55 protein-coding genes, 2 tRNA genes and 1 riboswitch (2 of these 58 only partly in view) are annotated in these 57671 nt (G+C 35.2%); of the genes, 32 read left to right on the plus strand and 25 right to left on the minus strand.

From position 1 onward, the window contains the following. The 5 genes from ZA07_RS11370 to ZA07_RS11390 form a co-directional block, all read right to left on the minus strand. On the minus strand, positions 1-1268 hold the 5' portion of the coding sequence (locus ZA07_RS11370) for a DNA recombination protein RmuC (RefSeq protein ID WP_053971801.1). It extends 52 nt beyond the left edge of the window; only the first 1268 of its 1320 coding nucleotides appear in the window; it begins with the start codon at positions 1266-1268; its stop codon lies off the left edge, out of view. 76 nt (positions 1269-1344) lie between these two features. After that, on the minus strand, positions 1345-3072 hold the full coding sequence (locus tag ZA07_RS11375) for a hypothetical protein (RefSeq protein WP_053971802.1): 1728 nt from the start codon (positions 3070-3072) through the stop codon (positions 1345-1347). Positions 3073-3186: 114 nt separating this feature from the next. Beyond that, positions 3187-3981, minus strand: a complete 795-nt coding sequence (locus tag ZA07_RS11380; RefSeq protein ID WP_053971803.1) for an ABC transporter ATP-binding protein — start codon at positions 3979-3981, stop codon at positions 3187-3189. After that, positions 3981-5009 (minus strand): iron ABC transporter permease, encoded by a 1029-nt coding sequence (locus tag ZA07_RS11385; protein WP_053971804.1) that lies wholly within the window; start codon positions 5007-5009, stop codon positions 3981-3983. The genes ZA07_RS11380 and ZA07_RS11385 overlap by 1 nt, the downstream gene beginning before the upstream one ends. A gap of 1 nt (position 5010) precedes the next feature. Then, positions 5011-6183, minus strand: coding sequence for an ABC transporter substrate-binding protein (locus tag ZA07_RS11390; RefSeq protein WP_053971805.1), 1173 nt, complete (start codon positions 6181-6183; stop codon positions 5011-5013). Positions 6184-6344: 161 nt separating this feature from the next. Next, positions 6345-6531: riboswitch (cobalamin riboswitch) on the plus strand. Positions 6532-6562: 31 nt separating this feature from the next. Here ZA07_RS11390 and ZA07_RS11395 point away from each other — a divergent pair. Together ZA07_RS11395 and ZA07_RS11400 are read left to right on the plus strand one after the other, a co-directional pair. After that, positions 6563-8398 (plus strand): TonB-dependent siderophore receptor, encoded by a 1836-nt coding sequence (locus ZA07_RS11395; protein ID WP_053971806.1) that lies wholly within the window; start codon positions 6563-6565, stop codon positions 8396-8398. 3 nt (positions 8399-8401) lie between these two features. Further along, on the plus strand, positions 8402-9478 hold the full coding sequence (locus ZA07_RS11400; RefSeq protein WP_053971807.1) for a DUF5074 domain-containing protein: 1077 nt from the start codon (positions 8402-8404) through the stop codon (positions 9476-9478). 50 nt (positions 9479-9528) lie between these two features. Here ZA07_RS11400 and ZA07_RS11405 read toward each other — a convergent pair whose 3' ends face one another. Next, positions 9529-10941 (minus strand): S41 family peptidase, encoded by a 1413-nt coding sequence (locus tag ZA07_RS11405; protein ID WP_053971808.1) that lies wholly within the window; start codon positions 10939-10941, stop codon positions 9529-9531. Between the two features lie 132 nt (positions 10942-11073). Here ZA07_RS11405 and ZA07_RS11410 point away from each other — a divergent pair, with 132 nt between their 5' ends. Genes ZA07_RS11410 through ZA07_RS11425 form a run of 4 tightly spaced genes read left to right on the plus strand, consistent with a single transcriptional unit; the run spans position 11074 to position 13209 of the window. Next, the gene (locus ZA07_RS11410) at positions 11074-11583 is read left to right on the plus strand and encodes an RNA polymerase sigma factor (protein WP_053971809.1); all 510 of its coding nucleotides are present in this window, start codon (positions 11074-11076) and stop codon (positions 11581-11583) included. Then, positions 11570-12049: a hypothetical protein gene (locus ZA07_RS11415; protein ID WP_053971810.1), complete on the plus strand. Its 480-nt coding sequence runs from the start codon at positions 11570-11572 to the stop codon at positions 12047-12049. Before ZA07_RS11410 ends, ZA07_RS11415 begins: the two co-directional genes overlap by 14 nt. Before the next feature lie 42 nt (positions 12050-12091). After that, the gene (locus ZA07_RS11420; protein WP_053972128.1) at positions 12092-12661 is read left to right on the plus strand and encodes a DUF4252 domain-containing protein; all 570 of its coding nucleotides are present in this window, start codon (positions 12092-12094) and stop codon (positions 12659-12661) included. Between the two features lie 5 nt (positions 12662-12666). Continuing rightward, a complete protein-coding gene (locus tag ZA07_RS11425) occupies positions 12667-13209 on the plus strand; it encodes a DUF4252 domain-containing protein (protein ID WP_053971811.1) in 543 nt (180 codons plus the stop codon). Between the two features lie 62 nt (positions 13210-13271). On the opposite strand, the gene ZA07_RS11430 is transcribed toward ZA07_RS11425, so the two are convergent. Further along, entirely contained in the window at positions 13272-13463 is a 192-nt protein-coding gene (locus ZA07_RS11430) for a hypothetical protein (RefSeq protein WP_053971812.1), read from the minus strand. 3 nt (positions 13464-13466) lie between these two features. Beyond that, entirely contained in the window at positions 13467-14807 is a 1341-nt protein-coding gene (gene purB / locus ZA07_RS11435) for an adenylosuccinate lyase (protein WP_053971813.1), read from the minus strand. A gap of 118 nt (positions 14808-14925) precedes the next feature. Between purB and ZA07_RS11440 the strand changes: the two genes are divergently transcribed. After that, on the plus strand, positions 14926-15906 hold the full coding sequence (locus ZA07_RS11440; RefSeq protein WP_053971814.1) for a DUF1028 domain-containing protein: 981 nt from the start codon (positions 14926-14928) through the stop codon (positions 15904-15906). Here ZA07_RS11440 and ZA07_RS11445 read toward each other — a convergent pair. Further along, positions 15893-16459: a hypothetical protein gene (locus ZA07_RS11445; RefSeq protein ID WP_053971815.1), complete on the minus strand. Its 567-nt coding sequence runs from the start codon at positions 16457-16459 to the stop codon at positions 15893-15895. The two genes, ZA07_RS11440 and ZA07_RS11445, sit on opposite strands and share 14 nt — an antisense overlap. 36 nt (positions 16460-16495) lie before the next feature. Here ZA07_RS11445 and ZA07_RS11450 point away from each other — a divergent pair, with 36 nt between their 5' ends. The 4 genes from ZA07_RS11450 to ZA07_RS11465 all read left to right on the plus strand — a co-directional run bounded on the left by ZA07_RS11450 (position 16496) and on the right by ZA07_RS11465 (position 21496). Then, the gene (locus ZA07_RS11450) at positions 16496-16969 is read left to right on the plus strand and encodes a heme-binding domain-containing protein (RefSeq protein WP_053971816.1); all 474 of its coding nucleotides are present in this window, start codon (positions 16496-16498) and stop codon (positions 16967-16969) included. Positions 16970-16976: 7 nt separating this feature from the next. Further along, the gene (locus tag ZA07_RS11455) at positions 16977-18218 is read left to right on the plus strand and encodes a glycosyltransferase family 4 protein (protein WP_053971817.1); all 1242 of its coding nucleotides are present in this window, start codon (positions 16977-16979) and stop codon (positions 18216-18218) included. Between the two features lie 64 nt (positions 18219-18282). Further along, complete coding sequence (locus ZA07_RS11460) at positions 18283-18906, plus strand: hypothetical protein (protein WP_053971818.1); 624 nt, start codon at positions 18283-18285, stop codon at positions 18904-18906. Between the two features lie 109 nt (positions 18907-19015). Further along, entirely contained in the window at positions 19016-21496 is a 2481-nt protein-coding gene (locus tag ZA07_RS11465; RefSeq protein ID WP_053971819.1) for a T9SS type B sorting domain-containing protein, read from the plus strand. A gap of 61 nt (positions 21497-21557) precedes the next feature. Here the strand turns inward: ZA07_RS11465 and ZA07_RS11470 are convergent, their stop codons facing one another. Beyond that, on the minus strand, positions 21558-21821 hold the full coding sequence (locus ZA07_RS11470) for a hypothetical protein (RefSeq protein ID WP_369793518.1): 264 nt from the start codon (positions 21819-21821) through the stop codon (positions 21558-21560). Continuing rightward, positions 21781-22242, minus strand: a complete 462-nt coding sequence (locus ZA07_RS11475) for an SRPBCC family protein (RefSeq protein WP_053971821.1) — start codon at positions 22240-22242, stop codon at positions 21781-21783. Before ZA07_RS11475 ends, ZA07_RS11470 begins: the two co-directional genes overlap by 41 nt. 211 nt (positions 22243-22453) lie before the next feature. Here ZA07_RS11475 and ZA07_RS11480 point away from each other — a divergent pair, with 211 nt between their 5' ends. Genes ZA07_RS11480 through ZA07_RS11495 form a run of 4 tightly spaced genes read left to right on the plus strand, consistent with a single transcriptional unit; the run spans position 22454 to position 27620 of the window. After that, positions 22454-24397 (plus strand): peptidylprolyl isomerase, encoded by a 1944-nt coding sequence (locus tag ZA07_RS11480; protein ID WP_053971822.1) that lies wholly within the window; start codon positions 22454-22456, stop codon positions 24395-24397. Continuing rightward, on the plus strand, positions 24398-25252 hold the full coding sequence (locus ZA07_RS11485; protein ID WP_053971823.1) for a hypothetical protein: 855 nt from the start codon (positions 24398-24400) through the stop codon (positions 25250-25252). Further along, complete coding sequence (locus tag ZA07_RS11490; protein WP_053971824.1) at positions 25215-26663, plus strand: peptidylprolyl isomerase; 1449 nt, start codon at positions 25215-25217, stop codon at positions 26661-26663. Before ZA07_RS11485 ends, ZA07_RS11490 begins: the two co-directional genes overlap by 38 nt. A 3-nt stretch (positions 26664-26666) precedes the next feature. Next, complete coding sequence (locus ZA07_RS11495; RefSeq protein ID WP_053971825.1) at positions 26667-27620, plus strand: MoxR family ATPase; 954 nt, start codon at positions 26667-26669, stop codon at positions 27618-27620. Here ZA07_RS11495 and ZA07_RS11500 read toward each other — a convergent pair. Both ZA07_RS11500 and ZA07_RS11505 read right to left on the minus strand, forming a co-directional pair. Further along, a complete protein-coding gene (locus ZA07_RS11500; protein ID WP_197276726.1) occupies positions 27617-28222 on the minus strand; it encodes an SCO family protein in 606 nt (201 codons plus the stop codon). The two genes, ZA07_RS11495 and ZA07_RS11500, sit on opposite strands and share 4 nt — an antisense overlap. Continuing rightward, positions 28215-29372, minus strand: coding sequence for a hypothetical protein (locus ZA07_RS11505; protein WP_053971827.1), 1158 nt, complete (start codon positions 29370-29372; stop codon positions 28215-28217). Before ZA07_RS11505 ends, ZA07_RS11500 begins: the two co-directional genes overlap by 8 nt. A 36-nt stretch (positions 29373-29408) precedes the next feature. On the opposite strand from ZA07_RS11505, the gene ZA07_RS11510 reads away from it, so the two are divergent. From ZA07_RS11510 to ZA07_RS11535, 6 genes are all read left to right on the plus strand, one after another. Then, on the plus strand, positions 29409-30551 hold the full coding sequence (locus ZA07_RS11510) for an acyltransferase (RefSeq protein ID WP_157492124.1): 1143 nt from the start codon (positions 29409-29411) through the stop codon (positions 30549-30551). Between the two features lie 250 nt (positions 30552-30801). Then, positions 30802-33582 (plus strand): bifunctional aconitate hydratase 2/2-methylisocitrate dehydratase, encoded by a 2781-nt coding sequence (locus tag ZA07_RS11515; RefSeq protein ID WP_053971829.1) that lies wholly within the window; start codon positions 30802-30804, stop codon positions 33580-33582. Between the two features lie 173 nt (positions 33583-33755). Next, positions 33756-36020 carry an aconitate hydratase gene (locus ZA07_RS11520; protein ID WP_053971830.1) on the plus strand — a complete coding sequence of 755 codons (2265 nt, stop codon included), beginning with the start codon at positions 33756-33758 and terminating at the stop codon, positions 36018-36020. A 108-nt stretch (positions 36021-36128) separates the two neighbouring features. Further along, on the plus strand, positions 36129-36812 hold the full coding sequence (locus ZA07_RS11525) for a Crp/Fnr family transcriptional regulator (protein ID WP_053971831.1): 684 nt from the start codon (positions 36129-36131) through the stop codon (positions 36810-36812). A 58-nt stretch (positions 36813-36870) separates the two neighbouring features. Then, positions 36871-37818 carry a hypothetical protein gene (locus ZA07_RS11530; protein WP_053971832.1) on the plus strand — a complete coding sequence of 316 codons (948 nt, stop codon included), beginning with the start codon at positions 36871-36873 and terminating at the stop codon, positions 37816-37818. A 74-nt stretch (positions 37819-37892) separates the two neighbouring features. Continuing rightward, positions 37893-38456 carry a TlpA disulfide reductase family protein gene (locus ZA07_RS11535; RefSeq protein ID WP_157492125.1) on the plus strand — a complete coding sequence of 188 codons (564 nt, stop codon included), beginning with the start codon at positions 37893-37895 and terminating at the stop codon, positions 38454-38456. Here ZA07_RS11535 and ZA07_RS11540 read toward each other — a convergent pair. The 7 genes from ZA07_RS11540 to ZA07_RS11570 form a co-directional block, all read right to left on the minus strand. Further along, a complete protein-coding gene (locus ZA07_RS11540; RefSeq protein ID WP_053971833.1) occupies positions 38430-39131 on the minus strand; it encodes a lycopene cyclase domain-containing protein in 702 nt (233 codons plus the stop codon). The two genes, ZA07_RS11535 and ZA07_RS11540, sit on opposite strands and share 27 nt — an antisense overlap. Then, positions 39132-39584, minus strand: coding sequence for a sterol desaturase family protein (locus ZA07_RS11545; protein WP_053971834.1), 453 nt, complete (start codon positions 39582-39584; stop codon positions 39132-39134). A 1-nt stretch (position 39585) separates the two neighbouring features. Continuing rightward, positions 39586-40425, minus strand: coding sequence for a phytoene/squalene synthase family protein (locus tag ZA07_RS11550; RefSeq protein WP_053971835.1), 840 nt, complete (start codon positions 40423-40425; stop codon positions 39586-39588). Next, positions 40409-41890: an NAD(P)/FAD-dependent oxidoreductase gene (locus ZA07_RS11555; RefSeq protein WP_053971836.1), complete on the minus strand. Its 1482-nt coding sequence runs from the start codon at positions 41888-41890 to the stop codon at positions 40409-40411. The genes ZA07_RS11550 and ZA07_RS11555 overlap by 17 nt, the downstream gene beginning before the upstream one ends. A 44-nt stretch (positions 41891-41934) precedes the next feature. Continuing rightward, positions 41935-42831, minus strand: a complete 897-nt coding sequence (locus ZA07_RS11560; protein ID WP_053972130.1) for a MerR family transcriptional regulator — start codon at positions 42829-42831, stop codon at positions 41935-41937. A 68-nt stretch (positions 42832-42899) separates the two neighbouring features. Beyond that, positions 42900-42984, minus strand: a tRNA-Leu gene (locus ZA07_RS11565). 51 nt (positions 42985-43035) lie between these two features. Then, a tRNA-Lys gene (locus tag ZA07_RS11570) sits at positions 43036-43108 on the minus strand. Between the two features lie 129 nt (positions 43109-43237). On the opposite strand from ZA07_RS11570, the gene ZA07_RS11575 reads away from it, so the two are divergent. Next, positions 43238-43756, plus strand: coding sequence for a shikimate kinase (locus ZA07_RS11575; RefSeq protein ID WP_053971837.1), 519 nt, complete (start codon positions 43238-43240; stop codon positions 43754-43756). Here the strand turns inward: ZA07_RS11575 and ZA07_RS11580 are convergent. Then, positions 43748-44251 (minus strand): phosphoribosyltransferase domain-containing protein, encoded by a 504-nt coding sequence (locus tag ZA07_RS11580; protein ID WP_053971838.1) that lies wholly within the window; start codon positions 44249-44251, stop codon positions 43748-43750. The genes ZA07_RS11575 and ZA07_RS11580 overlap by 9 nt on opposite strands. A gap of 45 nt (positions 44252-44296) precedes the next feature. Further along, positions 44297-44668 (minus strand): RNA-binding S4 domain-containing protein, encoded by a 372-nt coding sequence (locus ZA07_RS11585; RefSeq protein WP_053971839.1) that lies wholly within the window; start codon positions 44666-44668, stop codon positions 44297-44299. Between the two features lie 77 nt (positions 44669-44745). Here ZA07_RS11585 and ZA07_RS11590 point away from each other — a divergent pair, with 77 nt between their 5' ends. Next, positions 44746-45783: an FKBP-type peptidyl-prolyl cis-trans isomerase gene (locus ZA07_RS11590; protein ID WP_053971840.1), complete on the plus strand. Its 1038-nt coding sequence runs from the start codon at positions 44746-44748 to the stop codon at positions 45781-45783. Positions 45784-45847: 64 nt separating this feature from the next. Here the strand turns inward: ZA07_RS11590 and ZA07_RS11595 are convergent, their stop codons facing one another. From ZA07_RS11595 to ZA07_RS11605, 3 genes are read right to left on the minus strand one after another with little or no spacing between them, the layout of a single operon-like run. Continuing rightward, entirely contained in the window at positions 45848-46432 is a 585-nt protein-coding gene (locus ZA07_RS11595; RefSeq protein WP_053971841.1) for an outer membrane beta-barrel protein, read from the minus strand. Between the two features lie 40 nt (positions 46433-46472). Beyond that, positions 46473-47426, minus strand: a complete 954-nt coding sequence (locus ZA07_RS11600) for a transketolase family protein (protein ID WP_053971842.1) — start codon at positions 47424-47426, stop codon at positions 46473-46475. A gap of 17 nt (positions 47427-47443) precedes the next feature. Next, positions 47444-48289, minus strand: a complete 846-nt coding sequence (locus tag ZA07_RS11605; RefSeq protein WP_053971843.1) for a transketolase — start codon at positions 48287-48289, stop codon at positions 47444-47446. 188 nt (positions 48290-48477) lie between these two features. Here ZA07_RS11605 and tgt point away from each other — a divergent pair, with 188 nt between their 5' ends. The 9 genes from tgt to ZA07_RS11650 form a co-directional block, all read left to right on the plus strand. Next, a complete protein-coding gene (tgt, locus tag ZA07_RS11610) occupies positions 48478-49608 on the plus strand; it encodes a tRNA guanosine(34) transglycosylase Tgt (RefSeq protein WP_053971844.1) in 1131 nt (376 codons plus the stop codon). After that, a complete protein-coding gene (locus ZA07_RS11615; RefSeq protein ID WP_082316573.1) occupies positions 49608-50687 on the plus strand; it encodes an LptF/LptG family permease in 1080 nt (359 codons plus the stop codon). The genes tgt and ZA07_RS11615 overlap by 1 nt, the downstream gene beginning before the upstream one ends. Continuing rightward, positions 50674-51579: a DMT family transporter gene (locus ZA07_RS11620; protein WP_053971845.1), complete on the plus strand. Its 906-nt coding sequence runs from the start codon at positions 50674-50676 to the stop codon at positions 51577-51579. Before ZA07_RS11615 ends, ZA07_RS11620 begins: the two co-directional genes overlap by 14 nt. A gap of 54 nt (positions 51580-51633) precedes the next feature. Then, positions 51634-52587, plus strand: a complete 954-nt coding sequence (locus ZA07_RS11625) for an acetyl-CoA carboxylase carboxyltransferase subunit alpha (RefSeq protein ID WP_053971846.1) — start codon at positions 51634-51636, stop codon at positions 52585-52587. Between the two features lie 167 nt (positions 52588-52754). Further along, positions 52755-54293: a replicative DNA helicase gene (dnaB, locus tag ZA07_RS11630; RefSeq protein WP_053971847.1), complete on the plus strand. Its 1539-nt coding sequence runs from the start codon at positions 52755-52757 to the stop codon at positions 54291-54293. A gap of 16 nt (positions 54294-54309) precedes the next feature. After that, positions 54310-55332 carry an AI-2E family transporter gene (locus ZA07_RS11635; protein WP_053971848.1) on the plus strand — a complete coding sequence of 341 codons (1023 nt, stop codon included), beginning with the start codon at positions 54310-54312 and terminating at the stop codon, positions 55330-55332. A gap of 41 nt (positions 55333-55373) precedes the next feature. After that, the gene (locus ZA07_RS11640; protein WP_053971849.1) at positions 55374-56300 is read left to right on the plus strand and encodes an aminotransferase class IV; all 927 of its coding nucleotides are present in this window, start codon (positions 55374-55376) and stop codon (positions 56298-56300) included. Continuing rightward, positions 56293-57024 (plus strand): sulfotransferase family protein, encoded by a 732-nt coding sequence (locus ZA07_RS11645; RefSeq protein ID WP_231628672.1) that lies wholly within the window; start codon positions 56293-56295, stop codon positions 57022-57024. The genes ZA07_RS11640 and ZA07_RS11645 overlap by 8 nt, the downstream gene beginning before the upstream one ends. Before the next feature lie 159 nt (positions 57025-57183). Further along, positions 57184-57671 carry the 5' end (the start) of a hypothetical protein gene (locus tag ZA07_RS11650; RefSeq protein ID WP_053972133.1) on the plus strand. It continues 697 nt past the right edge of the window, so the window shows 488 of its 1185 coding nt (coding positions 1-488); it begins with the start codon at positions 57184-57186; its stop codon lies beyond the right edge, outside the window.

Genomic DNA, 57671 nt, shown 5'->3' on the forward strand with positions numbered 1-57671 from the left:
CTGGCCTTGGCTCCTAATTTTTTCAATTTTTCTACACGCCTAATCAAATTACCCCTTCCGGTTAATTTTTTCATGGCGCCTTCATACGAAGTTTGCACTGTGCCTATTTGCTTACCAACCTTAATCAATTCATCGGTTAAATTAGTGAAGCTATCATATAGGTTTCCTGCTTCGGTTGCTATTTCCAGAGCGTTCTGTCTTTGTCTATCATTTTGCCATAGGTTGTCAACCAAACGCAATGCAGCCAATAGGGTAGCAGGTGTTACAATGATGACTTGGCGATCAAAGGCTTGTTCATACAAATTGGGTTCATGGGCAGAAGCAATGGCAAAAGCAGGCTCAATAGGAATAAACATAAATACTGTATCGGGGCTTTCCTCAATTAAATATTGATAGTTTTTGGCACTTAACTGTTCTACGTGTCTTTTAATGGAGGCAATATGTTGTTTTAAATACACTTGTTTTTGCTCTTCATCTTCTTCAGAAACAAAGCGTTCAAAATGAACTAGTGAAACCTTACTATCAATAATCATTTTCTTGCCATCGGGTAGGTGAATCAAGACATCTGTTTGTAAACGTTTGCCATCTTCGGTGCTATGACTGTCTTGAACCGTATATTCCCGGTCTTTCTCAAGACCTGATTTTTCAAGAATTCGCGTTAGAATTAATTCGCCCCAATTCCCTTGCATTTTGCTGTCGCCCTTAAGAGCCTTTGTCAAATTATCAGCGTCCTTGCTCATTTGTTGATTTAATTCGGCTAAGGTTTTTATTTGCTCCTTTAATTCGCTATGGCGCCCAATACTTTCCTTGTTTGTATCCTCAACTCGTTTTTCAAATCCCTTAATTTTTTCTTGTAATGGATTAAGAAGTACTTCTAGATGTTCTTTATTTTGTTTGGTGAATTTTGAAGATTTTTCATCCAATATTTTATTGGCTAAATTCTCAAACTCTTTGGTGAATTTCTCTTGTAACTTTTCAACCTCTTGTTTTTGCTCTTGGTTTTTTTGTTGCAGATTTTCAAACTCTGTTTGTTTTCTAGTCAATTCAGAATTGAGATGATCCTTTTCAGCTCTTATCGATTCACGGTCTTCTTCTATACGTTGAATGGTTTCTTTAAGGTCTAAGATATTGTGCTGAAGTAAATTTTGACGTTCTTCAAGCGTACTAATATCTCCTTTGGATTTTAGTTTGCTGATTGTAATTCCGAGGTAAGTTCCAATTCCGCCGCCTATTAGAATGGAAATAATAGCAATAATGACTTCGTTCATTTATTTTTTGGAGTTTATTCAAAGATAAATGATAAGTAGTAAATGAGGAAATCTATCAATCTACTGATTTAACTTTTTAATAGATGGAACTTTGAACATCGACATCTGCATATTTCCATGCCAAATTATACTCGGTTTTTACTTTTTGAGCTTCGTTGGTCTTTCCTTGAGCAACCAAACTTTGATGCAATCCCATCAAGGACCATCCGTTTTGACGAAGATTTTCTAAATCTTTTTTGTAAACGGCTTCCGCTTCAGCATATTTTTGAGCCTTAAGTAGAACAGCTCCTAAATTTTGTCTTGGAGGAATGTGCCAGGCAGAAGGTTCGTTATAAATAAGGTGATCTTCAATGTCTACAGCCTTTTCCAAATGGGAAATAGCTTTTTCAATATCATTTCTTTTTGCAGCCATCTCTCCTGCAACAATTTCATAGGCTAATTTGGCCAAGGTATTACCATTGTCAAATCCTGTAGCCATATTGGTTTCCATATCAGGATCTGTGGTGTAAAATTTAATGGCATCCAATTCTTCTTGAGCTTCTTTTAAATTGCTTTTTCTGGTAAAGGCAATACCGCGTGCATAATGCCAGATAAGTTTTAAATGTTTCAAATCTTCATTGGGCTTGGGATAGGTTAGGATGTCATTCCATTTGCCAAATCGGGTGTAGGCCAAAAGTGGCGTAGAAGCAAAGTTTTGTAAAAAATGAAGGTCTTTCATTTCTCCCATAGGTACCTTTTCGGCTGTTTTTTTGGCAGCTTCTATAGCGGTTTTACTGTCGCCCAATAAACTGGAAGCAGACCATAAAAAATGAATGTTATGGGGATAATAACCTAAAGGGTACATGCCTTGAGAATAGCATTGGGATATATAATCCTCATCAGCTAGGATGGCTTTTTGATTGGCTTCAACAGCATCTTTGTACCTTCCAACCCTGATGAAAATGTGTGAAGGCATATGCACAATATGACCAGCCGCAGGCATAAGTGTAGCCAATTTTTCGGCACTTGGAACTGCCAAATCCGGATTAGGTAGTTCAACCATATGAATGTAATAATGGTGGGCGCCAGGATTATTTACATCCATTTCTATTGCTTTTTCAAGTGCTTTTTTAGCTTCTGGGATATTGGGAGATGGGTTTCCATCTTTATCCCAATAATTCCAAGGAACTGTGTTCATAACGGAAGCGGCATATAGGGTCAACACATCGGGATCCTTGTCATATTTTTTAGCCACTTTTGTCATAGCCTCCATATAACTTAAGTTCAATTCGGAGGTTTCCCGGGATAAATCCTCAGAATATCTGTGTGCTAAAGCTTGAATTAAATCGGCTTCCTTTTTTGAAGTCCCTTCCAAATGAGACAGTGCTTTTTGGATGGCTTCGTTGTAAGATTTTTTTCTTTCATCATCAGGTGCGGGGTCATTAATGTTAGGCCCTAAAACATAGGCTTGCCCCCAATAAGCCATGGCTAAATTGGGATCTAATCTAGACGCTTCCATAAATGACCTATGAGCTTCAGCATGGTTGAATCCATAAGTTAGTCTTAGTCCTTGGTCAAAGAACTTTTGAGCCAATGGAATCTTGGTGCTTACTTTAAAGCTGTGGGTCCCAATATTATCAAAAAGAGGAGCAATTTGTTTGGTAGTATCCACATCGGCTAATAGAAATTTTGTTGATGTACAACTAATGGGATTCATTCCCGCTTTTTTGGAGTAATCAAATTCAGGTACCTTTTTTTCCAATGGAAAAATGAACAAAGTGATTGTAAAAAGGGAAAAGATTAAAAAGTCTAACTTGGTTTTCATGATTCTAGGTTTTGTTAGTTATAACCAATCAAAAAGTACTAGTTCATGGTATTGAAGGTAAGGAGCTGTTTATTAGATTCTTAAATATAATGAATTTTTATTCCTGTAGCAATTTTATTTATTAACCCTAAAGCTGCCTGTTTGGTTGTCAAATTTAATTAGGTCCTCAGGGAAAAGACTTTCAAAAATTCCTTTCGTAATTAAATTGCAAGGGGAATCAGAGTAAACACTGTCATTGGTCATTACGATTAATTTATCACATAATTGAATGGCCAAATCAATTTCATGGGAGGAAAATAGAATGGTTTTTCCCGTTTCCTTGGTCAAGTTTTGAAGTAATTTTAAAATGTACGCCTTGTGGTACATGTCCAAATGAGTAGTTGGTTCATCCAAAACGATGAGGTCGGTATCTTGAGCCAAGGCTCTTGAGATCATGGCCTTTTGAAGTTGGCCATCGCTCAATTCATAACACTTCTTGTCTTTTAAGGAAACAATGTTGGTGGAAGCCATGGCTTGATGGATGATGTCTAAATCTTGGGTAGATAGGCTTCCAATCCAGTTGGTATAGGGTTGTCTTCCTAGCGCGATTAATTCAAAAACCGATAAGTTTTTGGACGCCATTTTTTCGGTCAATACCAGACTCAAGGTTTGTGCTAATTGAAGGTTGGTAAAAGATTCAATATGCTTTCCATTCAATAGAATATGTCCTTCTATAGGATTTTGTACCTGAGTTAGTGTTCGTAGCAAGGTTGATTTTCCAATGCCATTAGCTCCAACCAATCCAACCAATTGTCCCTTTTCTAACGAGATGTTAATATTGGAAGCAATAACATTGGTCCCCTTTTTAGATTCATATCCAATAGAAAGATTTTCTGTCTTTAAAATGATATTTGAATTTTTCTCATCCATTAAAAAACCATTTTACGTTTTCTTACTAGTAACCAAATAACCACCGGGGCCCCAATAATTGAGGTAATGGCATTGATAGGTAAGGTGTAATCACTATTGGGTAGTTGGGCAATACTATCGCAAATAAGCATCAATATTCCTCCAAAAAGAAAAACAGCAGGAAGTAAGACTTTATGATTTGCTGTTGTAAAAATCTGTCTTGTTAAATGTGGAATAGCTAATCCGATAAAAGCAATCGGTCCGGCAAATGCTGTGATAGTTCCAGCCAAAAAGCTAGTTGCAAGAATGATAATCAATCGACTTCTTTTCATATTGAGTCCTAGACTCTTAGCATAGTTTTCTCCTAAAAGAAGCGTGTTTAAAGCCTTTATGGAAAGAATACTTAGTAAGATTCCAAAAATGTAAATGATAAAGAAAATGGCTAATTCTCTCCAAGATAGATTCCCAAGACTTCCAAATCCCCAAAAAATATATTGCTGCAGTTTCTGGGCCGAACTAAAATAGGAAAGGACACTTACAACCGCAGAGGTAATACTTCCAAACATCAACCCGATAATAAGAATGGCCATAGTATCCCTAACTTTTGAGGAAACAGCCAATACGGCCAATAAAACCAAAAAACTCCCCAAACTAGCCGCAACAACCAAACTCCACTTTGAGATGAGCATTCCTGTTAAGAAACCTCCAGAGACTCCTGCTCCCAAGATAATGATAGCAACTCCCAAACTTGCTCCAGAACTGATTCCCAGTACAAAAGGACCAGCTAACGGATTTCTAAATAGTGTTTGCATGAGAAGACCGGAAATTCCCAGTCCAGATCCAACTAATATGGCAGTTAAGGCTTTTGGAAGTCTATAATTTAGAATGATATAAGACCATGATTCATTAGTAATATTTCCAAACAGGCCTTTAAAAACATCTGGTATAGGAATGTAAACAGATCCTAGACTGATGTTTCCCAAAAAACAGACTATCAGTAGAAAGGATAGCAGTACAAATGGAAGTTTATATGACTTTATATCTGACAAATTATTCCAATTTTTTAAAAAAGTGCGGTTGGTAATCTATCAACATATCTGGATGGCAAATTTTTATAATATCCTTTAATACCAAATCAGGTCTAGCAAATCCTTCTTCGTAATAGGTGACGCCCCCTTTTGGTCCCAATGTATTGGCAAAGGAGAAAATGGCATTATTCTGAAATGCCTTGAACTGGGTGTAGTGCTCATTGGCATTTTTTAATGCTTCCATAGAATTGTAATATGACGGACTTAACCAGATGTCTGCATTCTGAGCTTTTGAGAAAACAGCCTCAAAGCTTAAGGCCAAACTTCCCGCACTGGAAACTTCACTCCAAAGATAATCCACATTGGCATCCTTCATAAGTTGAGCTTCGGGACTAGTGCCACTAGGCAGGTACCAAACATCTTTTTCCAAAGCGCCACTTAAAATAGTGGGTCTGTTTTTAATATTGGAAGCTAAGGTTTTAGCTTGATTATACTCCGATTTTATTTGGTTAAAAATCGAGTCTGCCATGGCTTCCTTTTGATACAAAGCTCCAAAAAACTTGATCCATTCTGCTTTTGCCAAAGGCGAAGTTTCTATCCAATCACCATTGTAAATAACCGGAATCCCTGATTTTTTTATCGTTTCAAATGTGCGATTATTGCCATCAATTCCAAATCCTACCACTACTTCAGGCCTTAGCTCCAATAGGACTTCGGTATTGATGCCTTCATTTTTGCCCAATTCCCTAATCTTTCCTTCATCAATTCGTTTTCTGGTATTTACTGAAGAAATATAGGTAGATCCAGGAAAACCAACTAAAGACTCAACTTCATCCAATAATTCCAGAGCAGGAATATGGGTCGTGGAGGTAACCACGATTTTTTTTATTGGAGTTCTCAGGATGGCATCATATTCATCCTTGATCAAGGTAATGGTAGCAAGGTTTTCCTCAGGGATAAGAGCATATCTATATGTCTCTTCAGCCTTGGGCCACGGATTGTATATTTCCAACACTTTAAATTGCTCATGATTTTTGATTTGAAACCCTGTAGCAAAACTTAAGCTGTCTACTGTTTCATTTTTAAGAGGTCGTATTTTTTCTGCTTTCTTGACTTCCTTGCAACTCCAAAAAATGGAAATAATGAGTAAAAGGATAGGTAACCTAAGTGACAGATAAATTCTTGATCTTATCATAAGTTTGTTTAAACTTTAAGTTATGAGAGACGGTTCAAATGTAACAATATATCTAGTAGCGGGAATTATTATACTGCATTTTTTGGTTGGATTAATTTATTTGTTCATCAAAATGAATAAGAAAAATTAGTTTTCTGTATTGCTATAGAAAGTTAATAAGTATCTTTGCATTGAATTTTGGTTCCCATTAGGGGATTAATAGGGAATCTGGTGAAAATCCAGGACTGTTCCCGCAACTGTAAGCTATCAAGCTTTGTGCAACACTTCAAAATGTCACTGTCTTTAAAGACGGGAAGGCGATGCACAAAGACGCAAGTCAGGAGACCTGCCAATTTCAAAACTAAATAATTTAAGCTTTCGGGTAAAAGGCTTAGGGGAAATGAAGCAGGTTTATATTGTCTTTTGTTGTTTGTTTTTTTCAGGTTTGGTCTCATCACAAACCCTAACTGGTTCTATCCAAAATTTGGATGAGGTTATTGTTTTGGCCGACAAAAATCTAAAGGAATTTTCCAATTCCCAAACTCTAGTAACCCTTGCAGATAGTACCATAACAAGAAGTGGTGCATCCTTGACAGAATTATTAAGTCTTAATTCCGCCATTCATTTTAAGGAAAATGGATTGGGAATGGTATCATCTCCTTCTTTTAGGGGTTCTACAGCGCAACAAACGGCTGTGGTTTGGAATGGAATCAATATCAATTCTCAGTTCAATGGGCAAACTGATTTCAATACGGTCAATATTAGAAATTTTGATGAAGTTGGAATTAGGAGTGGTGGTGGAAGTGTGCTCTACGGAAGTGGAGCGATAGGAGGTAGTATACATTTGAATAATTCCGTTCAGTTTCATGCCGGATTTGAAAATAGCTTTTTCACTCGCCTTGGAAGTTATGATACCCAAGATTTAAACTATACAGGAAAGTTTTCAAACGATAAGTTAAGTGTAAACATATCAACATCATATTCCCATTCTGAAAATGATTATGAGGTGCCTACTAGAGTAGGGAGGAACCAAAATGGTAGCTTTTATAATCTGGGAATGTCGGCCAATATTGGATATAAAATAAATGCCAATAACCTCATTAAGTATTATGGGTATTCCTATGATGGAGAGCGTCACTTCTCTTTAATTTCTCCAACTGAGACGCCTACCAAATATCAAGATATTAATACCAGACAATTGCTTGAATGGGAGGGAACCTATGGCAAGGTTTCTTCCAATTTAAAACTGGCTTACTTAACCGAGAGGTATAAATATTTTTCTAATACAGAACTTTATAATTATACATTTGGAGAAGCCAACACAGTTGTTGGTAAATACCAATTGGGATATCGCATCTTTGGTGGAGCCTACCTTCAGGGTATGGCAGATATCACTCATACCGCAGGGGAAGGGTCTAGCATCAATGAAACCAAGCGTACCATTTCAGGGTTCAGCCTATTGTATAAACAGCGACTTAAAAAGTTAATTTATGAAGCTAGCCTTAGACAGGAAATAACCTCGAATTATGAAAGTCCGTTGTTATATAATTTAGGGTTAAGGTATAAATTCAACTCTTGGTACACCTTAAAATTAAATGGCTCCAAAAATTTTAGAATTCCTACTTATAATGATTTGTATTGGACAGGAAGCGGTAATGTGACTTTGAAACCTGAAATGGCCTACCAATTTGAATTGGGAAATGAATTTCAGTTTGGAGAAGTTAAAGTCTCCTTGTTAGGATTCTATAATGATATTACTGACATGATTCGGTGGTTGCCTTCAGGTTCATTATGGAATCCGGTTAACACAGATCATGTCCTAACCTATGGTTTGGAAACGCAACTTCAATTTTCAAAACAAATTGGTGATCATCATATCGGACTGAATGCTTCTTATTCTTATACCAAATCAGAAAATCAAGAAACTGAAAAACAACTTACCTATGTCCCTTATCATAAAGGAGCAGGAAGTGTAAATTATCAATTCCGTCAATGGTCTATGTATTGGCAAAGTATGTATACGGGAGAGGTTTTTATTTTCTCGGATAACAATCCAAGATATATATTGGAGGATTATTTTATAAATAATTTAGGGGTAGAATATCAATTTCACAAGCCATTTCCAATTCAATTGGGAGTACAGGTAAAGAATATCTTAAACGAGACATACCAGAGTGTGGCAAACCGCTACATGCCTGGTATAAATTATAACTTTTATTTAAATTTTAATTTTTAAACTATGAAAAACTATTTCAAATCTATCATGTTACTCCTTTCTTTCGGATTGTTTGTTGCCTCTTGTAGTGATGATGATAACATTACGCCCATTGAGAATCCATCTGGAACTTATGAAAATGGGATGCTAGTCTTGGCAGAAGGCGGTTCCATTTCTGGATCGGTGTCTTATATTTCATCTGATTTTACAGAAGTTGAAAACAACATTTTCTTTAATATTAATAGTGACGAATTAGGAACTTATGTGCAATCAATGGCTTTTCAAGATGGAAAAGGATTTATTGTAACAGATAATAATACGATTAATGTGGTTGACAGGTATTCTTTTGAAAGAGAAGCTACGATAACTAATGGTTTGAGTTTACCAAGATATATGGCTGTTTCCAATGGAAAAGGGTATGTAACCAATTGGGGAGATGGATTTGTTGCTGATGATGATTTTGTCGCAGTTATTGATTTATCAAGTTATACAGTTCAAGAAAGTATTCCTGTAGGTGAAGGTCCTGAACAAATTTTAGCTGTTGGCGATAAATTGTTTGTGTCTCACAAGGGAGGTTACAGTACCAACAATATTATTACGGTTATCAATACCTCGGATAATTCTGTGGAGACTATTGAAGTAGCAGACAATCCAGATGAAATGTTTGTTAATGGATCTGGGCAATTGGTTGTTTTGTCTGAGGGTGCTACTATTTATGATGCTAATTGGACTCCTATTGGGGATACTCCTGGAGCGATCACTACAATTGACCCATCAAACAATAGTGTTGTGTCAGAAATAGCATTTGCTGAAGGCTTTCACCCAAATTTAATGGCATACAGCCAAGGTTATATTTATTACCAATTAAACAATCAAGTTTTTGAAATGTCTGAAGCATCAACGTCATTACCAACTTCAGCTATCATCAACCTATCTGGAACAACACCTTATGGATTAAGTGTTAATGGAACCCATTTGTTTGTAACAGATGCTAAGGATTTTGCTTCTTTAAGTGATTTATTGGTTTTTGATTTGACTGATAATTCATTAGCCAACACTTTTGAGGTAGGCCTGATTGCATCAAAGGTTTATTTTAATTAATACCATTGAACTTAGTTAAGATAAAAAAGCCGCTTTGAGCGGCTTTTTTATTAATCGGCAATCATTATTTGGGAATTCGGTTCTAAATCATGATTATCACCAATAATCTCAAGACCTTTACTTGATAATGCGGCTTGTCGCCCGCCATTTTCTATAACTTGGAGAGCGGCTGCCAATAACGGTTCCATCTGGTTTCCGATACTTCCTAAATCATTTACTTTTTCTCCAATTTCTACATCTGGGACAAGACCACTGTTAGGTACTGCCAATCCCTCAGCATTTCGGGTGATGGCGATTAAAGGCAATAAAGCATAGGTGTGGGTTGGATTAACATTTTGAGGCCCATAATCTGGTGAGTCATAAATAATACTGGAGGCTTGTGATTTTCCCACGGTATTTTTTCCAATATGCACAACTTCAATATAGGAGCTTAAACTATTAATAACCATTTCACTAGCAGAAGCGCTGCTTCCGGTAGCAATAACATAGACTTTATTCAGATTCAAACTATTGATAGATGTTCCATTAAAACTATTGGTGAAATTGTAGGTAGAATTAAAATTTTGTTTTTGATCATTATAATTTAAGCTTGAAAAAGCAGCTCCATTGAACTGGCCGGTAATCATGCTTCCCAAAAGTCTGGCAGAATTTACAGAACCCCCTGGGTTATACCTTAAATCCAAAACTAGTTTTTGAACACCGTTTGACGAGAAATAACCAAATACGTCATTCAATTGGTTGTTGAAGTCTCCCGTAAATCCGTTATACATGAGATAACCTACCTGTTCGCCTCCAATATTAAAAACGTCATAGTCATAAACAGGATTTTCGGTATAGGGGACTTTGGTTAGCTGAATTTGCTGATTTATATCTGATATAAAATCATCAGTTACGTCATTTGGTGTGCCATTGTCATCATAAGAGCCAAGAGCAATAGTATAAGAATTAGTGCCCAATAAGGATCTATAATTGTTAATGGTGAGTTGTGTACCATTAACTGAATGAAATATATCGCCTCTAACCAATCCTTTATTTTCGGCATCGGTGCTGGGTAAAATATAACGTACGTAACCAAACACATCAGTATCTGTAGATGAAAACCTAAAAAGGCCATACTCCATACCATTGTGATAGGAGGTACCATTAAGCTGTTGCTCTAAGGCAAAATAATCATCTGTTATCGCACTAAACCTATCAATAGTTTGCCTTTCATAAATCAAACTTTCAAAAAGGTTTTCAGGAGAACTAAAACTATTTAAATAAGAGTCATAGTCACTAGACTCAGCTCGGTTGGTTTGTAATTGTGGCATTTCATCTTTATAAATATACCACTCGAACATGGCTCGGTACACAAAATCTTTGATATCTTGATCGGTTGCTGGGTTGTCATCCAAATCCTCAAAGCAGGAGTTTAGAGTGCATAAAACCAACAGGTTGAGCATAATAAATCGTAGGGCTTTCATAGCTTTTATAACTTTTTTATTCCTTAAAAATAGCTACTTTGTATTGGGATTAAAAATTTTTGTAACAAAAAGAATACTTGTTCGTCGTAAAGATGAATAGCAATAAAAAAGCTATTTAAACCAACTACAAAAATGAACCAAAAAGAATTTTTAAATACGGTGATGCCTTTCAAGGATAAGGTGTTTCGACTTGCGAAGAGATTGTTGGTCTCTACGGAAGAGGCAGAAGATGCCACACAGGAGGTTCTTTTGAAATTATGGAATAACAAATCGAAAATTGCTGAATACAATAATGTCGAAGCCTTTTCGATGACTATGACCAAGAATTTTTGTTTGGATAAATTGAAATCAAAACAAGCTCAAAATTTAAAGCTTGTTCATAGTAACTATAAAGACGAACATGCTTCATTACAAAAGCAAATAGAACTTAATGATAGTTTAGGTTGGGTGGGGAAAATAATTCAAGAGTTGCCAGAGCAGCAACGAATGATCATCCAACTAAGAGATATAGAGCAGTATGATTATGACGAAATAGCAGAAATGCTTGACATGAATCAGACAGCAATAAGAGTAGCGCTCTCACGAGCTAGAAAAACAATACGAGAAAAATTAACTAATACTCATAATTATGGTATTAAATAAGATAGAAAAGTTACTTGAAAAGTACGAGAACGGAGAGACAACACTTCAAGAAGAACAGCAGCTTAAACACTATTTTTCACAGGAGAATGTTGCACCACATCTGGAAGTTTACAAACCTTTGTTTACGTATTTTATAGTAAGTGAAAAAGAACAGTTTACCAAAGACGTTCCATTAAACACCAAGACGAAACGATCCTATTATTTTCAATGGATTTCTGTCGCAGCTGTAGCGGTTCTTTTAATTGGGTTTTATTTTAAGACAGACGTCAACCAACAGGAAGATTATGGAACTTATGATGACCCAGAGATGGCTTACAATGAGGTAGTGAAATCATTGGAAATGATATCATCAAGCTTCAATAAAGGCGCCCAAAAAATCAACTACTTAAACGGTTATGAAACCGGTATTGAAAAAGTGGGGTACCTAAATGAAATTGAAAATACCAGAAGCCTAATTTTTAAATAATTGAATGAAAAAACCTTTTTGAAAAATTTAAAATTGAAAACAATGAAAACCAAAATGATCCTTTTTTTAATGGCAATTATGTTATTACCATTAACATCCAACGCCCAAGATATTTTTGATAAATACAGCAATAGTACTGATGTGACCTATGTGTCCATAAAACCAAAAATGTTCCAAATGTTGGCTAAAATGAATATTAATACAGACGATCCAGAAGCGCAATCCTATTTGGATATGGTCAATAGCATCACAAGCTTTAAGACTATTGTTACTGCCAATCAAGCCATTTCATCAGACATTACTAAATGGGTGAAAGGAAAGTTAGGTTCCCTTGAAGAGCTAATGGTAGTAAAAGATGATGGTGTAGAAATGAAGTTTTTTGTCAAGGAAGGCAAAGACGAAGACCATGTTAGTGAATTGCTCATGTTTGTTGATGGTTTGAATGGAATTACTAAAGATGCTGATATCAATATCAATGGGAAAAAGCGTGAGATAGAAACCGTAGTCATTTCTTTAACTGGAAATATTGACTTGAACCAAATCTCTAAATTGACCCAACAAATGAACATCCCTGGAGGAGAACATTTGGAAGATAACAACAAGAAAAAATAATTGCTATGAGCCAATCAATAAAACTATTAGCAATGATATTCACCCTGGTGCTGCTGGTTGGCTGCAACCAGGGTGAAACCTTGCAAACTTACTTTGTGGATAACCAGGAAACACCCAATTTTACCTCAGTTGATATTCCAACAAGTATTGTAGATTTCAAAAAAACTGAATTGACTCCAGAGCAAAAGGAAGCCTTCGAGTCCATTAATAGGTTGAATTTTTTAGGCTATAAAATTAAGGATAGCATTGATTTAACTGATTATAACACTCAGCTTTCTAAGGTGAGTTCTATCCTTAATGACCCAAAATATAATGATTTAGTGGAGTTTAATGATAAAGGAGGAAAAGTTGTTTTTAAATATTTGGGAGACGATGATGAAGCCGATGAATTTATACTTTTTGGAAGTTCGCCAGATTTAGGATTTGGAGTCTTACGTGTTTTAGGAGATGATATGAGTCCGCAAAAAATGGTGGCTTTGGTAGATGCTCTGAGACAAGCAGAGGTGGACCAAGGGCAAATGCAAGGAGTTATGGATTTTTTCAAATAGGAAATATTTGAAGTTTATATGTTAATAAAAAAGCCCATCCAATTGGATGGGCTTTTTTTATTTTATAGAGAAGTATCTTCTTCCTCCTCATCTGGTTTTTTCAGTGTGAGATAGAAATTGATTAGAAATATTATAATCAGGATAATGAGCGTAATGATTATCGCATAATTATCCAAGATTCCAAATATTCCAGTAACCGAAAAACCTAAAGCAATAATAGCTGTAAGTATTAAGGTTTGTTTGTCAGTTAGCATCAATTATATCCCAGTATAGTTAGAAGGTGAAATGGATTTTAGTTCCGTTTTAATTTCACTTGAGACTTCTAAGGTATCAATAAATTCTGAAATGGACTTTTTGGTGATTTTTTCGTTGGTTCTGGTAAGGCCTTTCAAGGCTTCATATGGGTTAGGATAGCCTTCTCTTCTCAAAATGGTTTGAATAGCTTCGGCAACTACCGCCCAGTTGTTTTCCAAATCATCGGCAAATTTTTCTGCATTGAGCAATAATTTACTAAGTCCTTTCAAGGTACTCTTAAACCCAATTATGGTATGCGAAAAGGGCACTCCCACATTTCTTAATACTGTACTGTCGGTTAAGTCTCTTTGTAAACGTGATATTGGTAATTTAGCCGCCAAATGTTCAAAAACAGCATTGGCAATACCTAAGTTTCCTTCTGAGTTTTCAAAATCAATCGGGTTTACTTTGTGTGGCATTGCACTACTTCCTACTTCACCTTTTTTAATCTGTTGTTTGAAGTAATCCATAGAAATGTAGGTCCAAATATCACGATTTAAATCAATGATAATAGTGTTGATACGTTTCAAACAATCAAACAAGGCCGCCATGTGATCATAATGCTCAATTTGTGTGGTTGGAAACGAATGCTGTAACCCTAAGCGTTGTACAAAGTCTGCACCAAAGCTTTTCCAGTCGATACTTGGATAGGCCACTTGGTGTGCATTAAAGTTACCTGTGGCACCTCCAAATTTAGCAGCACTTGGTATGTCATTTAATAAATTAATTTGTTCTTGCAGTCTCACTATAAATACTTCAATTTCTTTTCCTAAGCGAGTAGGGGAAGCTGGTTGTCCGTGGGTTCTGGCAAGCATGGGGATATTAGCCCATTCAGTAGCCAAATCTTTTAATTTATTAATCAGAATATGTAACTCAGGTACATACACGTCATTCATTGCCTCTAGGATACTGGCTGGAATGGCCGTATTGTTAATGTCCTGAGATGTCAATCCGAAGTGGATAAATTCCTTGAATTTTGAAATGTTTAAAGCATCGAATTGCTCCTTGATAAAATATTCAACGGCCTTAACATCATGATTGGTGACGCTTTCAATGTCCTTGATTTTCTTGGCATCATCCTCAGAAAAATCCCTATAGATATCACGTAATTTATCAAATAAGGAGTTATCGAAATCTTTTAATTGTGGCAAAGGCAACTCACAAAGAGCGATAAAATACTCTATCTCAACATAGACGCGGTATTTAATAAGGGCTTCTTCAGAGAAATAAGAGGCTAATGCTTCAATTTTGTTTCTGTATCTACCATCAATTGGAGAGATGGCATTCAAGGATGATAATGACATGTTTTTAAGCTGTTTTTTTGAAGCCACAAAGATAATCTTTTTGATTTGAAGGTGGAAGCCTCAAGGGGAAGTTTTTGGTTTGCGTGAAATAACTTATATTCAAAAAAAATATGAGATTATGAAGCCTGTTTTTCTTTTTTATTTCTTCCTATTTTCAATGATGACTTTTGCTCAATCATTTAAGAAGTCTGAGCCTTATATTCATACCTATTCTATTGTTGCTAGGGATTCTGTAACGGGTGATATTGGTGTTGCGGTTCAGAGCCATTGGTTCAGTGTTGGTAGTTTAGCCATTTATGGTGAAGCTGGAGTTGGAGTGGTTGCTACCCAATCGCTTGTCAATCCTAGTTATGGGCCAAAAGGTTTGACCTTAATGAGTCAAGGTTTGAGTCCCAAACAGGCTTTGGATGCTTTGTTGGCAAACGATTCTGGTGAAATGTATAGGCAAGTAGCCTTTTTGGACACTGAAGGGCGCGTTGCCACACACACAGGATCTTTATGTATTGCTGAAGCGGGACATGCCAATGGAAAGAATTTTTCAGTTCAGGCAAATATGATGTTGAAACCTACTGTTTGGGGGGCTATGAAAAATGCTTTTGCCACAACCAAAGGGGATTTGAGTACAAGAATATTGGCTGCCTTGAAAGCAGCGGAGGGAGAAAAGGGCGATATCAGGGGAAGTCAATCGGCGGCTATTATGATTTTTAAAGGAAAAGCCTCTGGAAATTCTTGGGAAGATAAAATCATGGATTTAAGGGTGGAGGATCACCCAGATCCTATTTCGGAATTGGATAGATTAATGAAACTGCAAAAAGCATATCATTTTATGGAGTTAGGAGATTTAGCCATGGAAAAAGGGAATTCCCAAGCTGCAGAAGAACATTATAAGGCGGCTCAAAACATGTATCCAGAAAATTTAGAAATGAAATATTGGTATGCCATCAATTTGATCAATAATAACAGGGAAGATGAGGCCTATCCCATTTTGAAGTCTATTTTTCAAGAAAATTCCCAATGGAAAGAGTTAACCCAAAGATTGGTGAAAAGTCAATTATTAATTACAAGTGATGAGGTGCTTACTCAAATTAAGAAGCTTTGATTTTTTTTAATATTTTTTTTCCGCGTGCTTTATATCCGGCACTTTGACCGTAAATATCTTTCTGAATGATGGAGGCCAATTCAGCATGTATCCAGTCGTTTTCCAATCCAAAAAGGTAAAGCGTGTTCATGGAATAGGCTTTGGGGGCAATCTTTTCGTCATTGATCATATAATCAAAACACACCTCAATAATACGTTCTTTATGACTGGCCGTTAGAGCTTTTTGAATTTTATTTGGTTCTTTTGAGAAATAGGCAGAGGCCAAAAATTCACATATTTTTGCCATAGGCCTCACAGCAGAATCTTGATGAACCAAATGCATGCTTTCAGTAAAGGTGTCTAGAAAGGGAATCAGGGCTTCCAAATTTTCAGAGCACATAAATTCTAGAACCCAAGCAGCGCGACAAGAAACCTTGTCGTTTACATCAAACAGAATGTCTAATAAAGTAGGAACTAATTCAGGTTGGGCAATCACCATTTGGGCATAATATATTCGCTTTTCCCGAGAATGATTGACATAATTTAATTCCTTGTAAAGTTCTTCCTTAGTCACAAGTTTTTTCTATTTTTAGATATTAAAACTACAGAAATGAAAATTGTAAAGAAAATCCTTTTAGTATTATTGGTCATTTTTATTGTGGCTCAATTTTTTGGTCCAGAAAAAAATGAGGGAGATTTGACTTCCATAGAGCCTTTTTTGAAAGAGACCATGCCTCCTGAAGATGTGAAAGTGACTTTAAAGGAAACTTGTTATGATTGCCATAGTAGTTTTACTAGATACCCTTGGTATAATAACATTACCCCAGTTAATTATTGGATGGCAGAGCATGTAGAAGATGGAAAAAAGCATCTTGACTTTTCTAAGTGGGCAGATTATTCTGTAAAGAAAAAAGACCACAAGCTTGAAGAGTTGATTGAAATGGTTGAGGAAAAGGAAATGCCATTGGAATCCTATACGTGGATACATTCCGAAGCCAGATTAACGGATGCACAAATAGAATCTGTAAACAATTGGGCTAAGCAAGTAAGAATGGGTTACAGCTTGGAGCCTCGGCCGGAATAAGATCTTGATGAGAACATTATTGATTATTGGATTTGTTTGGCCCGAGCCTAAAAGTTCTGCCGCCGGTAGTCGAATGATGCAATTAATTCAATTTTTCTTAGACCAGAATTACAAAATCATTTTTGCTACAACCACTTCAAAAACATCCAATGCCTTTGATTTAAATAGTTTGGGGATTGAAGAAAAACGTATTGAACTTAACGATTCTTCTTTTGATAGGTATATTAGCGAACTTATGCCAAATGTGGTGCTGTTTGATCGTTTTTTGACCGAAGAACAATTTGGATGGCGGGTTGCTGAAGCTTGTCCAACGGCTTACCGGATTTTGGATACTGAAGATCTCCATTTTTTACGAAAGGGTAGGCAACAGGCTTATAAAGAGGGGAGAACTTTTAAAGAAAGTGATTTATATAATGATACAGCAAAAAGGGAAATAGCTAGTATTTATAGGTGTGACTTGAGTTTGATTATTTCTGAATATGAGATGGAACTTTTGCAAGAAAACTTCAATATAATATCTTCCATTTTACATTATTTGCCTTTTTTATTGAAAGATGGTTCAACCAAGGAGATTCTTCCTGCCTACGAGGAAAGAAAACACTTTGTTACTGTTGGGACGTTTTTACATGAACCCAATTACCAAGCGGTACTATTACTAAAAAATCAAATTTGGCCTTTAATCAGAAAAAAATTACCGCAAACAGAACTTCATATTTACGGGGCGTATTCTTCTCAAAAAGTAGAGCAATTGAATAATGAGAAGGAGGGTTTTATTATTAAGGGGTATGTTGATGATTTACCATCTGTCATGCAAACTTATAGGGTGTGTTTGGCGTATTTACCATTTGGAGCTGGCCTCAAAGGCAAATTGATTGATGCCATGATTAACGGAGTGCCATGTGCTATGAATGATATAGCAGCCGAAGGGATGTTTGGTGATTTAGAACCTAATGGGTATATAGAAAATGATCCTTTCACTTTTGCAGAGCAAGCCATCAGTTTATATGAAACAGAAGAAATTTGGGAGTCGAACCAACAAAAAGGATTTGATATTTTGAGAAAGAGATTTCAAAAAGATGCTCATGAAAAGGAATTATTGAATCACCTGAATAAATTGGAACAAGCCTTAGACGTGCATCGTCAAAAGAATTTCCTAGGAGCTTTATTGCAACACCATACTTTACAAAGTTCAAAATATATGGGTAAGTGGATAGAAGAGAAAAACAAAATAACTAAAGAAAATAGCTGATTTTATGATTGGTCGATTTTTAACAATACTATTGATTTTATTTTTTGGGACCGTAAATGCACAAATGACCTTTGAACTTGATTATCTTTTGGAGTATGAAAGTTTTGAAATAGGAAAAGAAGAAACTAAGCTAAAAGAAAGCTTTTTTATTGCAACAAATTCTAAGAATAATAACTATTACTTGGAAGTAAAGAATCTTGACACCTTAAAATTTAAACTGAATTTTATGGCTCATGATAGTATGAGATTTAATTTTGTTCTCAGAAAAAATGACTTCTTTAATTCAGATTCAATTGAAATTGTCTTACCAGACAAAGCAAAATTTTCAAATACAGTTAAGTTCCGAATTCAAAATCATGATTTTATTAATTTGAGGGATACTATCATTCAAGAATCACCATATAAACAATATATTTTTAAAAACATAGATCCAAAAAAAGCAAAGAAAGCAAAGAGCTACACGTATAAGTATATTATAGAACGGGGTACTGAATTTCATCTTCCTGTTTTGGTCCACCCTACAGCCTATGAAGACTGGAAAGTAAATCGTAATATTCCAAATGGTATTTTTAGAGAAAAATTATTTTATGATTATTACGGAATACTGGATACAAAATATAAATTGAAAAAAATACACAAAATTAAGAAGCTCATTTATGTTCTGGACCAAACGATTTTAGATGATTAGAAGTAGGCCAGTAAAAGTTTTAAAGTAGTTGAGATTTAATTAGTAATATATCCTCATATTACTCAACTTATCAGTAAATTTGTTTTTACAAATTCTCCAAAAGAACGTCTTGAATATTATTAAACATATTTTTTTTGCGGTAATTTTTGTCAATTTTTCTATTTGGGCTCAAAATGTACCTCCGGTATTAGAAGCTAGTGGAAATATAGTTTACTGCCCTTCAGAGTCCGTAAACATAGTTGACAGTTTTAATATAATCGATCCCGATGATAGCGAAATTGAAGCCTTGTATATTCAGATTTCAACGAATTATGCTTCTGGTCAAGATGTCCTATCCTTAGAAGGAAGTCATCCAAACATTGTAAGCTCATGGGATGTTGTTCAGGGTAAATTAACGCTCACAGGAGTGGGTGGTCAGGAAGTTGCTATTTCTGAAATGATTGCCGCTGTTTTTGATGTTCATTTTGAAACAACAAATATTACAGTTGCTACGACACGAACTTTTTCATTTACTCTAGGGAATGCCAATTATTTACCATCTACAGGGCACTATTATCAATTTATTTCAGCGCCTGGAATTTCTTGGTCACAGGCTAAAATTGAGGCAGAAAATAGTACTTATTATGGTCTTCAGGGGTATTTGGTAACTATTATGGCTGAGGATGAGGCTCAGTTGTCGGGTGAGCAGGCGGCAGGGAATGGATGGATAGGAGGAACCGATGAGGAATCTGAAGGTGTGTGGAAATGGGTGACTGGTCCCGAGGCAGGAACTATTTTTTGGAATGGTGGTCCTAATGGTTCTACACCTAATTATGCCAATTGGAATACTGGAGAACCCAATGATTTAGAAGGAGAAGATTATGCTCACGTTACGGCCCCAGGTATTGGTATTCCAGGTTCATGGAATGATTTGGCTGTAGGTGGTGGTGGCGGTGATTATGTTTCTCAAGGATATATTGTTGAATATGGCGGTATGTCTGGAGACCCCGATTTAGATCTTTCAGCTAGTACCGAGCTTTCAATACCCTATATCATTAGCACTGAAAGTAGCGATGGTTGTGGCCAATCAAGTGTTGTTTTATCGGCTGAAGCTTCGGAAGGTGATGTTTTGTGGTTTGATGAAAATGATAATTTAATAGGGTCGGGTGAAACTTTTAATACTCCTGTTTTAAATCAAACTACCACATTTTATGCCATGGCTTCATATGACGGTTGTATGGATGGTGAAAAAGAACCCGTGACAGCAACTATTTACCCTTTCCCTGTTGTCACTTCGCCGATAACGTTTAAAAACTGTGATGAAGACTCTAGTCCTGATGGGTTTACAGATTTTAATTTGGAAGAAACTGTAGGTCAAGTTACTGATGGTCAATCGGGTATTTCTGCAAGCTTTTTCTTGACGTATAGTAATGCAGAGAATTCTGAAAATGAAATAGCTCCCTATCCTTTTAATAATACAACAGCAAGTCAGGTCTTTATTCGCGTGGAAAATGCCAATGGTTGTTTTGATATAGCAACAGTCAATTTGGAAGTTTCAACGACTGCCTTTCCTTCAGGTTTTTCTGTGGAAATAGAACAATGTGATGCTGAAGGTGGAGATGGCTTTGAAGCGTTTGATTTGACATCGGTTACGCAGCAGTTTTTAGATCAATTTCCAGCGGGACAAAATTTAAGTGTCCATTATTATGAGACGGCTCAAGATGCCCAATTAGAATTGAATGAGATACTTGATAGTTCCAATTATACCAATATTGAGCCTTTTTATCAAGAGCTTTACGTGAGGGTAGAAAGCGAAGATAATGGAGACTGTTTTGGTGTTAGTCCTAATTTAATGCTAAGAGTTAGAGCACAACCCCAATTTGAAGTTGATTTCGAAGTGATACTTTGCGATTATGAAGAATCAGTTACATTAAATATTCAAAACCCACAGGGGAACTATATGTATGTTTGGATGGACCAGTCTGGAAATATACTTTCAGATCAACCCACCTTAACCGTCAACAACTCGGGAGCCTTCACTGTAATGGCAACTTCCTTTTCAGGATGTGAATCACTACCCCAAGTTGTTAATGTAATAGAATCTTCAGTAGCCACTATTACTAGTGCCGATTTATTAATTACAGATGAAACGACGAATAACAGTTTGACTATTAACACTAATAATTTAGGCTCTGGTAGTTATCAATATTCGATTTCTGGAGAGAATGGGCCTTTCCAAAACGAACCATTTTTTGGTGACTTAAGTTATGGTGATTATACACTTTGGGTTAGGGACATCAATGGTTGTGGTGTCACATCTATTGATTTTTCGGTTATTGGCTTTCCTAAATTCATGACACCGAATGGAGATGGTGATAATGATTTTTGGAATGTTCAGGGATTGTCGTTACAATATGCCTCAAATTCTGAGGTGCAGATTTTTGATAGATATGGCAAGCTTATCAAGTCGTTCCTTATTTTTTCTAAAGGTTGGGATGGAACTTTAGACAGTCAGTTACTTCCTCAAACTGATTATTGGTACCGAGTTAAATTGGTTAAAAAATCTGGGGAAATACGAACCTATTTGGGGCATTTTAGTTTAGTTAGATAAAGTAATATAGACTCTATTTATTTACGATTATGTCTAAGTAGAGAGAGATTCCAATTGCAAATTAATCTACATACAATTGGCCGCGATGAGGTTTCAAGCTTTGTCGGAGATGAGGTACTAAGTCTTCGGTGACAACCATAAATGCAATTGTGTGATTGTCATGAATATTTTGCACGTCTATGGCAATCACTTCTAAATTATTGTTCTGTGCAAACTCGTTTAAATGAATCACGTGGTGCTGAGCTGTTTTTTCAGAATGGGGACCTCTAAAATCCCAAATCATTTTAATTTTTCTCATTGGAAACTGAGATGTTTTTTTCTGCAAAATTTTTAAAATCTAACATATATTTTTTGGTTTGTTTCTTAAATGCTCCTGGCATAATCAGGGTCATTAATCTAAGAGCAAATCCTGTAGGAATAAATTCATTTTTTGATACCCATTTAGTTTGATTGGCACCTGTAGATTCAAAATAGTTTTTTTGAATATTACTCATCCCGTTGGTATCATAAGATGAATACATGGAATGTGGCAGGTTATTTTCAATGATTGTTTCTGTGAGTTCCATTTTCCTTCGCCCAAAATCATAAATCAAAATCATTTTTGATCCAACCTCACCAGGAATTCCTGAAATATGGTCATAGCTAACCAAGCCTCTTTGCCAATGTTTCAAATTATGGGGGTCATTGAATTTTTTGATAAATTCATTCAGTGGCAACTCCACATAAATTTCGGTAGTGTACTTCATAACTACTTTTTAATCTTTTCCGAAGATATAAAATTTCATTTATAGTTCTGTTTTGCCAAAGGAGTTCAGGATGCTGTAGTTGAATATTTTTGTATTCAAAATGATTTAAGTTGCATACCAAAAGCTTAATTCAAACGTTTGTTAAGCAACTTGCATTCTAGCTTAATATTGCTACTTTTGCATCTACATTTTTAAAACTTCCTTTTATCAGATGATGAAGTATTTATTATCTTTTTTGGTGATGATGGTTTCTTTAGTAAATCGCGCTCAAAGTACCAACGATCGTATTTTGTTTACTGTTGATGGACAACCCGTTTACACTTCTGAATTTGAAAGGGTTTTCAAAAAGAATTTAGATCTAGTAAAGGATGAATCACAAAAGGATATAGATGAGTATTTAAAGCTCTTCATCAATTACAAATTAAAATTAAGAGAAGCTAAGGCATTAGGGCTTGATGAAAAGGAGTCCTACAAAAAGGAGTTGGAAAGTTATAAAAACCAATTAGCATCGGGATATTTAACTGATAATAAGGTGACCAATGAATTGGTGGAAGAAGCTTATGATAGAACCCAATATGAAATAGAAGCTAGGCATGTTTTGATTCGTTTGGATGGAAATGCATCACCTGCTGATACTTTAAAGGTATATGAAAAGCTTTTAAACATAAAAGACCGCATAAAGAATGAAGGATTTGAGAAAATTCAAAAGGAACTTCATGATGGTAGAACGATTTTTGCTGAAGATTTAGGTTATTTCTCGGCGTTTAAAATGGTATACAATTTTGAAACGGCGGCTTATAATACACCGTTAGGAGAAATTTCCCAACCTTTCAAAACAAGATTTGGTTATCATATTGTAGAGGTTCTTAATAAAAGAAAGGCGAGAGGATCTCGAAAAGTGGGGCATATTATGATTTTATCCAATCAAAAGGAAGAAGCTCAAGGTACTCCAGAGGAGCGTATTAATGATATTTATCAAAAAATCCAGCAGGGTGAAGAGTTTGAAACTTTAGCCAAACAATTCTCAGACGATAAAAGTTCGGCTAATAATGGAGGCAAATTAGCGCCTTTTCAAAGTGGTGAATTGAGTTCTCCAGAGTTTGAGGAACAAGCTTTTACTCTGACTGAAATAGGGCAAATTTCTAAACCATTTAAGAGCCAATTTGGATGGCACATTGTCAAGTTATATGAGATTCATCCGGTAGAGACTTTTGACGTCATGAGGCCCGAATTGGAAGCCAAAGTGAAAAAAGATTCGCGGTCACAGTTAATCAATGAAAAAGTTATTGAAAATCTTAAAAAGCAATATGGAGTTATTGATCCTAGCTTGGATAAATTTAGCGGTATGATTAATGATGAGTTTTATAAGGGAAAATGGACATTGCCAGATGATTTTGATGCTTCAAAGCCTTTGGTGAAAATTGGTAAAGAACGATTGACCTATGGTGATTTTGGATCTTACTTAATAGGAGTTCAAAAAAGAAGAGTACCGAAAATGGAAGCTTCCAAATTGGTCGAAATGAGTTATGATCAATTTATCTCACAAGAATTGATGACCTATAAAAAGGAACATTTGGAAGAAGAAAATCAAGAATACGCCAATATTGTTTCAGAATATAGAGATGGTTTATTGCTTTTTGACTTAATGGAATCCTACATTTGGAATGTTTCAAAGTCTGACACAACAGAATTGAAAAATTATTTTGATTTAAACAAATCAAAATATATGTGGGAAGAAAGAGTGGATGCTGTGGTTGCCTCCTCAGTGGATAAAAGCACTATCAAAGAAGTGTCTAAGCTTTTAAAATATGGTAAATCTCCCTCAGAAATTAAGGAAACTTTAAATAAAGATGGGCAAGTGAATGTTATCTTTACAAGTGGAATTATGGAAAAGAACCATCAATCCTTACCTGTCGATTTTAAATTTGAAACCGGGGTGTCTAAAATATACAGTTTTAATGATAGCTATATAGTGGCTTTAATTAAAGAAGTTATGCCAAAGGCTTCTAAAAGCTATAAAGAAGCTAAAGGGGCGGTGATTAGTGATTTCCAATCATATAAAGAGGAAATGTGGATCAAGGAACTGGAACAGAAATATAAAGTAGTTATAAATCAGGAGGCCTTAGATCAAGTAAAAAAAGAATTAAAGGGATAATTGAAATACAAGGTTTTTATATTAATAACGGGATTCGTTTTTCTTACTTCATGTAATTTTTTTAAGGAAGTAGATGACAGAACTCCTATTGCTAGAGTTGAAGAGTCCTTTCTTTATTTAGAGGATTTAAAACCTTTGGTTAAAGAGGGCATGTCTGCAGAAGACAGCACTGTTATTGTCAACAACTTCATTAATAATTGGGCAACAGAACAGTTATTAGTGAATGGAGCCAAAAGGAACTTGAAACAAGTTGACCAAGAGAACTTTGATAAATTAGCTCAGGATTACAAAAATGATTTGTATTCTAAAGCTTATTTAGAAGCTTTGGTAAGAAAAAATATAGACACCTCAGTCACTTCCCGAGAATTGGAATCCTACTATGAGGAAAACAAGGAGATTTTCAAATTAAAAGAAGATCTCGTTAAGCTTCGATACGTTCATTTAAACGAAAATAGAACTGATTTAAAGGATATTGAAAGGAAGTTCAAGGAATTTAAGGAAGATGATAAGCGATATTTAGATTCTATTTCCATCCAGTTTAAATCCTATTCCTTAAAAGATTCGGTTTGGGTAAAGGTAGAACAGGTGATTGAGAAAATTCCAGTAATCACATCTGAAAACCGCAATGAATTGTTAAAAAAATCTAATTTTTTACACCTTAAAGATTCAATAGATTTATATTTGATTTTCATTAATGATGTTCAACTTAGAAACAGTATAGCTCCTATTGAATATGTTAAACCAACTATCGATAAGATTGTTATAAACAAAAGAAAATTAGAACTTATTAAAGAGCTTAAAAAGGATATTTCACAGGATGCTATTAAAAACAATAAATTTGAAGTCTATAACTAAAATTAGCAAATACTTACTTATAGCAATGTTATTTATTTCCCACATTGCAAAATCACAAGAGATTATTGAAGATGAAGTAAAAGAAGAGCCTAAAGTTGATTCTGTAAAAACCAGTTTTCAGGCTAAAAAAGTGGACGGTGTTGCAGCCGTAGTGGGGGATTACATTATTTTGGATTCGGATATAGACAGAACCATTGAGCAACTTAAAGTTCAAGGAGCTTCTTTGGAAGGTGTTTCAAGATGCCAACTTTTTGGAAAATTATTGGAAGATAAACTTTATGCTCACCATGCTATTCAGGATAGTATAGTGGTATCTGATGCAGAAATCCGGGCTAACGTAGATTATCAATTGGATCAATTTTTGGCTCAGTCAGGTAAGACAATGGATGAAATTGTTAAGCTTTACAACAAAGAGGACGAGAGAAGTTTGCGTGACGAAATGTTTGAAATAAACAAAAGCAATAAGTTGGCAAGCGAGATGCAGCAAAAGGTAATTGAAGAGGTGGATATTACTCCTGAGGAAGTAAGGGAATTTTTTAATAAAATCCCAAAGGAAGAAAGACCTTCATTTGGAACAGAATTGAAAGTGTCTCAAATTGTAATTGAACCAAAGGTTTCTGAGGAAAACAAACAAAAGGTGATAGATCGTTTGAATGAATTCAAAGCAGATGTTTTAGAACATGGCGCTAGTTTCAGATCAAAAGTGGTTTTATATACCGATGATAAAGCTTCAGTTCCTACTGGAGGGAAATATACACTAAATCGTAACAAACCAAGATTTGTAAAGGAGTTTAGAGATGTTGCCTTTTCATTAGAGGAAGGTGAAATTTCCGATCCTTTTGAAACGGAGTTTGGTTTTCATATCATTTTGTTGGAGAAAATTAGGGGACAAGAATATGATGTGAGACACATTCTTTTAATTCCTGAAGCCTCTCAGGATGCTATCACCGAAGCAAAAGAGAAAATAGAAAAAATTAGAAAGGATGTTGTAAATCATGACATCTCTTTTGAGGAAGCTGCTAGATTATATAGTGATGAAACTGAAACCAGGAGTGAGGGAGGATATCTTATTAATCCAGCCACCCAAGATTATAACTTTGAACTAACCAAAATGGATCCTGAATTATATGGACAAATTCAAAGTTTAAAAGAAGGTGAGGTGAGTTTGGTGTTGACGGAGCAAGGTAGAACAGGAAATATCAAGTACAAAATTATGCGTGTGTCAGACCGTGTTGAAGACCACGAAGCAGATTTTGCCAAAGATTACTTAAAAATAAAAGAGTTAGCTTTAAGCGAGAAAAAATTGAAGGCCATTGAAAAATGGCAAGATGAAAAAATCATAGATACGTACATCAAAGTCAATGGTGATTACAGAGATTGTGATTTTTCAAGTAATTGGTTAAAAAAATAGTACATGTCAGACGTAGCCAAGGTAGAGCAACTTGTGAATAAATATAAAACTTTAAGATCTGAAATCGCTAAAGTGATTGTGGGTCAAGAAGAAGTAGTCAATCAAATATTAATTTCTATTTTTTCAGGAGGACACGCTCTTTTGATAGGAGTTCCTGGATTGGCAAAAACCTTAATGGTTAATACGATTGCTCAAGCACTTGGTTTGGATTTTAAACGAATTCAATTTACTCCAGACTTGATGCCTAGTGATATTCTAGGAAGTGAAATTTTGGATGAAGACCGTCATTTTAAATTTATTAAAGGTCCCATCTTTGCCAATATTATTCTTGCAGACGAGATTAACAGAACACCACCTAAGACACAGGCTGCTTTGCTTGAAGCAATGCAAGAGAGGGCAGTCACGGTTGCGGGCCATCATTATAAGTTAAGTTTACCTTATTTCGTTCTGGCAACACAAAACCCCATTGAGCAGGAGGGAACTTATCCACTACCAGAAGCTCAATTGGACAGGTTCATGTTTGCTATTAATTTAGATTATCCGAGCTTTCAAGAAGAAGTTGAAGTGGTTAAGGCTACAACTTCAGATAAAAAGGCTAGTGTAAATCCTTTGTTTACTTCTGAAGAAATTATTGATATTCAACATTTAATAAGACGTATTCCTGTAGCTGATAATGTGATAGAATATGCAGTTAAAATGGTGGGTAAAACGAGGCCTAATACAACAACAGCTGCTGAAATGATTAAAGATTATGTAGATTGGGGTGCTGGTCCAAGAGCATCTCAAAATTTAATTTTAGCAGCCAAAACACATGCTGCAATTCATGGTAAGTTTTCTCCAGATATAGAAAATGTGCAGGCTGTTGCATATAGTATTTTGAGGCATCGTATTATCAAAAACTATAAAGCAGAGGCCGAAGGTATTTCTGAAGAACAAATTATTAAGAGTTTGTTTTAGTTTTCCTTTAAGAGTAATTCTATATCTTTTTTTAATCTTATTAACTCCTCTTCTATCAAGGAATTGTAGAAACCTCTAATTCTTTGGTTTTGATCTATAAGGGTTAGGTAGCTACTATGATAAAAATCCTCAATTTGATTATTGGTTTTGAAACTTGTCATTAAGGATTTAGCATGTGATTCAAGATTATCCCTATCAGAATTTAGAAATACCCATTGGTTTTTTTCTGTGTTTGTGTTTTTCCAATAGTCCAATAGCACTTTTGGTGTGTCATATTCAGGGTCGATAGTGTGAGAGATAATTATAATGTCTGGATTTCCTTCAAATAGGTGGGCAAGGTCCATTAATCTTAATCTCATCGGTGGACAAATACTTGAGCATCTTGTGAAGAAGAAATTTTCAACGATCACTTTGTTTTCAACAGAACTATTTAAAAAAGGATTTCCGAATTGGTCAACAAAATTTTCATGGGATACTTGATAAAATTCCTTTTTTCCTTCCGAATTTATATTATAGCTTAAAACTGGTGGGTTTTGTGTATTTCTTGAATTACACGAGAAAAGAAGAAATACCAACACTACCAGAAGAAAAGATTTAATCATTAGTTTGCATGGAGTTTGGGATTTTTTTAGCCATATCTTTATCATACATAAAGGCAAAGACGCTAGCCATCATATCTTGAATTTTATTGCTGGTGTTATTGATATAAACTACAAGCTCATATTCGTGCTCTGGACTTAGCATATAACCTTTTTTACTTGAATAATAGGTTACTTTATTAAGACCAATTTTGTCGATATGATTTTTGGCTAAAGAAGTGAAAATAGTCGAATCATTGGTTACGTCCCTAAACTCTAATTTTTCAGCAAATGGATGTAAATGAGGAATCATGAAATGAAGTGTAGTACTGTCTTTAAGGTTAAGTTGATGAGTCACTTTGGATCTATAGGTGCTCTTTCCCGTTGGTATAAACCAATGACCTGAAACGCTCTTTCCCTCATGATTCAAATAAACATGATTCTTTGTGTCGACAGGTAAGCAAGAGTTTGAATTATACGAAATGGAATTGTAATCGATTTTGTTTGGCTTATTTTCATAAGGTAAAGCAATGAAAAGACTTTTGCTAATCAATGGCTTCATACCAGAAGAATGTTTATGAAAGCCTAAATCTATTTTGTGCTTTAAGGAAAAAGTGGCGTTCCTTAAATTATGATTTAAGGTTTGGGTTGAAAGAAAAATGTTTTCGTCTGTAAATATAGGAAACCCGAATCCTTCAGGGAATTTATATTCTTCAATGCCACTACTCATCGAGGTTAGTCTAGGATAGTATTTTCCAATACGGTCAAACAACTCCCATTTTCCATAATGTTCACCATCATAATAATCTAAATTGCTATGGCAAATATAGTCTCTAGGCAGCGAGTCTAATTCATTAATCCCAATCGCTGATATTTTGAATGAATTTAGCCAAACCAACTCACTTTTGTTTGGGTCTATTTGAAATGTTCCTAAAGCTTGAGGTCCTTCCATGGACTTATAAATATTATCAACTACAAAAGTTGGAGAAATAAAGGTCGTGGAAGAATCTGTATATCCAATATTCCAAGAATTATCCACTAGTTTAAGTTTGTGTAGAAGGGTTGTTTTTATAATAGCCCTATGCCTATTAGGTAGGTTCAAATAGTACAAACCAATGGCAATAATTCCTAAGGTTAAGAAAAGAATTAAATATTTTTTTAATTTGGTCTTCATGGTATCTAGTAACAAATTTAGAATAATTTAGTGCAATTGGATTATAGCAAAAGAATTTTCGGATTGGACCTAATGCGAGCTTTAGCTATTCTCTTGGTAGTTGTTGCTCATTTATTATGGATTTTTCCTAATAACAACGGTTTGATAGGAGATCTTATGAGAATTGGGGGAGTTCTTGGCGTTGAAATGTTTTTTGTTTTAAGTGGTTTTTTAATTGGTAGGATAGTCTATAAGTTGTATAAAAATGCCGATTTTAGTTTTAATGACCTTTTTTATTTCTGGATTAGAAGGTGGTTTAGAACCTTACCAAATTATTATTTAGCTCTTATCATAAATATTGGAGTTGTAATTTATTTGGGTAGATCATTACCCGATAAATTATGGTATTATTTCTTTTTTATTCAGAATTTGGCTTGGGAGATGCCTTTGTTTTTTACTGAATCTTGGAGTTTGCCAATCGAAGAATTTGCATATATTTTGGGTCCATTTTTAATGTATGCGGTGCTATTATTTAAGATAGGTTTTAATAGGACAAAATGGTTTGCGATAATTACTGTGTTTATTTTAAGTTTTTTCTTGGTTACGAAAATTTGGTTCAATCAATTTGAGGCAATTTCGGATATGAATTATTGGAATACCAATTTAAAGTCAGTTGTAATTTATCGTATGGATGCCATTTATTATGGTGTTTTAGCAGCATTAATGTCTGAAATTTATTCGGAGCAATGGTACAGATATCGTTTTCATTTAGCTGGTGTAGGCATATTAATTTTTCTTTTCATCAATGCTTTGATTCCTTTTGCTCACTTTTATATTGATAAAGAGCCCTTTTTCTGGAACGTACTCTACCTTCCAATCAATTCCATCATATTAAGCTTCATGCTACCCTCACTTAGTTCTTTGAACACAGCGCCCAAATTTATACGGAATCCCATAACTTTTCTAAGTGTCACTTCATACTCGATTTATTTGCTTCATTATTCTATTATTCTGCAGTTGATGAAGTATTTTATTCCAACAGATGAATTATCTACGTTTGATTTAGTTATTTATTCTATTGTGTATTTAAATATTACGTTTTTCTGTGCATTTTTACTATATAAATTTTTTGAAAAGCCCTTCATGGATCTAAGGGATAAAATTTATTTCAAGAAGTTTTTTAATCAATTTTCAAATTGACATAATCCACTCATTTTTTTAAATTTACTTAAACGTTTTCGTTGATTTTTTAAATTATCAATTTTATTGATAGAACTATGTGTTTTATATCATCTTCGTAGTAAAAAAAATGTTTTTTAATTCCTATTTTTGCCTGACTCAAAAACTAAATTAAAGGCTTTTTGCTAAGATTTATTAGAATCTGTAATCGTTTAACGAATTCAACATCTTTTATGTCTTAAAAAGCCAATAAATTATAATTTCTTTAAATATGAATATATACAGCGATTACATCAAGGAAATTGAACAAAGAAAGGTCCAAGGCCTTCACCCAAAACCAATTGATGGAGCCGATTTGTTAAGTGAGATTATTGATCAAATAAAAGATGTCAATAATCCAAACAGAGAAGATTCTCTAAACTTTTTTATTTATAATACGTTACCAGGTACGACAAGTGCAGCCGGTGTTAAGGCTAAATTTTTAAAGGAAATTATCCTAGGTGAATCGATTGTAGCAGAAATTACTCCTGCTTTTGCCTTCGAACAATTATCACACATGAAAGGTGGGCCTTCAATCGAGGTTCTTTTGGATTTGGCATTAGGAGAAGATGAAACGATTGCAGAAGAGGCAGCCAAGGTGTTGAAAACACAAGTTTTCCTTTACGAAGCTGATACAGCCCGTCTAGAAGAAGCTTTTAAAGCAGGTAATACAATTGCCAAAGATATATTAGAGAGCTATTCTCAAGCTGAGTTTTTCACAAAGCTTCCTGAAGTCGCTGAAGAAATCAAAGTTGTGACTTTTATCGCTGGTGTAGGGGATATTTCAACAGATCTGTTGTCTCCAGGAGCTGATGCACATTCTAGATCAGATCGAGAGTTACACGGTCAATCTATTTTTGAGCACAACAAAGACATGCAAAAAGCGCTTTTAGATCTTAAAGCGCAACATCCAGATAAACGTGTCATGCTGATCGCAGAAAAAGGAACCATGGGTGTAGGATCTTCTAGAATGTCAGGTGTCAATAATGTAGCGTTATGGACCGGTATTGAATCTAGTCCTTATGTGCCTTTTATCAATATTGCTCCGGTAATTGCTGGTACAAATGGTATTTCACCAATATTCTTGACTACTGTTGGTGTAACAGGAGGTATAGGAATCGACCTTAAAAACTGGGTGAAACAAAAAGATGCTGAAGGAAATACGGTTGTTGACGACAATGGTGATCCAGTTTTAGAGCAAAACTATTCGGTCGAAACAGGAACAGTCCTTACTATTAATACCAAAGAGAAAAAATTATACAACGGAGATCAGGAATTAATTGATATTTCTGCTTCTTTGACTCCACAAAAAGTTGAGTTCATCAAAGCTGGTGGATCCTATGCTGTGGTCTTTGGAAAGAAGTTACAAACATTTGCAGCTAAGGTTTTAGGTGTTGAAGTACCTCAAGTGTATGCACCTTCCAAAGAAATTTCTGTTGAAGGACAAGGTTTAACAGCCGTAGAGAAAATCTTTAATAAAAATGCGGTTGGAACTACACCAGGTAAAACATTGCACGCTGGTTCTGATGTTCGTGTGGAAGTGAACATTGTAGGTTCTCAGGATACCACAGGATTGATGACTTCTCAAGAATTAGAGGCTATGGCGGCAACCACCATATCTCCAATTGTTGACGGAGCTTACCAATCAGGGTGTCACACAGCTTCTGTTTGGGATGATAAATCCAAGGCAAATATTCCAAAATTGATGAAGTTCATGAATGACTTCGGATTAATTACTGGGCGTGATCCTAAAGGACATTACCACGCTATGACCGATGTGATTCATAAAGTATTAAACGATATTACTGTAAGTGATTGGGATATTATCATTGGTGGAGATTCTCATACACGTATGTCTAAGGGAGTTGCATTTGGTGCCGATTCCGGAACGGTTGCATTGGCTTTAGCTACAGGAGAGGCTACCATGCCAATCCCACAATCTGTAAAGGTAACCTTTAAAGGAAATATGAGAAGTTTCATGGATTTCCGTGATGTGGTACATGCTACGCAACAACAAATGTTGAAGCAATTTGATGGTGAAAATGTATTCCAAGGTCGTGTTATTGAAGTACACATTGGAACGTTGACATCAGATCAAGCCTTCACATTTACCGACTGGACAGCAGAAATGAAGGCGAAAGCCTCTATCTGTATTTCAGAGGATGAAACCTTGATTGAATCTTTAGAAATTGCTAGAGATCGTATCCAAATCATGATTGAAAAAGGTATGGATAATGAAGGTCAAGTGCTTCAAGGTTTAGTGGACAAGGCAAATGAAAGAATTCAAGAAGTTAAAACAGGAATCAAACCAGCTTTAAGACCTGATGCCAATGCGAATTATTATGCAGAGGTTGTTATTGACTTAGATGAAATTGCTGAGCCAATGATTGCTGACCCAGATGTTAATAATGAGGATGTTTCTAAGCGTTATACACATGATACCATTCGTCCGTTGTCTTATTACGGCGGAACTAAAAAGGTCGATTTAGGATTCGTTGGATCTTGTATGGTTCACAAAGGAGATATGAAGATTTTAGCACAAATGCTAAAGAACATTGAAGCGCAACAAGGTAAAGTAGAATTCCAAGCGCCTTTAGTAGTAGCACCTCCAACCTATAATATTGTTGATGAGTTAAAAGCTGAAGGAGATTGGGAAGTATTACAAAAATACTCTGGATTTGAGTTTGATGATAATGCTCCAAAAGGTTTGGCTCGTACCAAGTATGAAAACATGCTTTACTTAGAGCGTCCTGGATGTAACTTGTGTATGGGTAACCAAGAGAAGGCGGAGCCGGGAGATACGGTTATGGCGACATCAACACGTTTGTTCCAAGGAAGAGTTGTTAAAGATTCTGGTGAGAAAAAGGGTGAATCATTGTTGTCTTCAACGCCTGTGGTTGTATTGTCTACTATTTTGGGTAGAACGCCAACCATGGAAGAATATGAAAAAGCTGTGGATGGCATAGTTTTAACCAAGTTTAAGCCATCTCAAAAGAAATTGGTTTTAGCATAACTTATTTCAATTACCATATTTAAAGCCTGAGTTTGTACTCAGGCTTTTTTTGTGACTCATTTTAGGCTTTTTTTAAGAAAACCCAGTTCATTAATGTTTTACAATACCTCACTTATTTTGTATCTTGTGGAAACTTAAAAATGAACTAAATTTTCAACCTTTAAACAAGATTTATGGCTTTTGATATTGATATGATCAAAAAGGTTTATGAAAACTTTCCAAAGCGTGTGGATAAAGCACGTGAGGTAGTGGGTAAACCGTTAACACTTTCCGAAAAGATTTTATATGCCCACCTTTGGGATGGGGAACCAAATACTGCTTTTAAAAGAGGTAAAGACTACGTTGATTTTGCGCCTGATAGGATTGCTTGTCAGGATGCAACAGCACAAATGGCTCTATTGCAATTTATGCAAGCAGGAAAAGACAAAGTTGCAGTTCCAACTACGGTTCACTGTGACCACTTGATCCAAGCGAAGCAAGGGGCAGCGGCAGATTTGAAGCGTGCTAATGAAACAAGTAGTGAAGTGTTTGATTTTCTGGCTTCGGTATCGAATAAGTATGGAATTGGGTTTTGGAAGCCAGGAGCAGGAATTATCCATCAGGTTGTATTAGAAAATTACGCTTTTCCTGGAGGAATGATGATTGGAACAGATTCACATACTGTAAATGCTGGAGGATTAGGAATGGTCGCAATTGGTGTTGGTGGGGCCGATGCTGTAGATGTGATGGCTGGAATGGCTTGGGAGCTTAAATTCCCAAAGCTTATTGGAGTGAAGTTGACTGGAAATATTTCAGGATGGACAGCGCCAAAGGATGTCATTTTAAAAGTGGCAGAAATCCTTACAGTTAAAGGTGGTACTGGAGCTATAGTGGAATATTTTGGTCCAGGAGCTAAAAATCTTTCTTGTACAGGTAAAGGAACCATTTGTAATATGGGTGCTGAAATAGGGGCAACTACTTCTACTTTTGGGTATGATGAATCCATGGAGCGCTATTTACGCGCCACAGACCGTTCTGATGTTGCCGATGAAGCCAATAAAATAAAAGAATATTTAACTGCTGATGATGAAGTTTATGAAAATCCAGAGCAGTACTTCGATCAATTGATTGAAATAGACTTGTCAACATTAATGCCTCATCTTAATGGTCCTTTTACTCCAGATTTAGCTACGGAAGTTGGTACGATGACCGAAAAGGCAAAATCTAATGATTGGCCACTGGCAGTAGAGTGGGGATTAATAGGATCTTGTACAAATTCTTCTTACGAAGACTTATCCAGAGCCTCTTCGATAGCGCAACAGGCCTTGGATAAAAAATTGAAAACAAAAGCTGAATTTGGAATTAATCCAGGTTCAGAACAAGTAAGATATACAACCGAGCGAGATGGCATTCTTGATATATTTGAGAAATTAGACGCTACGATATTTACCAATGCTTGTGGACCTTGTATTGGTCAATGGGCTCGTTATGAAGATCCTAAAAATGCTCCTAAAAATAGTATAGTACATTCTTTTAATAGAAACTTTGCAAAAAGAGCAGATGGGAATCCAAATACCCATGCTTTTGTTGCCTCACCAGAAATGACAGCCGCTATAGCTATTGCAGGTCGTTTGGATTTTAATCCAATGACCGATAAATTAATTAATGAAGATGGGGAAGAGGTTATGTTGGATGAACCCACTGGATGGGAATTGCCTCCAAAAGGTTTTGAGGTTAAAGAAAATGGCTATGTAGACCCCGTTGTCGATGGAAGTGATGTGGAAGTCATCGTTGCTCCAGATTCTGAAAGATTGGAATTGTTAACGCCGTTTGAACCTATTGGAGACGAAATTAAAGGGGCTAAACTTTTGATTAAGGCATTTGGAAAATGTACTACTGACCATATATCAATGGCTGGCCCATGGTTGCGTTTTAGAGGTCATTTGGATAACATTTCAAACAACTGTTTAATTGGAGCTGTTAATGCTTACAACAAGCAAACTAACATGGTCAAAAATCAATTGACAGGAGAATTTGGAGGTGTTCCAGATACACAAAGAGATTACAAAGCCAAGGGAATAAAAACGATTGTAGTTGGAGACCATAATTACGGTGAAGGATCTTCTCGTGAACATGCAGCCATGGAACCGAGACATCTAGGTGTAGCCGCAGTTTTAGTGAAATCTTTTGCTCGTATTCATGAAACTAATTTAAAAAAACAAGGTATGTTGGCTTTAACCTTTGATAATGAAGCTGATTATGATTTAATTCAAGAGGATGATACCTTCAACTTTTTAAATTTGAATGAGTTTGCACCTGACAAACCATTAAATATCGAAGTGGTTCACGCTGATGGTAGTAAAGATGTTATTAAAACAAATCATTCTTATAATGATGCACAAATTGCTTGGTATAAAGCAGGATCAGCATTGAATTTGATAGCGAAACAAAACGCTTAACCTTTTTTAAAAAAAGATGAAAACTCCTGAAAGCTTCAGGAGTTTTTTATTTTATGAGTAAGCTTTTATTATAGAATTCGACAGAATTTTAAACTAACATTTTAACTCATGAATTCGATTTGGTGCTTCGAAGATGTCAATCTTTTCAAATTGTTATGCCCTCATAAATACAAAAACTTCAAAAAGGACCATCAAATTAATCATTATAACAAAAGGGATTTTATTTATTTCGTGGAAGATCATTCCAATAAAGTATATCTCATCGAAAAAGGAAAAGTGAAAATTGGTTACTATACTGAGGATGGCCAAGAAATAACCAAAGCTATTTTAAGCACGGGGGAGTTATTTGGAGAGAAAGCCATTTTGGGTGAAGATAAAAGGAATGAATTTGCCCAGTCCATTGAAAATGATACAACACTTTGCCCTGTGGGTGTAGATACCATGTATGGATTGATGAGGGATAATAAAACTTTTAGTTTTAGGGTGTACAAATTAATTGGCCTTCGGTTTAAAAAGGTAGAACGTAGATTGCAATTGCTATTGTTTAAAGATGCAAGAACCAGATTACTGGAGTTTTTGGAAGAGTTGTGTGATGAATTTGGTTATGATTGTAAGGGAACTGGAAATCGAATCATAAAGCACCCTTATACCCAAAAAGATATGGCTTCATTAATTGGAATTTCAAGGCCAACTCTCAATATTCTAATGAATGAATTAAAAGAGGAACATCTTATCGATTTTAATAGAAAGGAAATAAGAATGTATAAAAAATCACGAGTGTTAGATAGCTAACATTTTTTTTCTTTTTCATTGAATAGCTTTGATTAATTATTAAAAAAATCTAGTTATCATGAGAAAGAGAATATTTTTTTTAGCACTATTGTTTGTTTCATTTTTAGCGTGTAACAACGATGATGACAACATGAGCGTGGTGCATTCAGTTGAAACACCTTTAGATCCTGCTACAGCTCCTAGAGTAAGTATTGATAGGTTCAGTATGAATGCAGGAACTTTAATGGTTAGGACTGCTAGTAATGGTCTTCCAGAGGCTAATGAGCCCATTAATTTTGACATGGGCGAACCTTTTTTAACCCAAGGATTGGCACCAAATGGAAACTTGGTAAGGTATTATAATTTTGATGTACAAAGTACTGTTCCAGCACCCATTTATTTGTTTTTTGATTCCGAAGGAAATCCAGTAGAAGGTCAAATAAATATAATAGATGTAGTGCCAGGTGATACAGGATATAATGACTTTTGGCAAGTAAATAGGGTGACGGTTTCAGATTCTTATGTGGCCAATACCATTACCAATGAGGCAGACTTATTGGCTTCAAATTTTAATATTGAAATGACTTCAACCATTGTTAACTGTCCCGTGGTTCCAGAGGGATCAACTGCTACTATGCGGGTTAATAGCGAGGATGACTCCCTTCATATGGGATGGTATAAAGACCAAGTTGTTTTTTACTTTTCATTTTTTGAAAAAATATTGGATGGAGGAACGTCTAATATGGTTCCTTTGTCGCCTATTTTTGTCAGTTTTAATCTTAATCCAGATCCTGATAATTCAGAAAGCGGTCCCGCCTCAGGATTCTTGACTGAAATTGGGACCAGCCAAACTCACAATGTGATTGCATCTGTACCGCAAGACGATTTTTATTCACCACTATGGAGTGTCAATGTTTATGATAACACCGATTTTGAAAATGTAGGTGATCTAGCCTCAGCAGGAATGGCTACTATTTTGGCTACCGGTGTGGCTACCGTGAATTGTCCTGTTGTTTTCATGGAATAAAACTCCAAAAAATGGGTTTTTGTTAGTTGAAAAGCATATTTTCATAGAATGGAAATATGCTTTTTTTGATTGCCATGAACAAAAAGAAATTAGGAAATATTTTATTTTGGGTATTTTTAGTGTCACTGATAATCCCTCAGTCCCGAAAAACAATTCAAATAGGTTTAAATAAGGGGTTGGGTATATTTTCTCCAAGCCAGATTAATGAAAAGGACCAAGTTATAATCAATGATTTTAATTGGAAGTTAATCGATGAAAACGGAGCAACGGTTAATTTGGAAGCTTTAAAGGGAAAAGTGATAATCATGAACTTTTGGGCTACTTGGTGTCCGCCTTGTATAGCCGAAATGCCAGATTTGCAAGAGTTGTTCGATACTTTTGATACCGAAAAAGAAATCAGCTTTTTATTTGTGACTTCTGATCCGTTTACGAAAACTACAGCATTCAAGGAAAAAGAGGGTTTTACCTTCCCAGTTTTTAGGCCATTGGAAACTTATCCAAAGGAATTAGAGCATACAACCATTCCTCAAACTTTTATAATTGATAAATCGGGTAAAATTGTTGTAGATAAAAATGGAGTGGCTAATTGGAGTAGCGAAAAAACAATCCAATTAATCAATGACCTGCTTTCCAAATAAACGCTTGTAAACTTCCATAAAAAACAGATTGCTCAAAATAAGACTGAATGCATAGATGCTATCCTCGATAGGTATTGTCCATAGTCTGATACCTAGATTTTCGAGATTGTTGTACCAAACCACCTCGTCTTCTATTAAACTACCAGTCAAAATACCATTGATTATAAAGAATGGGATCAACATCACCATAAAGGTCCAAAAATAGGTGTTAAGGATCTTAGGAAACCATTTAATTGTAACCAAAAGAAGAAAAATGGCATAAACATTATTGACAAGTGTGTACCATTTGTCATAATACATGAAACAAAGAATAATTAAAATGGTCAAAAGAAGTCCCGTTATCACTTTTACTTGTTTTTTTTCCAATTTTAATTTTGGAAACAAGATTATCAAAGAGTGATGCATGAAAACACAGGCATAGGGAATGCAAATAAAAAATAACCATTCTTCTATAGGAATGGAGAGTAAAGGTACATTTAAGAAGTAGGAAGAATTGAAACCCCAGATTTCATTTTGCGTAAATAGGATATCCCACGGAATATAAAGTACCATGGAGCAAAAAATACCAAAAGATAGGGGTTTCCATTGTTTTGTAAATGCTAGCCTTGGATGAAAACTAAACAAAAAAGGAATAGAGAGGGATCCTAAATCCAGAAGGAGATATAGGTAATTCATCTATTTGACTTTGAAGTATTTTAAAGGGACGAAGAGCATGCCAAAGCATTCGCCGTCGTTTTTACCTAAATGTTTGTGGTGCATTTTATGGGCTCGCCTGATGCCTTTAGCATACCTGTTGTTGGCATTTCTAAAAATCTTAAATCGCTGATGAATAAAAATATCATGTACTAAAAAATAGGTACATCCATAACAAAAAATTCCTAATGCTATGGGCAAGCAAAACCAAATGTCTTCATATTTCCATAGGCAGAAGCATACTATACTGACTAAGGCATAAAAAATAAAAAAGGCATCATTTCTTTCAAACCAACTGTCGTGATCTTTTCTGTGGTGGTCTTTATGAAGATGCCACAAGAACCCATGCATAATGTACTTATGTGTAAACCATGCCATAAATTCCATGAAGCAAAAACTTCCTACAAAGACTAAAATCCAATATACTATTTCCATGTTACATTAAATTTAGTTGATATTTAACATAACTACGAGTAAGTAACTCGATTTTTTTGTGGTTTGGAACACGAATTCTAGCAGATTTAATTTGAAGTGCAGGTGTTTTCTTTAGTTTTTTAAGTAATTGGCTGTAATATCTATAGGCCATAAAAACACCAAATCGAGCCTCCATAGGTAGTTGTTTAATACCAATAAGGGCTTTTCTAAAGTCTTCTTCAATGTCCTCAATGATTTGCTTTTTATCAGTTTCAGTAAGGTTGTTGAAATCTGCATTTGGAAAATAGGATCTTTCCAGATCTTCAAAATCGGCTTTTAGATCCCTCAGGAAGTTGACTTTTTGAAATGCAGATCCTAGACTCATGGCACTATCTTTTAAAGAATCATACTTTTCTTGATCCCCTTTCACAAACACTTTTAGGCACATGAGACCTACTACATCTGCAGAACCGTAAATGTAATTTTTAAACTCTTCAGGAGTTTCATAATTCGATTTGTGCAAATCTAGTTTCATGCTATGCATAAACGCATCAACCAAATGGCGGTCCAAACCATATTTATGATAGGTCTCTTGAAATGCATTTAAGATAGGATTTAAGCTAATCCTATTTTGAAGGGCTAAATCCAAATCTTTTTCAAACCAATGAAATAGAAAATGTTTGTTGTAATCATGAAATGAATCTACAATTTCATCAGCAAATCTTACAAATCCATAGATGTTGTAAATGTCTTGTCTAATAGATTTGGACAATAGCTTAGTAGCCATTGAAAAAGACGTGCTGTAAGTAAGTGTTGTAATTTTACTGCATTGATGTGAAACTTGATCAAATAGTGCTTTCATAATTAATAGGATGGTATTTATTGATAAGGTTTGCTACCAGTTTCCCAGAGATTAAAGAGGGTGGAACCCCTGGTCCAGGAACTGTAAGTTGTCCAGTAAAATAGAGATTACTTATTTTTTTACTTTTCAATTTAGGTCTTAAGAAAGCTGTTTGGAGAAGGGTATTGGCCAGTCCGTAAGCATTTCCTTTATATGAATTGTAGTCTTCTATAAAATCTTTTACACAGTAAGATTTTTTGAATAAAATATGCTTTTTGATTTTTTGATCGGTCAAGCTTTCAAATCGCTCTACTATTTTCTCGAAATATTCATTTCTGAGTTCCGGAGTGTCTTCTAAACCTGGAGCTAGTGGTATTAAAAATATGCCAGCTTCTTGACCTTCTGGAGCTAATAAACTATCGGTTTTTGATGGGAAACTAGCATAAAATAGAGGCTTTTCAGGCCATTGAGGTTCATCATAAATGGCTTTGGCGTGAATATCAAAATCAGTGTCAAAGAAAAGCGTATGGTGGTTGACGTTTTTTAATTTTTTATCAAACCCGACATAAAATAAAAGGGAGGAGGGAGCAAACGTTTTTTGGTCCCAGTATGATTCCGAATATTGTCTGTGGGATTTACTCAGAAGGTTTTCTGTGTGGTGATAATCTGCTCCACTGACCACGATATCACTTTTATAGAGGGTTTGCCCACTTTTAACTCCCGTGGTCTTTCCATTTTGAACCGTAATTTCGGTCACTGGAGAATTGGTGATGATCTGTACACCTAATTCTTCAGCTAACCTTTTGATGGCATTAACAACTTCAAACATACCTCCTTTAGGGTGAAAGGTTCCAAGGCCAAAATCAGCATAATTCATAAAACTGTAAAAGGAAGGTGTTTTACTGGGTTTGGCTCCAAGAAATAATACCGGAAACTCTAGTACCTGAATCAATTTTTTATTTTTGAATGTCTTACGTACATCCATAGAAATGGTGCTAAAAAATTGATTGAGTTTTTTGAATGTATCCCAAGTAATTAATTCTGAAGGAGATTCCCCAGGCCTGTAAACTAAATCTTTGATTGCTATGTTGTAATTGTCCTTGGCTTGATGGATAAACTGTTTTAGTTTAATCGAACTTCCTGATTCTATTTCTTCAAATGCGATGCAGATATCATCCAAGTTATCTCCAATGGTTATTAGGTCATTATTACCAAAATAGACCGAATAGGCGGGATTCAATTTTTCCAATTGGTAGTAATCTGACGGAGATTTACCAAAATCCTTAAAGAATCTTTCAAAAACATCGGGCATCCAGTACCAAGTGGGGCCCATATCAAAAGTGAACCCTTGATGTTTATATTGTCTGGCCCTTCCTCCAATAGAGGAATTTTTTTCAAGGATGGTCACTTTATCACCCCGCTTTGCCAAGTAGCATGCGGCAGCTAAAGAAGAAAATCCGGACCCTATGATAGTTATAGTATTCATTTTGTTTAACAAATATAGTAAAAAGCTAAACAATAATACTAATACTACATAGCTTTAACTAAATTTTGGATGGATTCATAGGTTTTAATGGTCTTGGGAAGCGTTTTTAGATCGATACAATCGGTTTGCCTACCCAATATGTGTAAATGATGATTTGAATTGTCTAGCAACTCTGTATGAAATTCGGCCAAATAGCTATCTATATTCTCACAGGTAGGATTAACCGTGAAATATGTTATGAATTCAATATAATCGTAGTTTTTGACCAAATCTTTTAAACTGTTAAGCGGCACACTGCCTCCTAAATAAATGGTTTGAAATCCTTCCTTTGTTAATTGGTAGTTTACATACTGAAGACCTAGTTCGTGAATTTCATAATCTGGTAGGAATAGTGCGTATACTTTTTCATTTTTTGAAACATCAGCCGATTGATATTTCTCAGTATTGACCAAAATTTTCTGTTTAATCAATTCTGAGATAAAATGCTCTTGGGCGGGTGTGATGGTTTTTGTTTGCCATAAAAACCCAATTTCTTCTAAAAGAGGCATAAAAACCTCATGAAATATTTCTGAAAAGGGCTTTTCTGTTTCTAATTTTTTATATGTATTTATAAAAAGAGCTTTATCAAAATTGATGGTTGCTATTTTAAAAATATTCAGAATATGGTCTTCATTTGAGGATATAGTGAGCAATTTAGCTTTATCTAGGATTTCTTGATTGCTTAGTTGAGATATTTTAGAAATCTTATACCCATTATTATATAGAGCTGTCACATTTAATAGTTTCTGAAGGCTGTCAATACTATATGTTCTAATATTAGTCTCAGTGCGGTTTGGCTCAAAAAGGTTATAGCGTTTTTCCCAAATTCTTATGGTATGCGCTTTGATCCCAGAAAGGTGCTCTAGGTCCTTAATACTGAACTCACTTTTAATATTGTTCATTTTTTCAAATAAAATATTAAACAAAAATAAACAAAAAGATGGATAAAATGAAGTAGCTTGGGAAAAAGTGCGCACGAGAAGACTCGAACTTCCACGATCTAAGCGATCATTAGGCCCTCAACCTAACGCGTCTACCAATTCCGCCACGTGCGCATGAAGTATTCAAAAATAAAAAAAGTTAAGCATATGCTTAACTTTTTTTTGTGACCTGGCTGGGGCTCGAACCCAGGACCCTAACATTAAAAGTGTTATGCTCTACCAGCTGAGCTACCAGGTCAAACGTTTCCTTGTTTGCGGGTGCAAATATAAAAGCTTTAATTGATTTTACAAACCCTTTTCAAGATATTTTTTTCTTTTTTTCTTTTGTTTCTTTGTGACGGAATTTGAAATACTGAGAAGGAACTTCATGAAGATTATTTTAATGGGCTATATGGCCTCTGGAAAATCATTAATTGGCAGACAGTTAGCAAAAGATTTGTCTGTGGCGTTTATAGATCTTGATCATTACATCGAGCAAAAAGAAGCGAAAAGTATAGGTGAAATTTTTTTTGAAAAAGGTGAAATATATTTTAGAAAAAGGGAACATTTCTATTTAAAAGAGCTTTTAGAGGGGTCAGAAAAGTTTGTTCTTTCCTTAGGGGGAGGTACCCCCTGTTTCTCAAATAATGCAGAATTATTATTTGATAAAGACCATTTAAAATCCTTTTTTCTCAATGTTCCGCTATCGGAATTACTTAAAAGGTTGATGAAAGAAAAATCCCCACGACCTTTAATTTCTCATATTCATAGTGAAGAGGAGATGGCTGAATTTATAGGAAAGCATTTATTTGAGCGTTTGCCTTTTTATAATAGGGCAGACCACAAAATAAATGCAAATCAAAATGTAGATAAGGTGATAGAAGATATCGTTGTCAAGTTATTCTAAATAAGCTTCTGCTTTTCCATTAGTCAAATTAACATGGATGTGTTCATGTAAGGAAGTAGAAAGGGAAATTCCTTTGAAATCTGCCTTAACAGGATATTTTTTATGATTTCTATTGACCAATACAGCGGTCTTAAACTGTTTTAAAGGTACATCAAGAAAATGTTTCACCCCATAAATTAAAGTAGTTCCTGAATTAAGAACATCATCTATTAAGACAATCGATTTGTTTTTGTAGTCTTCTGACTTGATGGATGTCTCTATGGGATTTAAAGGGTTCTTTTTATCTATAATTACTCTACAGAGAATTGGCTTAATATCTGAAATATTTTCAAGAATGGTTTTAAGCTCATTCGCTAATTGATACCCATTTTGGTCTATACCAGCAAGGATAACTTCCGTTTCATTTACATTGCTTTCATAGATTTGATAAGCAATACGTCTTATTTTATTTGTGATTTCTTGATGGTTAAGTATGATATTTTTCTCTGTGGTCATCCTTTCAAAAAGTTTTATCAAATATAAGCATTGGTTGTTCAAGTTTTATTCACTTTCATCATAAAAATCATCGATATCTCTTCGGTCTTTTTTAGTCGGTCTACCTGTGCCTTTTTTTCTGTAATAATCCTGCGAATATTTGAGGAGTTCTTGAGCTTCAAATTCAGATTTTGGAGTCGTGTCTGTACGGTAAATGTCAACCAATTTAGCTCCTACTCGGTTTGGAGGAATATCATTTATGGTTAAACTGTAATTAATCTGCTCTTTTCTAAGTAGAATTTTATCGGTAGGAAATACATCTCTACTGGGTTTGGCAACATCCCCGTTAATCTTTACATGGCCTTTTTTACAGGCAGTCGTGGCCAAACTTCTTGTTTTGTAATATCTCACACACCATAGATACTTGTCAATCCGCATAAAACTTATAAATCTACGTTAATATTTTAAGACAAAATTATTAATAAATTGTATCTTGCGCTTAAAAATTTATGAATATGAAGTTAAGAAAAATCAGTCTTACCTCTATCTGTTTATTATTGGTTCTTGCTGCCTGTAAAAAAGATGATGATAGTTATACCACTGTACCAGATCGGGACAGACAAGAGGTTTATGATGAAGATTTAATAAAAATAGAAGAGTTTCTTGCTACACATTTTTATAATTATGATGAGTTTGATTTTGACAATCCTTATAGTGAGGCAAATGATAATTTTCAAATTGTTTTTGATACAATAGCAGGTGATAATGCAGATAAAATACCTTTAATCGATCAGGTGGAATATAAAATTGCTTATTCTTATTCTGACGATATTGAATATAAACTTTATGTTCTTAAAGTAAGAGAAGGGAATGGTAAAGTCCTTCATGGAACAGATGAAGCATTTCTAAATTATCAAGGTTTGAATTTAGCCAATTTAGAACAGTTTGATGGGACTGTTAATCCGACTCTATTGAATTTAACTACGGTTAGTACCACAATAACGGGAGTAATTGATGGTTTTAGACAAGGACTTACCGAATTTAAAACAGCTTCAAGCATCACTGAAAATACAAATGGGGGAGGAGAGCCCGATGGAACATTTTCATACCACGGTCATGGAATTGGAGCTATTTTTATTCCTTCCGGATTAGGATATTTTTCTTCGCCTTTAACAACAGTACCAGCTTATTCCTCTCTTATATTTAATGTTAGATTATATAACTTAAATCATACAGATTTTGATCTGGATAATATCCCTTCTTACATGGAAGATTTGAGTGGAGATGGGGATCCATATACAGATGATACGGATGGGGATTTGGTTGCTGATTTTATGGATAATGATGACGATGGTGATGGAACGCTTACAAGAGATGAAATTGATTATGGAGAATACACGATTTCTGTAGGAGATCCTGATCCTGAATTTGCAGAGAATGAATATGAGGTAAGTAGAGAGCAATTGGACAATACCATAACCATTAGTACTATTATTTTAACTGATACAGACGGTGATGGTACTCCAGATTATTTGGACAGTAGTATTAATTAACAGTTTTCAGTTATAAGTTATAAGGAATAAAAAAAAGCGGCCATTTTGAAGCCGCTTTTTTTATTTATAAAACAAGAGATAAACTTAATATCAATTGATCAGGTCTAGTGTCTATTCTTCCCATTGAAACACCATTGTTGTTTAAAAATACGGCTTCATTGTGTCCGAACCCTCTTTCATATCTAACATCAATTCCTAATCGATTCAAATTAAAACCTAAACCAACATTTAGACCTACTGTAAAATCACTTTCAATATCATCAATATTGATACCTTCAAATTCGGTATCCAAAATATATTGAAAAGCGGGTCCAGCAAAAATACTAATAGGGCCAAACTTTAATCCGGCCAATAAAGGAGCATCTAATTTTTGCATTTGAAAGCTACCACTGTTGTAGTCACTTTTCGTTTGGGTAAATATTAATTCTGGCTTTAGGAAATGTCTATTCCCAAGTTTACCAAAAATCCCAAAGTGGTATCCAATGTTTCGATCCGGTTTTTCAGCAACAGCGCCAATGGTTTCTATATAGTCCCCATTGGCGCTGTAATTGACTCCGGCTTTAAAACCAAAGCCAGATCTATTTTGAGCTTGTATTGTAGTCGTGACCAGCATTAATAACAGGCCACAGACAAGAAAATGTTTTGCCATATTCCGTTTTGTTTTAAACTAAAACGAAAGAAAAGGCGGTTTATTTTCTTTTTATAACAGCTTCTGCAGCTTCTGCCACAGATTTACTATCCAAGCCATATTTTACCATTAATTGTGCTGGTGTACCAGATTCTCCAAAGGTATCCTTGGTAGCAACAAATTCTTGTGGAGTAGGCAATTTGGAAGCTAGAACTCTAGCAACACTTTCTCCTAAACCTCCAAGATAGTTATGTTCTTCAGCAGTCACAATACATTTGGTTTTTGAAACAGAATTTAGGATTGCTTCTTCGTCTAAAGGTTTAATAGTGTGAATATTGATAACTTCAGCAGAAATTCCTTTTTCATTCAAAATTTTAGAGGCTTCAAGCGCTTCCCAAACTAAGTGACCGGTAGCTACAATCGTTACATCAGTTCCCTCTGTTAATTGAATAGCTTTACCAATTTCAAATTTTTGGTCGGCAGGAGTGAAAATAGGTACTGAAGGTCTTCCGAATCTTAAATAAACAGGACCTTCGTGCTCTGCAATAGCAATGGTAGCTGCTTTGGTTTGATTATAATCACAAGGGTTAATGACGGTCATGCCTGGAAGCATTTTCATCAATCCGATATCTTCTAAAATTTGGTGGGTAGCCCCATCTTCTCCCAAAGTCAAACCAGCGTGAGAAGCACAAATCTTTACGTTTTTCCCAGAATATGCAATGGATTGACGTATTTGATCATAAACCCTACCTGTGGAGAAGTTGGCAAACGTTCCTGTAAAAGGTATTTTACCTCCAATGGTTAGTCCGGCAGCAATACCCATCATATTGGCTTCGGCTATTCCGATTTGAAAAAATCTATCTGGGTTTTCTTTGATAAATTCTCCCATTTTTAATGAAGGAGTTAAATCAGCACATAAGGCCACAACATCAGGATTGGTTCTACCTAACTCAGCTAAACCATCACCAAAACCACTTCTTGTATCTTTTTTCTCTGTATATGTGTATGTTTTCATGTTTTTCTTATTGCGGATTAATAATCTCCTAAAGTTTCAGGGTTTTGACTTAAAGCGTTTTCTAATTGCTCGTCATTAGGAGCTTTTCCATGCCATTCATGGGTATGCATCATAAAGTCCACACCATGACCCATTTCAGTTCTTAGTAACACACATACAGGTTTTCCTTGACCTGTTTTTGATTTGGCTAATTCCATCCCTTTTAAAATAGCCTCAATATTGTTTCCGTCAATAATTTCCACAACATCCCAGCCAAAAGCTTCAAATTTGCCTTTAAGGTCTCCCATAAAGAGTACTTTGGTTGTTGGGCCGTCAATTTGTTGTCCGTTCAAATCCACTGTACAGATGATATTATCAACATTTTTGGCAGAAGCATACATGATGGCTTCCCAGTTTTGACCTTCTTGAAGTTCACCATCTCCATGAAGACTGTAAACTAAATGAGAGTCGTTGTTCAATTTTTTGGCTTGAGCAGCTCCTAAAGCAACACTCATTCCTTGTCCTAATGATCCAGAAGCAATTCTCACACCAGGTAACCCTTCATGCGTAGTAGGGTGTCCTTGTAACCTGGAATCAATAAGTCTAAAAGTGCTCAATTCTTCTACTGGAAAATAACCGGCTCTGGCCAATACACTGTAGAATACTGGGGAAATATGTCCGTTTGATAAGAAGAATAAATCTTCTCCAATACCGTCCATATCAAAACCTTCCTTACGGTCCATGATTTCATTGTAAAGAGCTACCAAGAACTCTGTACATCCTAATGAACCACCTGGATGGCCTGAATTTACTTTGTGCACCATTCGTAAAATATCTCTACGAACCTGTACAGCCAAATCGTTTAATTGTTGTGTGTTTGACATGTTAAAATCTCTTAGTTTCAGTCTGCAAAATTAGTTTAAATGTGTCTTAGGGCAAAATTAGTTATCCCTAATTATTAACTAATTGCAAGATACAAAAAGTGTAAAAAACACACTTAATTAAATTTAAATTTTATTAAGAATGATATATAAGGTAGTTGACTATCTTTGTGCCCGTATGAAATTTCAGTATGATATTTGAATTAAACGGAAAAGACCCTAAGTCTAAGGCAAGAGCAGGAAAGATAACTACAGATCACGGAGTAATTGAAACACCCATATTTATGCCGGTGGGTACAGTAGGATCTGTAAAAGGAGTGCACCAAAGAGAACTTAAAAATGATATCAACCCCGATATCATTTTAGGAAACACCTATCACCTTTATCTTAGGCCTCAAACTCAAATTTTAGAAAAGGCTGGTGGTTTGCATAAATTTATGAACTGGGATCGAAATATTTTAACAGATTCTGGGGGGTATCAAGTTTATTCTTTATCTGCCAACAGAAAGATTAAGGAAGAAGGAGTTAAGTTTAAAAGTCATATAGATGGAAGTTATCATACATTTACTCCTGAAAATGTCATGGAAATCCAAAGGAGTATCGGGGCAGATATCATCATGGCTTTTGATGAATGTACACCTTATCCTTGTGATTATAATTATGCAAAAAGATCGATGCACATGACCCATAGGTGGCTTGATCGCTGTATTAATCATTTAGAAAAAGTACCCTATACCTATGACTACAGTCAGGCATTTTTTCCAATTGTTCAAGGAAGTACGTATAAGGATTTAAGGAAACAATCTGCCGAATATATTGCTGGCGTTGGTGCTGAAGGAAATGCTATCGGTGGCTTATCTGTTGGTGAACCAGCTGAAGAGATGTATGCTATGACAGAAGTAGTTTGTGAGATTTTGCCAGAGGAAAAACCTAGATATTTAATGGGTGTAGGAACCCCTATTAATATACTTGAAAACATAGCATTGGGGATCGACATGTTTGATTGTGTGATGCCAACTAGAAATGCAAGAAATGGTATGCTATTTACTGCACATGGTACCATAAACATCAAAAACAAAAAATGGGAAGATGATTTTTCTCCAATTGATGAGATGGGAATCACTTATGTAGATACCGAATATAGCAAAGCATACTTGCGTCATCTTTTTTCAGTAAATGAATTATTGGGAAAACAAATTGCCACCATTCATAATCTTGGATTTTACTTGTGGTTGGTCAGAGAAGCAAGAAAGCATATATTAGCCGGAGATTTTGCAACTTGGAAAGATCAAATGGTAAAACAAATGGATAATAGATTGTAATGCTTAAAATCCTAGATTGGTACATATTAAAAAGGTATTTGGCCACTTTTTTTGTGATGCTTTTACTGTTTATACCTATTGGTATAACAGTACATTTAGCTGAAAAGATTGGTAAAATGATTGAGAGGGAGGCACCAATTGATGAAGTCCTTATATACTTTGTTAATTTCACTATTTATTTTGCCCATCTCCTATTTCCCTTATTTTTATTCCTATCAGTCATTTGGTTTACTTCAAAATTAGCAAACAACACCGAAGTCATTGCGTTTTTGAGTTCTGGGGTGTCTTTCTCAAGATTTCTAAGACCGTATTTAATAGGAGCAACAGTAGTAGCTATTCTCGCCCTAATTTTAGGTATGTACTTGGCTCCAGAGGCCAGTAAGGGGTTTAATGACTTTACTTACAAGTATTTAAAAAGTGCAAATGATTTGCAGCAAACAAGGGATGTTTATAGGCAAATTAATGAGAATGATTACATCTATGTAAGTGATTTTGACCCACGACAGAATATTGGAAGAAATTTTACTTTCGAGCACTTTGAGAATGATAAAATGATTTATAAAATAAGCGCCAACAGTATTAAATACAAGCCAGAAGATTCAACTTATCAATTAATCACCTATACTAAGAGAAAAATAGGACAGTTCAATGATATTTTAGAAACTGAAAGAAGAAAAGATACGTTGTTTTCTTTTGATCTAGAAGATTTAACGCCTGTTGAATACATAGCAGAAACCCTACCTTATGGAGAACTGAATCGATTTATCGCCAAGGAAGAGGCTAGGGGCTCTTCTTATATAAGTCGTTATAAATTGGTGAAATATAGAAAATGGAGTTTACCGGTCTCTGTTTTTATTTTAACAGTAATTGCCGTGGCTGTGTCCTCAAAAAAGAGAAGGGGAGGAATGGGAGTCAACTTGGCATTCGGTATTTGTATTGCTATGGTCTTTGTGTTTTTTGATAAAATCTTTGGCGTGATGGCTTCCCAATCAGACTTTCCCCCTTTGGTCGCAGTATGGTTTCCTAATGTATTATTTGGTATTTTAGCTCTTTACCTATTATACAATGCCAAACGATAAGCTCAAGAATTACCTTCATTTACATGTATTGGTTTTTATTGCTGGATTTACTGCTATTTTAGGTCAGTTGATCTCGTTGCAGGCCATTCCTTTAGTCTGGTATCGAATGATTATAGCATTAGTCTTAATGTACTTTTACATTTTGATAAGAAGGGTAAATATTAAGGTTAGTCCACAATATCTTTTAAAGTTTTTTATTGCAGGTGTTATAATTGCACTGCACTGGATTACTTTTTTTCATTCCATAAAGGTTTCTACCGTTTCAATAGCTTTGGTCATGTTTTCTACCGGTGCTTTTTTTGCATCCTTTATTGAACCCATTATATATAAAAGGAAAATAATTTGGTATGAAACCATTTTTGGAATTATGATAATTCCGGGTGTTGCTATCATCATGAAAAGTGAATTCCATTATTTGGAAGGAATTATTTACGGTATTGTTTCTGCTTTTTTATCTTCTCTATTTGCGGTGCTTAATGGGAAATTTTTAGAACGCTATACTGCCACCACCATTTCCTTTTATGAGTTTATTAGTGGTGTTATTTTTATTACCATATTTATGTTCCTGTTTAATAGGGAATCCTTTTCAACGGTTAATAGTTTGATTCCAATGGATATATTGTATTTGCTCATCCTTGGATCTGTTTGTACTGCTTATGCTTTTATTGGAGCCGTTTATGTAATGCGCTATATCAGTCCCTTTACAGTGGTTTTAACCTATAATTTAGAGCCTATTTATGGAATCATTTTAGCTCTTATTATTTTTTCAGAAGCAGATAAATTGAGTCCTAATTTTTTTGTAGGGGCTACATTAGTCTTTGCAGTGGTCATGGTTAATGGAATTTTAAAAAATTTAAAAAAGCGTAAAAAGAAAATATCCATACCTCGATAAGACGTTTAAAGTTTTTATATTTGTAAGCTAACTATAATTTAAAAGATAACTCCAATGGAATATTTAGAGTTTGAACTTCCTATTAAAGAATTAGAAGAGCAATTAACTAAGTGTGAGTTGATTGGCGAGGAAAGTGATGTAGATGTTACTGAAACTTGCAAGCAAATTGAGAAAAAGTTAATAGCTACAAAGAAAGATATTTATAAGAATTTAACGGCTTGGCAACGTGTTCAATTGTCAAGACACCCGAATAGACCTTATACCTTAGACTATATAAAAGCCATTTGTGGAGATACTTTTTTAGAACTTCATGGTGATCGTAATGTGAAAGATGACAAAGCGATGATTGGTGGTTTGGGTAAGATTGGAGATCAATCTTATATGTTTATTGGTCAGCAAAAGGGATTTAATACAAAAACCCGTCAGTACAGAAATTTTGGAATGTCTAATCCAGAGGGATATCGTAAAGCTTTACGATTGATGAAATCGGCTGAAAAATTTGGTGTTCCTGTTGTTACTTTAATTGATACTCCAGGTGCTTATCCAGGTTTGGAAGCTGAAGAGCGTGGACAAGGAGAAGCTATTGCAAGAAATATTTTTGAAATGACCCGACTACAAGTACCAATTATAACTATTATTATAGGTGAAGGTGCTTCTGGAGGAGCTTTAGGAATAGGTGTTGGAGATAGAGTATTAATGTTGGAAAACACTTGGTATTCTGTGATTTCTCCAGAGTCTTGTTCTTCCATTCTTTGGAGAAGTTGGGAGTTTAAGGAACAAGCTGCCGAAGCTTTAAAATTGACAGCTACCGATATGAAGAAACAAAAATTGGTAGATGAGATTATTAAAGAACCACTTGGAGGTGCACATAGCGATAGAGAAAAAACTTTTTTAAGTGTCAAGGATGCTATCGATAGAAATTATCAAGAACTTAAAAAGTTATCACCAAAAGAATTGGTTGATCAACGTATTGATAAATACTCCAATATGGGTGTATTTAAAGGATAATACCATTGAAACATAGATGACAAAAATCTGGAATGTTCTATTTCAGATTTTTTTTATGCTTATTAACAATATAATTAAGTTATTAACAGTTAGTTTGTTGAAGGCCTGTTAAAATCACAACCCGAATTAAACCTAACTTTTAATTCAATTTATATACATTCGTATTTATGAAACAACCCAATCAGCTCCAAGGCATTCAAATCGATAAAGGCACAATAATTAATTTAGAGCGAGGTAAAATACCTCCTCAATCCATTGATTTAGAGGAAGTTGTGCTGGGTGCCATGATGATTGATAAGAAGGGTGTTGATGAAGTTATCGATATTTTAAGTCCTGACGCATTCTACAAGGAAAGCCATAAGCACATTTTTGAAGCTATTTTTCAATTGTTTGAGGGTAGTGAGCCAATCGACTTATTAACCGTTTCAAGTCAATTAAAAAAGAATGGCAAGTTAGATTTAGTTGGAGGTGATTTTTACCTTATTTCCTTGACTCAAAAAGTGTCATCATCGGCGCATATTGAGTTCCATGCCCGTATTATCCTTCAAAAATTTATTCAAAGAAGTTTGATAAAAATTTCGAGCGAAATTATTGAGGATGCCTACGATGAAACTCAGGATGTTTTTGATCTTTTGGATAGAGCAGAATCCAAACTCTATGAGGTTACTCAAGGGAATATCAAGAAATCAAGTGAGTCTGCATTGGATTTGGTAATTCAGGCTAAAAAGAAGATTGAAGAAATCTCAAATAAGGAAGGTTTGAGTGGGATTCCAACGGGTTTCACAAAATTGGATAAACTGACTTCTGGTTGGCAGGAAAGTGATTTGATAATTGTAGCGGCTCGTCCGGGTATGGGTAAAACAGCCTTGACGCTATCTATGGCAAGAAACATTGCAGTAGACCAAAATATTCCTGTGGCATTTTTCTCTTTGGAGATGGCATCGGTACAGTTAATCACGCGTTTGATTTCCAGTGAAACAGGTTTGTCTTCAGAAAAATTGAGAACTGGAAAGCTTGAAAAGCACGAGTGGGAGCAGCTAAATGTGAAAGTGAAAGGCCTTGAAAAGGCACCTTTGTATATTGATGACACTCCATCTCTTTCCATTTTTGATCTAAGAGCAAAAGCTAGAAGGCTTGCTTCTCAGTATGGTATTAGAATGATCATGATTGATTATTTACAGTTAATGACTGCCGGTGGATCCCAAAAGGGAGGAAATCGTGAACAGGAAATTTCCATGATTTCAAGAAACTTGAAAGCACTTGCCAAAGAATTAAATGTACCAGTAATTGCACTTTCTCAGTTATCGCGTGCCGTAGAAACGAGAGGGGGAAGTAAAAGGCCTTTGCTATCCGACCTGCGTGAATCTGGAGCGATTGAGCAGGATGCCGATATTGTATCATTTATTTACCGTCCGGAGTATTACAAGATTGAAGAATGGGATGATGAAGAACGTTCACCAACCGAAGGTCAGGCGGAATTTATTGTTGCCAAACATAGAAATGGAGGGTTGGAAAATATTCGATTGAAGTTTATTGGTCATCTTGGTAAGTTTGATAATTTGGATGATTTTGACTCACCTTTTGAATTCCAGAGTAAAATAAATTCTGTTAGTGATGAAATAAAATCAGATCACTTTGGTTCACCTTCAGATGCATTTGGTAGCCCAGAGTTTCCAGATGAAGATGATAACGAAGTACCTTTCTAATAGCCCGAAATAAATAATGGATAAATTAAGAACCACCAACATTTTGTTGCTTATAGTTGTCATTCCATTGGTATTCTATTTGCTCAAACTTTTATCGTTTATTCTTATTCCCATCTTTTTTGCAATGTTTATAGCATTGCTTTTTTTGCCTATAATGAGATGGTTTTCAAGAAAAGGACTGCCTAAATTTGTTGGTATATCAGTGGTGATTCTTTTAATTATTGGGGGATTGAAAATTGGATTTGAACTGATTCACATCTCAGGAACAGAAATTTTAAATTCAGAATCCAGTTTTTTTGAAAAGGCCGAGACTAAAGTACTAGCACTTGTTGACAATATTGAAACTAGCTTTAACATTCAGATTCCAAAGGATAAGCAAAGTATAACCCAATCAGCAGTTAAAGACAATATCATACCTACATTAGATTTTCTCCGAAAATCAATTACTATGGTTTTGATGACGGTTTTCTTTGTGGTGTTGTTTCTGGCAGAATCCATAAATTTTCATACCGTTTTACAGAGCACCATTTTAAAGACGAAGCATACCTCGGTAAAGGCTTTTAGAAAAATTGAAAAGGATTTAATAGTATTTATAGAAGTTAAATTTTTGGTTAGTTTGGCAACTGGAATAGGAACAGGTTTAGCTTGTTTATTTTTTGATGTCAGCTTTCCTATATTTTGGGGACTATTTGCCTTTATCATTAATTTTGTGCAAATGGTAGGATCTATAGTGACCGTTGTCCTTCTTTCTCTGTTTGCTTTTATTGAACTGGAACCCACCAGTGGTTTGTTGTTCTTTATTTTATCAATAACAGGCGTTCAAGTGTTATTTGGTTCTATTTTAGAACCCATTTTTATGGGAAAATCTTTTTCTCTTAATGTGGTAACCGTCTTGATTATGTTAATGTTGTGGGGCTTTATATGGGGTGTTCCCGGATTAATTATGGCTATCCCAATTACTGTTTTTCTAAAAATTATATTGGAACAATTTCCGCAAACTCGCATTATTTCCAAGCTTCTTTCTGCCAATCATATTTAAAAATAGATGTATCTTGAGCTGATATTTTTAAAGGATTAAATATGGTTCATGGTACGCATAATGCATTAGATGACCCAAGAAACCGGGACATCAAAATTTCTATAAACGGTGAGTTTTTTAAACGAGAGGATGCCAAAATATCGGTCTTTGATAGTGGATATTTGGTAGGCGATGGAATTTGGGAAGCCTTGAGATTGCATCATGGTGTTTTGGTTTTTTTAAAGGATCACCTTGATAGAATGTGGAGCGCTGCAGCAAGTGTTGGAATGACTTTGCCATTTTCCAGAGAAGAATTGACGCAAATGATTTGGGCTACTCTTGAAGAAAATGACATGACAGACCAAGTTCATGTAAGAATTATGGTGACACGTGGAATCAAAAAAACACCTTCCCAAGACCCTAGGCTGACTATTTCTGGACCCAATGTGGTCATTATTCCCGAATATAAAATTGCTGATTCGACTAGTAAACATAAAGGAATCTCTTTATTCACAAGTACTATTAGACGTGGTTCCCCTGATTATCTTGACCCTCGATTGAATTGCCACAGTAAATTACATGAGGTGCAAGCCCTAATACAAGCAATTGAAGCTGGTGCAGATGAAGCACTTATGCTCGATATTAATGGATTTGTTTCTACTTGTAATGCTACCAATTTTTTTATAATTAAGAATAATGAAGTCTGGACATCAACAGGTCAATACTGCATGAATGGAATTACTAGGGAAAAAGTCATTGAAGTTTGTGAAAGAAATAATATACCATGTTTTCAAAAGGATTTTTCACTTTTTGATGTGTATTCGGCCGATGAAGCTTTTGTAACTGGAACTTTTGGTGGTTTGACTCCGGTAGTTAAAATCGATGGTCGAATCATTGGTGAAGGAACCTATGGCATTAAAACCCAAAAGTTAAGTCAGCTTTATGAAGATTTAATTCAAAACGAAATTGAGAAACTTCAAAATGGATAACTCAGAAATTACTCGTATCGCTTTGTGGTCTGGACCCAGAAATATTTCTACCGCTTTGATGTATTCTTTTGCTCAAAGGGAGGATACAAAAGTTTTTGACGAACCCTTGTATGCCTATTATTTAAGAAATACAAAGGCCAAAGAATACCATCCAGGAGCCGATGATATCTTAAAATCCCAGAACAATAATGGGGAAGAAGTGGTGAAAATGATGGTTACAGAAGATAGTAAACCTGTTCTGTTCTTTAAAAACATGACCCATCATTTATTGGATTTGGATCGAAGTTTTATGAACCAAATACAAAATGTCATACTTACAAGGAATCCAAAGGAAATGATTCCCTCCTTTGCCAAGGTGATTGATAATCCTACCATTGATGATATAGGTTACGCAATGCATACAAAACTTCTTAGGTACTTTGAAGAGAATAACATTAATTTTACAGTGCTTGATTCTAAACAGGTGCTTTTAAATCCGAAGAGAACCCTAAAACTTTTATGCGAAAAATTAGGGATTCCTTTTGATGAAAAAATGCTTTCATGGGAACCGGAACCCAGACCTGAAGATGGCGTTTGGGCAAAATATTGGTACAAAAATGTGCATCAGTCAAATGGATTTGGAAAGTATGATCCAAAAGTAGAACCATTCCCTGAAAATCTTCGAGAGTTATTGAAAGAATGCCAATCACATTATGAAATTTTAAAGGAATACAGTATTGGTTAAAATTATGATAAACCTGATTTAAGGGGATTTTTTTAAGTATCTTTCATGAGTAAAAATGCTATAAATTCCGAAAAGGAGAAAAAGAAAATGAAGAAGTTATTGCTCTTACTATGTTTTTTGATGTCTTTGAACACCTTCGCATCATATATATTGGTGCCTATGGATGCCGAGTCGCAGAAAAACCATTTAAAAGCATATGGGATTACTTATTGGACTTTAGAAAAACAAATGAAAGTCAAATGGCTTTTAAATTACAGAGGCGGGTCATTTTTATTGCCTGACACCGAGGAAATTCAAAAGGAATGTCAGATTAGAGGTGTTTCGTTTGAAATTCTATCAAATTCAAAAACCGAATCTATTTTAGAGGAAATTAGCAGTCCAAGTCAAAATATGGAAGCGGTAGTTTTGGAAAAAGCTCCCAAAATTGCAGTATATACACCTAAAGGGAAACTACCATGGGATGATGCTGTGACCATGGTTTTGACGTATGCTGAAATTCCATATGAAACAGTTTATGATGAAGAAGTTCTTAATGACGAATTGTTGTTGTATGATTGGTTGCATTTACATCATGAAGATTTTACCGGGCAATACGGAAAATTTTACAGGAACTACCGAACAGCCGCTTGGTATATAGAAGAGAAAAA

The organism is Mangrovimonas sp. ST2L15 (assembly GCF_001280515.1).
Lineage (GTDB): Bacteria > Bacteroidota > Bacteroidia > Flavobacteriales > Flavobacteriaceae > Mangrovimonas > Mangrovimonas futianensis.

What these genes read in the sequence shown, in the direction of transcription:
- ZA07_RS11535 (WP_157492125.1), top strand. Translation starts at nt 37,893, where the DNA reads ATGAACAAAAAGAAATTAGGAAATATTTTATTTTGGGTATTTTTAGTG.
- ZA07_RS11530 (WP_053971832.1), top strand. Translation starts at nt 36,871, where the DNA reads ATGAGAAAGAGAATATTTTTTTTAGCACTATTGTTTGTTTCATTTTTA.
- ZA07_RS11455 (WP_053971817.1), top strand. Translation starts at nt 16,977, where the DNA reads ATGAGAACATTATTGATTATTGGATTTGTTTGGCCCGAGCCTAAAAGT.
- ZA07_RS11375 (WP_053971802.1), bottom strand. Translation starts at nt 3,072, where the DNA reads ATGAAAACCAAGTTAGACTTTTTAATCTTTTCCCTTTTTACAATCACT.
- ZA07_RS11550 (WP_053971835.1), bottom strand. Translation starts at nt 40,425, where the DNA reads ATGAAAGCACTATTTGATCAAGTTTCACATCAATGCAGTAAAATTACA.
- ZA07_RS11590 (WP_053971840.1), top strand. Translation starts at nt 44,746, where the DNA reads ATGAAGTTAAGAAAAATCAGTCTTACCTCTATCTGTTTATTATTGGTT.
- ZA07_RS11595 (WP_053971841.1), bottom strand. Translation starts at nt 46,432, where the DNA reads ATGGCAAAACATTTTCTTGTCTGTGGCCTGTTATTAATGCTGGTCACG.
- ZA07_RS11490 (WP_053971824.1), top strand. Translation starts at nt 25,215, where the DNA reads ATGCTATTAAAAACAATAAATTTGAAGTCTATAACTAAAATTAGCAAA.
- ZA07_RS11450 (WP_053971816.1), top strand. Translation starts at nt 16,496, where the DNA reads ATGAAAATTGTAAAGAAAATCCTTTTAGTATTATTGGTCATTTTTATT.
- ZA07_RS11605 (WP_053971843.1), bottom strand. Translation starts at nt 48,289, where the DNA reads ATGTCAAACACACAACAATTAAACGATTTGGCTGTACAGGTTCGTAGA.
- ZA07_RS11380 (WP_053971803.1), bottom strand. Translation starts at nt 3,981, where the DNA reads ATGGATGAGAAAAATTCAAATATCATTTTAAAGACAGAAAATCTTTCT.
- ZA07_RS11560 (WP_053972130.1), bottom strand. Translation starts at nt 42,831, where the DNA reads ATGAACAATATTAAAAGTGAGTTCAGTATTAAGGACCTAGAGCACCTT.
- ZA07_RS11400 (WP_053971807.1), top strand. Translation starts at nt 8,402, where the DNA reads ATGAAAAACTATTTCAAATCTATCATGTTACTCCTTTCTTTCGGATTG.
- tgt (WP_053971844.1), top strand. Translation starts at nt 48,478, where the DNA reads ATGATATTTGAATTAAACGGAAAAGACCCTAAGTCTAAGGCAAGAGCA.
- ZA07_RS11555 (WP_053971836.1), bottom strand. Translation starts at nt 41,890, where the DNA reads ATGAATACTATAACTATCATAGGGTCCGGATTTTCTTCTTTAGCTGCC.
- ZA07_RS11620 (WP_053971845.1), top strand. Translation starts at nt 50,674, where the DNA reads ATGCCAAACGATAAGCTCAAGAATTACCTTCATTTACATGTATTGGTT.
- ZA07_RS11580 (WP_053971838.1), bottom strand. Translation starts at nt 44,251, where the DNA reads ATGACCACAGAGAAAAATATCATACTTAACCATCAAGAAATCACAAAT.
- ZA07_RS11395 (WP_053971806.1), top strand. Translation starts at nt 6,563, where the DNA reads ATGAAGCAGGTTTATATTGTCTTTTGTTGTTTGTTTTTTTCAGGTTTG.
- dnaB (WP_053971847.1), top strand. Translation starts at nt 52,755, where the DNA reads ATGAAACAACCCAATCAGCTCCAAGGCATTCAAATCGATAAAGGCACA.
- ZA07_RS11625 (WP_053971846.1), top strand. Translation starts at nt 51,634, where the DNA reads ATGGAATATTTAGAGTTTGAACTTCCTATTAAAGAATTAGAAGAGCAA.
- ZA07_RS11495 (WP_053971825.1), top strand. Translation starts at nt 26,667, where the DNA reads ATGTCAGACGTAGCCAAGGTAGAGCAACTTGTGAATAAATATAAAACT.
- ZA07_RS11475 (WP_053971821.1), bottom strand. Translation starts at nt 22,242, where the DNA reads ATGAAGTACACTACCGAAATTTATGTGGAGTTGCCACTGAATGAATTT.
- ZA07_RS11390 (WP_053971805.1), bottom strand. Translation starts at nt 6,183, where the DNA reads ATGATAAGATCAAGAATTTATCTGTCACTTAGGTTACCTATCCTTTTA.
- ZA07_RS11615 (WP_082316573.1), top strand. Translation starts at nt 49,608, where the DNA reads ATGCTTAAAATCCTAGATTGGTACATATTAAAAAGGTATTTGGCCACT.
- ZA07_RS11430 (WP_053971812.1), bottom strand. Translation starts at nt 13,463, where the DNA reads ATGCTAACTGACAAACAAACCTTAATACTTACAGCTATTATTGCTTTA.
- ZA07_RS11500 (WP_197276726.1), bottom strand. Translation starts at nt 28,222, where the DNA reads ATGATTAAATCTTTTCTTCTGGTAGTGTTGGTATTTCTTCTTTTCTCG.
- ZA07_RS11480 (WP_053971822.1), top strand. Translation starts at nt 22,454, where the DNA reads ATGATGAAGTATTTATTATCTTTTTTGGTGATGATGGTTTCTTTAGTA.
- ZA07_RS11545 (WP_053971834.1), bottom strand. Translation starts at nt 39,584, where the DNA reads ATGGAAATAGTATATTGGATTTTAGTCTTTGTAGGAAGTTTTTGCTTC.
- ZA07_RS11425 (WP_053971811.1), top strand. Translation starts at nt 12,667, where the DNA reads ATGAGCCAATCAATAAAACTATTAGCAATGATATTCACCCTGGTGCTG.
- ZA07_RS11440 (WP_053971814.1), top strand. Translation starts at nt 14,926, where the DNA reads ATGAAGCCTGTTTTTCTTTTTTATTTCTTCCTATTTTCAATGATGACT.
- ZA07_RS11505 (WP_053971827.1), bottom strand. Translation starts at nt 29,372, where the DNA reads ATGAAGACCAAATTAAAAAAATATTTAATTCTTTTCTTAACCTTAGGA.
- ZA07_RS11420 (WP_053972128.1), top strand. Translation starts at nt 12,092, where the DNA reads ATGAAAACCAAAATGATCCTTTTTTTAATGGCAATTATGTTATTACCA.
- ZA07_RS11405 (WP_053971808.1), bottom strand. Translation starts at nt 10,941, where the DNA reads ATGAAAGCCCTACGATTTATTATGCTCAACCTGTTGGTTTTATGCACT.
- ZA07_RS11410 (WP_053971809.1), top strand. Translation starts at nt 11,074, where the DNA reads ATGAACCAAAAAGAATTTTTAAATACGGTGATGCCTTTCAAGGATAAG.
- ZA07_RS11540 (WP_053971833.1), bottom strand. Translation starts at nt 39,131, where the DNA reads ATGAATTACCTATATCTCCTTCTGGATTTAGGATCCCTCTCTATTCCT.
- ZA07_RS11635 (WP_053971848.1), top strand. Translation starts at nt 54,310, where the DNA reads ATGGATAAATTAAGAACCACCAACATTTTGTTGCTTATAGTTGTCATT.
- ZA07_RS11415 (WP_053971810.1), top strand. Translation starts at nt 11,570, where the DNA reads ATGGTATTAAATAAGATAGAAAAGTTACTTGAAAAGTACGAGAACGGA.
- purB (WP_053971813.1), bottom strand. Translation starts at nt 14,807, where the DNA reads ATGTCATTATCATCCTTGAATGCCATCTCTCCAATTGATGGTAGATAC.
- ZA07_RS11645 (WP_231628672.1), top strand. Translation starts at nt 56,293, where the DNA reads ATGGATAACTCAGAAATTACTCGTATCGCTTTGTGGTCTGGACCCAGA.
- ZA07_RS11520 (WP_053971830.1), top strand. Translation starts at nt 33,756, where the DNA reads ATGGCTTTTGATATTGATATGATCAAAAAGGTTTATGAAAACTTTCCA.
- ZA07_RS11515 (WP_053971829.1), top strand. Translation starts at nt 30,802, where the DNA reads ATGAATATATACAGCGATTACATCAAGGAAATTGAACAAAGAAAGGTC.
- ZA07_RS11460 (WP_053971818.1), top strand. Translation starts at nt 18,283, where the DNA reads ATGACCTTTGAACTTGATTATCTTTTGGAGTATGAAAGTTTTGAAATA.
- ZA07_RS11600 (WP_053971842.1), bottom strand. Translation starts at nt 47,426, where the DNA reads ATGAAAACATACACATATACAGAGAAAAAAGATACAAGAAGTGGTTTT.
- ZA07_RS11640 (WP_053971849.1), top strand. Translation starts at nt 55,374, where the DNA reads ATGGTTCATGGTACGCATAATGCATTAGATGACCCAAGAAACCGGGAC.
- ZA07_RS11525 (WP_053971831.1), top strand. Translation starts at nt 36,129, where the DNA reads ATGAATTCGATTTGGTGCTTCGAAGATGTCAATCTTTTCAAATTGTTA.
- ZA07_RS11575 (WP_053971837.1), top strand. Translation starts at nt 43,238, where the DNA reads ATGAAGATTATTTTAATGGGCTATATGGCCTCTGGAAAATCATTAATT.
- ZA07_RS11585 (WP_053971839.1), bottom strand. Translation starts at nt 44,668, where the DNA reads ATGCGGATTGACAAGTATCTATGGTGTGTGAGATATTACAAAACAAGA.